The 56,312-nt window shown below is 70.6% G+C and carries 58 protein-coding genes (2 of these 58 running past the window's edge); 30 read left to right on the top strand and 28 right to left on the bottom strand.

What is annotated here, in order from left to right:
- On the bottom strand, positions 1-526 hold the 5' end (the start) of the coding sequence (gdhA, locus tag GH747_RS21190) for an NADP-specific glutamate dehydrogenase (RefSeq protein WP_149771620.1). It extends 824 nt beyond the left edge of the window; the window shows 526 of its 1,350 coding nt (coding positions 1-526); the start codon lies at positions 524-526; the stop codon falls past the left edge of the window.
- 50 nt (positions 527-576) lie between these two features.
- Positions 577-1,566, bottom strand: coding sequence for an endonuclease/exonuclease/phosphatase family protein (locus GH747_RS21185; RefSeq protein ID WP_149771619.1), 990 nt, complete (start codon positions 1,564-1,566; stop codon positions 577-579).
- Between the two features lie 62 nt (positions 1,567-1,628).
- On the opposite strand from GH747_RS21185, the gene GH747_RS21180 reads away from it, so the two are divergent.
- A complete protein-coding gene (locus GH747_RS21180; RefSeq protein ID WP_149771618.1) occupies positions 1,629-2,378 on the top strand; it encodes an N-acetyltransferase in 750 nt (249 codons plus the stop codon).
- 25 nt (positions 2,379-2,403) lie between these two features.
- Here GH747_RS21180 and GH747_RS21175 read toward each other — a convergent pair whose 3' ends face one another.
- Complete coding sequence (locus tag GH747_RS21175) at positions 2,404-3,147, bottom strand: maleate cis-trans isomerase family protein (RefSeq protein WP_149771617.1); 744 nt, start codon at positions 3,145-3,147, stop codon at positions 2,404-2,406.
- Positions 3,148-3,194: 47 nt separating this feature from the next.
- Between GH747_RS21175 and lhgO the strand changes: the two genes are divergently transcribed.
- Positions 3,195-4,415, top strand: a complete 1,221-nt coding sequence (lhgO, locus tag GH747_RS21170) for an L-2-hydroxyglutarate oxidase (RefSeq protein WP_149771616.1) — start codon at positions 3,195-3,197, stop codon at positions 4,413-4,415.
- Positions 4,416-4,418: 3 nt separating this feature from the next.
- On the opposite strand, the gene GH747_RS21165 is transcribed toward lhgO, so the two are convergent.
- A complete protein-coding gene (locus GH747_RS21165) occupies positions 4,419-5,063 on the bottom strand; it encodes a TetR/AcrR family transcriptional regulator (RefSeq protein ID WP_149771615.1) in 645 nt (214 codons plus the stop codon).
- 104 nt (positions 5,064-5,167) lie between these two features.
- Here GH747_RS21165 and GH747_RS21160 point away from each other — a divergent pair, with 104 nt between their 5' ends.
- Together GH747_RS21160 and GH747_RS21155 are read left to right on the top strand one after the other, a co-directional pair.
- Complete coding sequence (locus tag GH747_RS21160; RefSeq protein ID WP_149771614.1) at positions 5,168-6,610, top strand: MFS transporter; 1,443 nt, start codon at positions 5,168-5,170, stop codon at positions 6,608-6,610.
- Positions 6,611-6,618: 8 nt separating this feature from the next.
- Positions 6,619-7,404 (top strand): phosphatase PAP2 family protein, encoded by a 786-nt coding sequence (locus tag GH747_RS21155; protein WP_149771613.1) that lies wholly within the window; start codon positions 6,619-6,621, stop codon positions 7,402-7,404.
- Here GH747_RS21155 and GH747_RS21150 read toward each other — a convergent pair.
- Positions 7,362-8,576: an oxygenase MpaB family protein gene (locus GH747_RS21150; protein WP_149771612.1), complete on the bottom strand. Its 1,215-nt coding sequence runs from the start codon at positions 8,574-8,576 to the stop codon at positions 7,362-7,364. The two genes, GH747_RS21155 and GH747_RS21150, sit on opposite strands and share 43 nt — an antisense overlap.
- A gap of 53 nt (positions 8,577-8,629) precedes the next feature.
- On the opposite strand from GH747_RS21150, the gene GH747_RS21145 reads away from it, so the two are divergent.
- The 3 genes from GH747_RS21145 to GH747_RS21135 all read left to right on the top strand — a co-directional run bounded on the left by GH747_RS21145 (position 8,630) and on the right by GH747_RS21135 (position 10,551).
- On the top strand, positions 8,630-9,298 hold the full coding sequence (locus GH747_RS21145) for a TetR/AcrR family transcriptional regulator (RefSeq protein WP_149771611.1): 669 nt from the start codon (positions 8,630-8,632) through the stop codon (positions 9,296-9,298).
- A 40-nt stretch (positions 9,299-9,338) separates the two neighbouring features.
- Positions 9,339-9,812 (top strand): hypothetical protein, encoded by a 474-nt coding sequence (locus tag GH747_RS21140; RefSeq protein WP_149771610.1) that lies wholly within the window; start codon positions 9,339-9,341, stop codon positions 9,810-9,812.
- Between the two features lie 79 nt (positions 9,813-9,891).
- Positions 9,892-10,551: a nitroreductase gene (locus GH747_RS21135; protein ID WP_149771609.1), complete on the top strand. Its 660-nt coding sequence runs from the start codon at positions 9,892-9,894 to the stop codon at positions 10,549-10,551.
- A gap of 21 nt (positions 10,552-10,572) precedes the next feature.
- Here the strand turns inward: GH747_RS21135 and GH747_RS21130 are convergent, their stop codons facing one another.
- Entirely contained in the window at positions 10,573-12,402 is a 1,830-nt protein-coding gene (locus tag GH747_RS21130) for a glycoside hydrolase family 15 protein (RefSeq protein WP_149771608.1), read from the bottom strand.
- Between the two features lie 65 nt (positions 12,403-12,467).
- On the opposite strand from GH747_RS21130, the gene GH747_RS21125 reads away from it, so the two are divergent.
- On the top strand, positions 12,468-14,027 hold the full coding sequence (locus GH747_RS21125; RefSeq protein WP_149771607.1) for an FAD-dependent oxidoreductase: 1,560 nt from the start codon (positions 12,468-12,470) through the stop codon (positions 14,025-14,027).
- Between the two features lie 10 nt (positions 14,028-14,037).
- Here the strand turns inward: GH747_RS21125 and GH747_RS21120 are convergent, their stop codons facing one another.
- The gene (locus tag GH747_RS21120) at positions 14,038-14,340 is read right to left on the bottom strand and encodes a putative quinol monooxygenase (RefSeq protein ID WP_163695873.1); all 303 of its coding nucleotides are present in this window, start codon (positions 14,338-14,340) and stop codon (positions 14,038-14,040) included.
- 114 nt (positions 14,341-14,454) lie between these two features.
- On the opposite strand from GH747_RS21120, the gene GH747_RS21115 reads away from it, so the two are divergent.
- The 3 genes from GH747_RS21115 (at position 14,455) to npdG (ending at position 16,929) form a co-directional block, all read left to right on the top strand.
- The gene (locus GH747_RS21115) at positions 14,455-14,916 is read left to right on the top strand and encodes a GNAT family N-acetyltransferase (protein WP_149771605.1); all 462 of its coding nucleotides are present in this window, start codon (positions 14,455-14,457) and stop codon (positions 14,914-14,916) included.
- Between the two features lie 22 nt (positions 14,917-14,938).
- Positions 14,939-15,979, top strand: coding sequence for a hypothetical protein (locus GH747_RS21110; RefSeq protein ID WP_149771604.1), 1,041 nt, complete (start codon positions 14,939-14,941; stop codon positions 15,977-15,979).
- A 266-nt stretch (positions 15,980-16,245) separates the two neighbouring features.
- Positions 16,246-16,929 carry an NADPH-dependent F420 reductase gene (gene npdG, locus GH747_RS21105; RefSeq protein WP_228553034.1) on the top strand — a complete coding sequence of 228 codons (684 nt, stop codon included), beginning with the start codon at positions 16,246-16,248 and terminating at the stop codon, positions 16,927-16,929.
- A gap of 12 nt (positions 16,930-16,941) precedes the next feature.
- Here npdG and GH747_RS21100 read toward each other — a convergent pair whose 3' ends face one another.
- The 14 genes from GH747_RS21100 to GH747_RS21035 all read right to left on the bottom strand — a co-directional run bounded on the left by GH747_RS21100 (position 16,942) and on the right by GH747_RS21035 (position 29,525).
- Positions 16,942-17,748 (bottom strand): dihydrofolate reductase family protein, encoded by an 807-nt coding sequence (locus GH747_RS21100; RefSeq protein ID WP_149771603.1) that lies wholly within the window; start codon positions 17,746-17,748, stop codon positions 16,942-16,944.
- Positions 17,736-18,377 carry a class III extradiol ring-cleavage dioxygenase family protein gene (locus GH747_RS21095; protein ID WP_149771602.1) on the bottom strand — a complete coding sequence of 214 codons (642 nt, stop codon included), beginning with the start codon at positions 18,375-18,377 and terminating at the stop codon, positions 17,736-17,738. Before GH747_RS21095 ends, GH747_RS21100 begins: the two co-directional genes overlap by 13 nt.
- A gap of 10 nt (positions 18,378-18,387) precedes the next feature.
- Complete coding sequence (gene folP / locus GH747_RS21090) at positions 18,388-19,248, bottom strand: dihydropteroate synthase (RefSeq protein WP_149771601.1); 861 nt, start codon at positions 19,246-19,248, stop codon at positions 18,388-18,390.
- Positions 19,242-20,204: a glucosyl-3-phosphoglycerate synthase gene (locus GH747_RS21085; protein ID WP_149771600.1), complete on the bottom strand. Its 963-nt coding sequence runs from the start codon at positions 20,202-20,204 to the stop codon at positions 19,242-19,244. Before GH747_RS21085 ends, folP begins: the two co-directional genes overlap by 7 nt.
- 291 nt (positions 20,205-20,495) lie before the next feature.
- Entirely contained in the window at positions 20,496-21,110 is a 615-nt protein-coding gene (locus GH747_RS21080; protein WP_149771599.1) for a DivIVA domain-containing protein, read from the bottom strand.
- A 4-nt stretch (positions 21,111-21,114) separates the two neighbouring features.
- Positions 21,115-22,269, bottom strand: coding sequence for an FAD-binding oxidoreductase (locus GH747_RS21075; RefSeq protein ID WP_149771598.1), 1,155 nt, complete (start codon positions 22,267-22,269; stop codon positions 21,115-21,117).
- A 5-nt stretch (positions 22,270-22,274) separates the two neighbouring features.
- Positions 22,275-22,664: a group I truncated hemoglobin gene (locus GH747_RS21070; protein WP_149771597.1), complete on the bottom strand. Its 390-nt coding sequence runs from the start codon at positions 22,662-22,664 to the stop codon at positions 22,275-22,277.
- A 184-nt stretch (positions 22,665-22,848) separates the two neighbouring features.
- The gene (locus tag GH747_RS21065) at positions 22,849-23,919 is read right to left on the bottom strand and encodes an NAD-dependent epimerase/dehydratase family protein (RefSeq protein WP_149771596.1); all 1,071 of its coding nucleotides are present in this window, start codon (positions 23,917-23,919) and stop codon (positions 22,849-22,851) included.
- A 68-nt stretch (positions 23,920-23,987) separates the two neighbouring features.
- Complete coding sequence (locus GH747_RS21060; RefSeq protein ID WP_149771595.1) at positions 23,988-24,479, bottom strand: SHOCT domain-containing protein; 492 nt, start codon at positions 24,477-24,479, stop codon at positions 23,988-23,990.
- A gap of 242 nt (positions 24,480-24,721) precedes the next feature.
- Positions 24,722-25,702 (bottom strand): phosphotriesterase family protein, encoded by a 981-nt coding sequence (locus GH747_RS21055; protein ID WP_205603055.1) that lies wholly within the window; start codon positions 25,700-25,702, stop codon positions 24,722-24,724.
- The gene (locus tag GH747_RS21050) at positions 25,699-26,724 is read right to left on the bottom strand and encodes a DctP family TRAP transporter solute-binding subunit (protein WP_149771594.1); all 1,026 of its coding nucleotides are present in this window, start codon (positions 26,722-26,724) and stop codon (positions 25,699-25,701) included. Before GH747_RS21050 ends, GH747_RS21055 begins: the two co-directional genes overlap by 4 nt.
- Before the next feature lies 1 nt (position 26,725).
- Positions 26,726-27,679: a shikimate dehydrogenase gene (locus GH747_RS21045; protein ID WP_149771593.1), complete on the bottom strand. Its 954-nt coding sequence runs from the start codon at positions 27,677-27,679 to the stop codon at positions 26,726-26,728.
- Positions 27,676-28,950 (bottom strand): TRAP transporter large permease, encoded by a 1,275-nt coding sequence (locus GH747_RS21040; RefSeq protein ID WP_149771592.1) that lies wholly within the window; start codon positions 28,948-28,950, stop codon positions 27,676-27,678. The genes GH747_RS21045 and GH747_RS21040 overlap by 4 nt, the downstream gene beginning before the upstream one ends.
- Positions 28,947-29,525: a TRAP transporter small permease gene (locus tag GH747_RS21035; protein WP_163695870.1), complete on the bottom strand. Its 579-nt coding sequence runs from the start codon at positions 29,523-29,525 to the stop codon at positions 28,947-28,949. Before GH747_RS21035 ends, GH747_RS21040 begins: the two co-directional genes overlap by 4 nt.
- 79 nt (positions 29,526-29,604) lie before the next feature.
- Between GH747_RS21035 and GH747_RS21030 the strand changes: the two genes are divergently transcribed.
- Positions 29,605-30,600 (top strand): LacI family DNA-binding transcriptional regulator, encoded by a 996-nt coding sequence (locus GH747_RS21030; RefSeq protein WP_149771590.1) that lies wholly within the window; start codon positions 29,605-29,607, stop codon positions 30,598-30,600.
- Positions 30,601-30,626: 26 nt separating this feature from the next.
- Here the strand turns inward: GH747_RS21030 and GH747_RS21025 are convergent, their stop codons facing one another.
- Positions 30,627-32,405, bottom strand: a complete 1,779-nt coding sequence (locus GH747_RS21025) for a bifunctional sugar phosphate isomerase/epimerase/4-hydroxyphenylpyruvate dioxygenase family protein (protein WP_149771589.1) — start codon at positions 32,403-32,405, stop codon at positions 30,627-30,629.
- Positions 32,406-32,488: 83 nt separating this feature from the next.
- Between GH747_RS21025 and GH747_RS21020 the strand changes: the two genes are divergently transcribed.
- From GH747_RS21020 to GH747_RS21000, 5 genes are all read left to right on the top strand, one after another.
- Positions 32,489-33,130 (top strand): TetR/AcrR family transcriptional regulator, encoded by a 642-nt coding sequence (locus GH747_RS21020; protein ID WP_228553033.1) that lies wholly within the window; start codon positions 32,489-32,491, stop codon positions 33,128-33,130.
- 359 nt (positions 33,131-33,489) lie between these two features.
- Positions 33,490-35,226 carry a family 43 glycosylhydrolase gene (locus GH747_RS21015; protein ID WP_149771587.1) on the top strand — a complete coding sequence of 579 codons (1,737 nt, stop codon included), beginning with the start codon at positions 33,490-33,492 and terminating at the stop codon, positions 35,224-35,226.
- Between the two features lie 43 nt (positions 35,227-35,269).
- Positions 35,270-37,729: a hypothetical protein gene (locus tag GH747_RS21010; protein ID WP_149771586.1), complete on the top strand. Its 2,460-nt coding sequence runs from the start codon at positions 35,270-35,272 to the stop codon at positions 37,727-37,729.
- A complete protein-coding gene (locus tag GH747_RS21005; RefSeq protein ID WP_149771585.1) occupies positions 37,729-39,591 on the top strand; it encodes an FG-GAP repeat domain-containing protein in 1,863 nt (620 codons plus the stop codon). The genes GH747_RS21010 and GH747_RS21005 overlap by 1 nt, the downstream gene beginning before the upstream one ends.
- A gap of 5 nt (positions 39,592-39,596) precedes the next feature.
- Positions 39,597-40,004 carry a RidA family protein gene (locus tag GH747_RS21000; protein ID WP_149771584.1) on the top strand — a complete coding sequence of 136 codons (408 nt, stop codon included), beginning with the start codon at positions 39,597-39,599 and terminating at the stop codon, positions 40,002-40,004.
- 104 nt (positions 40,005-40,108) lie between these two features.
- Here GH747_RS21000 and GH747_RS20995 read toward each other — a convergent pair whose 3' ends face one another.
- Positions 40,109-41,050 carry a sugar kinase gene (locus tag GH747_RS20995; RefSeq protein WP_149771583.1) on the bottom strand — a complete coding sequence of 314 codons (942 nt, stop codon included), beginning with the start codon at positions 41,048-41,050 and terminating at the stop codon, positions 40,109-40,111.
- Complete coding sequence (locus GH747_RS20990) at positions 41,047-41,685, bottom strand: bifunctional 4-hydroxy-2-oxoglutarate aldolase/2-dehydro-3-deoxy-phosphogluconate aldolase (RefSeq protein ID WP_149771582.1); 639 nt, start codon at positions 41,683-41,685, stop codon at positions 41,047-41,049. The genes GH747_RS20995 and GH747_RS20990 overlap by 4 nt, the downstream gene beginning before the upstream one ends.
- A gap of 131 nt (positions 41,686-41,816) precedes the next feature.
- Here GH747_RS20990 and GH747_RS20985 point away from each other — a divergent pair, with 131 nt between their 5' ends.
- From GH747_RS20985 to GH747_RS20935, 11 genes are all read left to right on the top strand, one after another.
- A complete protein-coding gene (locus GH747_RS20985) occupies positions 41,817-42,638 on the top strand; it encodes an IclR family transcriptional regulator (protein ID WP_149771581.1) in 822 nt (273 codons plus the stop codon).
- Positions 42,639-42,688: 50 nt separating this feature from the next.
- The gene (locus GH747_RS20980; protein WP_228553032.1) at positions 42,689-43,426 is read left to right on the top strand and encodes a creatininase family protein; all 738 of its coding nucleotides are present in this window, start codon (positions 42,689-42,691) and stop codon (positions 43,424-43,426) included.
- Positions 43,423-44,184: an amidohydrolase family protein gene (locus GH747_RS20975; RefSeq protein WP_149771580.1), complete on the top strand. Its 762-nt coding sequence runs from the start codon at positions 43,423-43,425 to the stop codon at positions 44,182-44,184. Before GH747_RS20980 ends, GH747_RS20975 begins: the two co-directional genes overlap by 4 nt.
- On the top strand, positions 44,181-45,287 hold the full coding sequence (locus GH747_RS20970) for a mandelate racemase/muconate lactonizing enzyme family protein (protein WP_149771579.1): 1,107 nt from the start codon (positions 44,181-44,183) through the stop codon (positions 45,285-45,287). The genes GH747_RS20975 and GH747_RS20970 overlap by 4 nt, the downstream gene beginning before the upstream one ends.
- The gene (locus tag GH747_RS20965; RefSeq protein ID WP_149771578.1) at positions 45,284-46,165 is read left to right on the top strand and encodes an amidohydrolase family protein; all 882 of its coding nucleotides are present in this window, start codon (positions 45,284-45,286) and stop codon (positions 46,163-46,165) included. Before GH747_RS20970 ends, GH747_RS20965 begins: the two co-directional genes overlap by 4 nt.
- Positions 46,162-46,893, top strand: coding sequence for an amidohydrolase family protein (locus tag GH747_RS20960; RefSeq protein WP_149771577.1), 732 nt, complete (start codon positions 46,162-46,164; stop codon positions 46,891-46,893). Before GH747_RS20965 ends, GH747_RS20960 begins: the two co-directional genes overlap by 4 nt.
- Positions 46,894-47,025: 132 nt before the next feature.
- On the top strand, positions 47,026-48,012 hold the full coding sequence (locus tag GH747_RS20955) for a dihydrodipicolinate synthase family protein (protein WP_149771576.1): 987 nt from the start codon (positions 47,026-47,028) through the stop codon (positions 48,010-48,012).
- 47 nt (positions 48,013-48,059) lie between these two features.
- Positions 48,060-49,406 (top strand): ABC transporter substrate-binding protein, encoded by a 1,347-nt coding sequence (locus tag GH747_RS20950; RefSeq protein WP_149771575.1) that lies wholly within the window; start codon positions 48,060-48,062, stop codon positions 49,404-49,406.
- A 76-nt stretch (positions 49,407-49,482) separates the two neighbouring features.
- Complete coding sequence (locus GH747_RS20945; RefSeq protein WP_149771574.1) at positions 49,483-50,361, top strand: carbohydrate ABC transporter permease; 879 nt, start codon at positions 49,483-49,485, stop codon at positions 50,359-50,361.
- On the top strand, positions 50,342-51,286 hold the full coding sequence (locus GH747_RS20940; RefSeq protein WP_149771573.1) for a carbohydrate ABC transporter permease: 945 nt from the start codon (positions 50,342-50,344) through the stop codon (positions 51,284-51,286). Before GH747_RS20945 ends, GH747_RS20940 begins: the two co-directional genes overlap by 20 nt.
- Before the next feature lie 3 nt (positions 51,287-51,289).
- Positions 51,290-52,075 carry an SDR family NAD(P)-dependent oxidoreductase gene (locus tag GH747_RS20935; RefSeq protein ID WP_149771572.1) on the top strand — a complete coding sequence of 262 codons (786 nt, stop codon included), beginning with the start codon at positions 51,290-51,292 and terminating at the stop codon, positions 52,073-52,075.
- A gap of 59 nt (positions 52,076-52,134) precedes the next feature.
- Here GH747_RS20935 and GH747_RS20930 read toward each other — a convergent pair whose 3' ends face one another.
- Positions 52,135-52,551: a MerR family transcriptional regulator gene (locus GH747_RS20930; RefSeq protein WP_149771571.1), complete on the bottom strand. Its 417-nt coding sequence runs from the start codon at positions 52,549-52,551 to the stop codon at positions 52,135-52,137.
- Positions 52,552-52,708: 157 nt separating this feature from the next.
- Between GH747_RS20930 and GH747_RS20925 the strand changes: the two genes are divergently transcribed.
- Together GH747_RS20925 and GH747_RS20920 are read left to right on the top strand one after the other, a co-directional pair.
- A complete protein-coding gene (locus GH747_RS20925; RefSeq protein ID WP_149771570.1) occupies positions 52,709-53,632 on the top strand; it encodes an MBL fold metallo-hydrolase in 924 nt (307 codons plus the stop codon).
- Complete coding sequence (locus tag GH747_RS20920; RefSeq protein ID WP_228553031.1) at positions 53,613-54,257, top strand: RsmD family RNA methyltransferase; 645 nt, start codon at positions 53,613-53,615, stop codon at positions 54,255-54,257. The genes GH747_RS20925 and GH747_RS20920 overlap by 20 nt, the downstream gene beginning before the upstream one ends.
- Here GH747_RS20920 and GH747_RS20915 read toward each other — a convergent pair.
- From GH747_RS20915 to GH747_RS20905, 3 genes are all read right to left on the bottom strand, one after another.
- Positions 54,254-55,738, bottom strand: a complete 1,485-nt coding sequence (locus GH747_RS20915) for an MFS transporter (RefSeq protein ID WP_205603053.1) — start codon at positions 55,736-55,738, stop codon at positions 54,254-54,256. The genes GH747_RS20920 and GH747_RS20915 overlap by 4 nt on opposite strands.
- A gap of 104 nt (positions 55,739-55,842) precedes the next feature.
- Complete coding sequence (locus tag GH747_RS20910; protein ID WP_149771569.1) at positions 55,843-56,265, bottom strand: organic hydroperoxide resistance protein; 423 nt, start codon at positions 56,263-56,265, stop codon at positions 55,843-55,845.
- Positions 56,262-56,312 carry the end of a MarR family winged helix-turn-helix transcriptional regulator gene (locus GH747_RS20905; RefSeq protein ID WP_149771568.1) on the bottom strand. The gene runs 426 nt beyond the window's last position, so 51 of the gene's 477 nt are visible here — the last part of the coding sequence; its start codon lies beyond the right edge, outside the window; it ends in the stop codon at positions 56,262-56,264. The genes GH747_RS20910 and GH747_RS20905 overlap by 4 nt, the downstream gene beginning before the upstream one ends.

Raw genomic sequence — 56,312 nt, 5'->3', positions numbered from 1 at the left:
CGCGGCCTCCGACGCCGATGTCACCCGCGGGGACGTCGCGGTACTCGCCGATGTGCCGGTAGAGCTCGGTCATGAAGGACTGGCAGAAGCGCATCACCTCGGCGTCGCTGCGGCCCTTCGGGTCGAAGTCCGAGCCGCCCTTGCCGCCGCCGATCGGCATGCCGGTGAGGGCGTTCTTGAAGACCTGCTCGAAGCCGAGGAACTTCACGATGCCCAGGTAGACGCTGGGGTGGAAGCGCAGGCCGCCCTTGAACGGGCCGAGCGCGGAGTTGAACTCGACGCGGAAGCCCCGGTTGATCTGGACCCGTCCGGCGTCGTCGACCCACGGGACGCGGAAGATGATCTGGCGCTCCGGCTCGCAGATGCGTCGGATGACGGCTGCGTCGACGTACTCCGGTCGCTTGGAGACCACCGGCCCGAGGCTGACCAGCACCTCGCGGACCGCCTGGTGGAACTCAGCCTCACCCGGATTGCGACGCAGAACCTCGTCGTAGACGTCCTGCAGCTTTTCGTCGACGCTCGACACGTCGTGCACCTCCCTGTTGGCAAACCCCCAAAAGAGGCTAACCGGGCGTATCAGTACGGAATTCGCAGGGTGGCGCGGATCGGGTTGTGGTCGGAGGCGAAGGGTGTCTTGTAGAGCCTGCCCGACAACCGGACCACGACGCGGAAGGCGCTGACTCCGATCCCGGGTGACACGTAGACGTGGTCGACGTGGTGATGGGTGCGCCACGGCACGCGCCGGAGCTGGTTGGCGCTGTTGTAGCTGCCGTGCTTGCGGGTTCTTGCCACGGCGTACGCGTCCCGAGCGCCCACCAGCTGCCGCATGGCGCGCTTGGGGGCGTCGAAGGTGTACCGGCGCGACCCCGAGGAGTTGTAGTCACCGGCCCAGACGATCGGCCAGGTCGCGCCGTGGGCCCTGCGGACGGCGAGGGCGTCGTTGATGAGGTTGCGGGTCTCCTGGTAGCGCTTGAGGTCCTTCGCGCGTCCTGTGCCGGTGACCAGGTGCGCTGACACCACGAGGAACTTCGCACCGGTCGCCTTCTGCGTGATCAGCTGGTAGCACGCGTACTCGGAGGGAGGCGCGTGCGTGCGGTCGAGCAGGATCCGTCCGGAGATCGTGCGGGACCCGGAGTAGCGGCTGCGGTCGTACAGGATGCGCGTCCGGGTGTCACGGATCTCCGTCCCCTTGACCCGTCCGCAGCGGGCGGTGGCCGCGAAGCGGTGCGCGACCTTGCGGCGCAGCGAGGGGAAGTTGAACATCCCGTGGGTCTCCTGGAGCGCCACGACGTCGAAGCGGTTGCCGAGGATCTGCCGAGCGACCCGGTCACGACGCTTCGCCGTCCACGGCATCCTGCGGTCGTCCTTGTGCACGTTGTACGACCCCACGCGCACGGTCGTACGGGCGGTGGCGCGGGCGCTCAGCGCCGTGGGGGCCGCCACGGCCGCGGCGGCTGTCCCGGCGCTGTGTTCCGCGGGCGCCGCGAGGGTCGTCGCGGGAGCAAGGACGAGGGGAGCGGCCAGCAGGGTGGCGGCGACAACTCGAAAAGGGGATAAAGCGGTCATCACGGCCAGCGTGTACCCGACGGTGCCGAAGCGCAAACTCTCCAGCCGCGTAATCTGCGGCCATGACTCGGAATCTTGAGGTGGTGACCCTGGCGGCACGCCCCGACCTCGCGCCGCTGCTGGACGGGTTCGACGGGGCGTGGCCGGAGTTCATGCGGTGGGACCCGATGGGCGCGGTCTACTACGCGGTGGCCGAGGAGGCCTACCCGGAGTACGTGCTCGTCGCGCTCGACCCGGAGGTGCCCGACCGCGCCGTCGCCTGCGCCTTCAGCGTGCCGGTCGCGTGGGGCGACGACCCGCTGCCACCCGGCGGGTGGGACCGGATGATCCAGCGCTCCGCGATCAACCGGACCCTCGGCACGACGCCGACCATCGTGTCCGCGCTGGAGATCTGCGTCCAGCCCGACCAGCGCGGACAGGGCCTGTCAGGCCGGATGCTCGCGGAGATGCGCGCCAACACCGCCCGCCTCGGCTTCGACACGCTCGTCGCACCCGTGCGACCGAGCGACAAGCACGCGTTCCCGGACGTGCCGATGGAGGAGTACGCCGTACGCGTCCGTCCCGACGGGCTTCCCGAGGACTCGTGGCTCCGCACCCACGTGCGTGCCGGCGGCGTCATCGAGACCGTTGCGCCTCGATCGATGGTCGTGCCCGGCACCCTCGACGACTGGCGCCGGTGGACCGGGCTGCCGTTCGACACCACCGGCCCCGTCCACGTGCCCGGTGCCCTCGCGCCGGTGCACTGCGACGTCGAGCAGGGGCACGCGGTCTACGTCGAGGCGAACGTCTGGGTCCGGCACCGCGCAGGCTGACCAGGCGTCGAGCCGGCGGTAGGCGTCAGTGCTCGCGCAGGAGCGAGCCGGAGCCCTCGACCCGGTCGTCGATGCCGTGCTCGCGCAGCGCGTGCCACACGGTGGCGGCGTTGATCGCGACGACCGGCTTGCCGAGCTCGGCCTCCAGCGTCTCGGACAGCGCCACGAACGACAGGTTGGTGCCGACCTGGACGATCGCGTCCACGTCTGGGCCGTCCAGCTCGGCGACCACCGCACGGAGGCGCGGTTCGTCGACGCGCGCGATGTCGGTCGCTGTGGCGCAGCGGAGGCCGGTGATCGCCGCGACCTCGAAGCCCGCCTCGGTGAAGAAGCGGCCGACCTCGACGTCCGCGACGGGCTGGTACGGCGAGAAGACCGCGACACGACGCGCGCCCAGCGTCTCGAGCGCCGCGCGGCACGAGCTCGCACCCGTCGTCACCGGCAGGCCGGTCGCGTCACGCAGCCGTCGCTCGAACGCGGCGTTGCCCTCGACACCGCCCCAGAACGTCTCCGCCGACATGCCCATCACGAGGCGGTCGGGTTCGGCGGTCATCACGTCGCGGACCGCGGTGTCGATCGACGCGCGGATCTGGACGAGGAGCGCCTCGAAGCCGGCGTCGCCGTCCATCGACGGGTCGGCGATGTGCATCGACCCGGCGCGGAACGCCACGCCCTCGACGCCGGCGCGCCAGTAGTCGTGCTCGACGACGGTGTTGGTGGAGGGGACGACCACTCCGAAGACGGCCCGTGGCCCGACGACATTCGTCACGGCGACCGAGACTACAGCGGGTGGCGCGGTCCGCCTACATTCGTCCCATGACGAGCCCGAGCCCCGCCGCACGCACCCGGACCGTCGGCATCGTCGGTGGCGGCATCGTCGGACTGGCGATCGGCCGCGAGGTCGCCCGACGGCTCCCGGGGACGCGGGTCGTGGTGCTCGAGAGGGAGGAGAGGCTCGGCGCCCACCAGACCGGGCACAACTCGGGTGTCGTCCATGCGGGGATCTACTACCGACCCGGCAGTCTGAAGGCGCAGCTGTGCACGCGGGGGAGGGGCCTGCTCAAGGAGTTCTGCGCCGATCGCGGCATCCCGTACACCGAGTGCGGCAAGCTCGTGGTCGCGGTTGACGACGACGAGATGCAGCGGTTCGACGCGCTCGAGAGGACCGCTCGGGAGAACGGCGTGCCGGGTCTCGTGCGCGTGGATGGCACAGGCATCACCGACATCGAGCCGCACGCGGCCGGCATCGTGGCGCTGCACTCGCCCGCGACCGCGATCACCGACTTCGTCGCGGTCGCCCGCGCGATCGGGGAGGACATCGTCGCCTCCGGCGGAGAGATCCACCTCGGCTCGCCGGTGACCGCGATCGAACACCGCGCGGGCTCGGTCGTCGTGACGGCCGGACCACGAGCGTTGCGCGTCGACCGACTGGTCGTCTGCGCGGGGCTCGAGAGCGATCGCGTCGCCGCGCTCGCCGGCGGCGAACCGGAGCCACGCATCATCCCCTTCCGCGGCGAGTACATGACGGTCGCCGCGGAGAAGCAGGAGCTCGTCCGCGGCATGATCTATCCGGTGCCCGATCCGCGCTACCCGTTCCTCGGCGTGCACTTCACCCGCCGCGTCACGGGCGGGCTGGAGGTCGGACCCAACGCGTTCCTCGCGTTCAGCCGACAGCGGTACGGCCGAGCGTCCGTGTCGCCCCGCGATCTCGCGGCGACCCTGGGCGCACCGGGGTTCTGGCGGTTCGCCGGTCACCACTGGCGTACGGGGCTCTCGGAGCTGGGCGGAGTCCTCTCCAAGCGGGCGTACATGGCGGCGGCTCAGCGGTACGTCCCGGAGATCGGCGCCGCGGACGTCAGTCGACGGGGGCTCGGGCTCCGGGCTCAGGCGATCGCGCGCGACGGGTCTCTCATCGACGACTTCGTGCTCGAGCAGCGCGACGGGGTCACGGCGGTCCGCAACGCTCCCTCGCCGGCCGCCACGTCGAGCCTGGCGATCGCGGAGCACGTCGTCGACCGGATGCGGCTCGGGGCCTGAGGGTCAGACCGCGGTGACCGGGGCCTGGAGCATGCCGGTGATGGCGTCCACGAGCGCCACCGTCGTCGCCCGGCGCTCGCGGTCGATCGGGGCGCCGTCGGCGATCGCCCGCTCGCGTTCGGCGTTCATCTGCGTCAGCAGGTAGCGCATCATCGTGGCCCGCGCCCGCCAGACTTCCGGCGGCATCGCAGGGAGGTGGCGCTCGATGCCGGCGATGACGGCGCGGATGCTGTCGTCGTCGGCGGTCTGGCGGTCGACCAGCAACCGGAGCGCGGGATCGGTCGAGAGCTGTGCGGTGAACCGCGCGTACCAGGTCTGGTCGCCGAGGTCGTCGAGGTGCTCGGCGACAGGTTCGACGAGGCAGGCCACCCAGTCGCGCAGATCCGCCGACTCGTCCATCTCGGCGAGCATCCGCTCGCGGATGGCAGTGATCGCTTCGGCGTGCTTCTGGGCGATGGCGCGGACGAGATCGGTCTTCGTGCCGAAGTGGTAGCCGACCGCGGCGTTGTTGCCCTGCCCGGCCGCCTCGCTGATCTGGCGGTTGGAGACGTTCGCGATGCCGTGCTCGGCGAAGAGTTGCTCGGCCGTGGTGAGGATCGCCTCCTGGGTCGCCGCAGCGCGGGCGTCACGGCTCGTGGTTCTGGTCACATCCACCTCGTTCGTCGGGACATGGAGAATCCTACCTGTTTGAATAAGTCAAGCACTTGACTTAAAGTTGCTCCGTTCCAGCACGCCCCCCTCCGAGGAGTTCCATGACCGCCACACTCGCCCCTGACGGAACACGTCAGGACCTCCCCGCGCGGTCGCCGTCGGTCATCGTCGCGGTGCTCGCGTTCGCCGGCATCGTCGTCGCGCTCATGCAGAGCCTGGTGATCCCGATCGTCCCCGAGCTCCCGACCCTGCTCCACGCCGATGCTGCCGACACCGCGTGGGCGATCACTGCGACGCTCCTCGCGAGCGCCGTCGCCGTGCCGATCGTCGGGCGCCTGGGCGACATGTTCGGCAAGCGGAAGATGCTCATCCTCAGCCTGGTGGTCCTCGTCGCCGGATCGGTGCTCGGCGCACTCGCCGACACCCTGGCGGTGCTGATCGTGGCGCGTGCGCTGCAGGGGCTCGCCTCCGGCGTGATCCCGTTGGGCATCAGCATCATGCGCGACGAGCTCCCGCCCGAGAAGCTCGGCAGCGCAGTCGCGCTCATGAGTGCGTCGCTCGGCATCGGTGGCGCGCTCGGCCTGCCCGCCGCTGCCTTGATCGCCGACAACTTCTCGTGGCACGTCCTCTTCTGGACCTCGGCGGTCGCCGGCGTCGTCGCGCTCGTCGGCGTGCTGACGCTCGTCCCTGCGGCCGACCTGAAGAGCGGTGGACGATTCGACGCCGTCGGAGCCGTCGGGCTCTCGGTCGGGCTGTTCTCGATGCTGCTCGCGATCTCGAAGGGCGGGACCTGGGGCTGGGCCTCCGGGCGCACGCTCGGATTCGCCGCGCTCGCGCTCGTCGCGCTCGTCCTCTGGGCCGTCTGGGAGCTCCGGACGACCGACCCGCTGGTCGACCTCCGGACGACTGTCCGTCGCCAGGTCCTGCTGACGAACCTCGCGTCGATCATGCTCGGCTTCGCGATGTTCGGGCTGTCGCTCGTCGTGCCGCAGATCATCCAGGTCCCCGAGGCGACGGGCTACGGCTTCGGCGGCTCGATGCTCGAGGTCGGCCTCGTGATGGCACCCTCCGGGATCGTGATGATGCTGATCGCACCGGTCTCGGCGAAGGTCTCCCGCCTGTACGGGCCCAAGGTCTCCCTGATGGCCGGAGCTCTCGTGGTCGGTCTCGGCTACCTCTTCACGGTGTTCTTCATGTCCGAGGTGTGGCACTTCGTCGCCGCTGCCGTGATCACCGGCGTCGGGGTCGGGATGGCGTACGGGGCGATGCCCGCTCTGATCATGTCGGCGGTGCCCGTCACCGAGACGGCGGCGGCGAACGCACTCAACACGCTGATGCGCTCGATCGGCACCTCCGTCTCGAGTGCCGTGGCCGGTGTGGTCCTGGCGCAGATGACGCTCGACCTGGGCGGCCACGTGGTGCCGTCGGAGGACGGGCTGCGGCTCGTCCTCGCGCTCGGTGCGCTCGCTGCCTTCGTGGCCTTCGCGATCGCCGCCTTCCTTCCGCGGCGTCAGGCCGGCGAGATGCTTCCGGCCGTCCACTGATCGGCGCGATGGCGAAGGGCGTGCAGGGCGGGTCCGCACGGCGCCGCACGGCCGCACGGCCCCGCACGGTCGTGCGGCGGCGCGACGCGCGCGGGCCGCGCGAGCTGGTGCTCCTCGGCGCGCTGTTCGTCGCCTACTCGTTCACGCGCCTCGCCGCCGCGGACGACGTCGGCTCGGCCGTCCACGTCGCCTCCCGGGTCGTCGGCATCGAGGGCTTCTTCGGCCTCGACGTCGAGCGGGCGGTGGCGACGTGGACCAGCGCGCACCTGGCCGTCGCCGTCGTGTGCTCCGGGTTCTACGCGATCGCCCACTACGTGGTCACCGCGACGGTGCTCCTGCATGTCTGGGTGCGGCACCCCGAGCACTACCGGCACGTCCGCGACGTTCTGGTCGTGGCGACCCTGGCGGCGCTGGTGGTCTACCTGGTCCTGCCGACGGCGCCGCCGCGCCTCCTCCCCGGGTATCCCGACATCCTCGGCCAGACGGCTGGGTGGGGCTGGTGGGGCGACGCCGCACCGCCGGGCGGGGGAGGCATCACGAACCAGCTCGCCGCGATGCCGTCGATGCACGTCGGTTGGGCGATCTGGGTCGCGCTCGCACTGCGCACCTGCTGGCAGGGCGTCGCCGCCCGCCGACTCGTCTGGCTGTATCCGGTCGTGACCTCGCTGGTGGTCGTGGCGACGGCGAACCACTGGGTGCTCGACGCCGTCATGGGCGTGGTCTTCGTCGGGCTCGCGTCCGCCGTGGTGCGTCAGCGCAGCGCGCCGACGTCCTGGGCGGCGTCGTCCCCGTAGTAGTCGCGCAGGAGGTCGGCCGCGACCCTGTCGCCCCACGCCTCGAGCCTGCGGCGCCCCGCCTCGCCGCGGCCGAGCACCCGGTAGCGCACGGTGTTCTCGGCGATCGTGGCCAGCGTCGCCCACGGGAGCCGGACAGGAAGTCCCAGCTCGCGCATGCTGCGGGGACCGAGGAACGTCGTGAGCATCGACAGGGTGCGCTCCTGGCGTACGGCGCCGCGCGGGAGGTCGCGCAGCGTCTCGATGATCGACTGCGCGAGCTGCGGTCCCGCGTCGGAGATGTCGGCCTGTGCGAGCACGAGGTGGTAGTTCAGCCGGTGCCGCTCGCGTTCGGTGTCGACCAGCCAGAGGTCGTCGACGCCCATCAGCCATCCGACGTACTTCCAGAGGTGCATGACGGCGCGCGACTCGTGACGAGTCACCGGTACGCCGAGTGAGCGCGCACCGAGGAGGAGGACGCCGTCGAACAGGCCGAGGGTCGCGGCCTGGTCGGTCTGGTTGATCGGCAGTCCCCACCGCGCCACGTCCCACGTGGGCTCGAACGTGTGGTTCACGAGGGCGTGCATCGCGCGGACGTGGACGGTCAGGCGCCAGCCCTCGCCGTACGGGAGGAGGGCGTCGGGCTGTGCGAGGGCGACCGCCCACTTCTGCGTCTCGGCGAGGCGGCGTCGTGTCATGTCGCCGGTCAGGCCGCCGGTGGCGACGAGCAGGTCGGTCGGCCCGCCGAACCGGTAGCCGCCGATCAGCGACAGCTGGAGGAGGACGTCGGCGGCGTTGCGGCCGAACCGGCGCTGCACCCGGCCCGCCTCGGCGATCAGGTCGAGGTCGACCCAGTCCGGCGTGGCCTCGACCGCGGTGAAGAAGTCCGTGAGCGCTGCGGGCGCGTCGGGCACCGCGGCTGGGTCGGCGAGCCGGGCCGCGAAGTCGCGCATCGACACCCGTCCGGGGGCGTCGGCTCGCAAACGCATCGCCTCCGCGAGGCGGTGACCGACCTCGTCGCGCTCGAGGAAGCCGGCACCGATGCGGGCCATCAGCTCCTCGTCGACCGCGTGGACCCGGCCGACGAGGCGCAACGGCTTCGCGATGCGGGCGCTGCGCTCCTCGTACTCGCGGAAACGGGTCGGGAGGGTGGGGGAGCCGGGCGCGGCCGGGGCGCTCTCGAGCGTCGTCATGGCTCCATCCTGACGCGAGCCAGGACTCGCATACCAGTCGTATGCTGAGCGCCATGACCGCGCCCGGACCACCGCCGTACGGCAGCCCCGACGCCCTCCGCCCACGCAAGCAGCCACGTCAGGCCCGCTCGCGGGCCACCGTCGACCGCATCCTCGCCTCGGGCCGCGAGGTGCTGCTGAGCGATGGTTACGACGCCTTCTCGACGAACCGGGTCGCCGACGCGGCAGGGATCAGCCCGGGGTCGCTCTACCAGTACTTCCCGAACAAGCACGCGATCGTCGCCGCCATCGTCGACCGCTACTCCGACGACGTGTCGGACCAGGTCGCCGCGTCGCTCGTCGACCGGCTCGGCGAGGTCGGTCCCGCGATGGTCCGCGCGTGCGCGGATGCGCTGCTGACCGCGCTCGAGGAGAACGCCGACCTGCTCCGTGTCGTGTTCGAGGAGCTCCCGGCTCGGCAGAACGCCGCACGCCGCGCAGCGCTCGAGCGTCGCGTGCAGGACCTCGTCGCCGCGTACCTCGCCGCCAGCCGCGCCGGAGAGCCGTCGCCACGGCAGCCGACCGTCGTCGCGTGGGTGCTGGTGCTCGCGGTCGAGAACCTCGCCGTCCGCTGGGTCCTCGACGCGCCGCCGATCCCGCGCGACGTCGTCCTCGACGAGCTCGTCCGGCTCAGCCTCGGCTACCTGCAGGCCGACCGAGGTGCGGGGGGCGCGTCGGCCTGACACCGTGAGGAGCCAGGTGCACGCACACTCAGGGGGTTCCATGACCACGTCCCGCGCGCTGGCGTCCGCTGCCGCCGTCCTCGTCCTGCTCGCGACCGCGGCCTGCGGCGACGACGACCCGGACGACGACGACACACCGACGCCTGCCGCGACGACGGACGCGCCGTCCGAGGCGACGCCGACGACCGGTGCGACGAGCGGCTCCGACGACGACCGGATGGAGTTCGAGCTCGACACGGCCGACGACTCCGTCGACGTCGACGGGGCGGCCACGGCGTGCGACAACCCTGACGAGGGGACGCTGAACGTCACCTTCGCCGACGACGGCGCCACGGTCGTCGTCGCTGTCAGCGGCGGCACGGGCAGCGTCACGGTGTCCGGGTCGACGGAGTTCGAGGGCCGGATCACGTCGATGATCATCGGCGACGACGGCTCGGTGAACGCGTCGGGCGAGGGCACGCTCGCCGACGACACCGCGCAGCCGACGACCTTCACGCTCGAGGGCAGGTGCTGACGGCCGGGTGAGACCCGGTCGCCGCGAGCGGCACACCGCGTGGGAGGCTCCTTCGCACGACCTCGCGAAGGAGCCCCTCATGCAGCTGTCGGACGTGCTCGCCCAGCGGTGGAGCTGCCGCGCGTTCCGCAGCGAGCCGGTGCCCGCGGAGACGCTGCGCGACGTGCTGACGCTCGCCCAGCGGACCGCCTCGTGGTGCAACACCCAGCCGTGGCACGTCCACCTCCTGAGCGGTGACGCCACGCGCGAGCTGGCGGCGAGCCTGACCGCGCACGTCCAAGAGAACGCGCCGTCCTCCGACCTGCCCACCCCGCAGGAGTACTCCGGCGTCTACCGGCAGCGGCGCCGCGACTCCGGCTTCGCGCTGTACGAGAGCCTCGGCATCGAGCGCGACGACCTGGCTGCGCGTGGTGCGCAGATGCTCAGGAACTTCACCTTCTTCGGGGCGCCGCACGCGGCCATCATCACGACCGACAGGGCGCAGGGCGTCTACGGTGCCGTCGACTGCGGCGGTTACGTCGCGAACCTCCTCAACGCCGCGCACGCGTACGGCGTCGCGACGGTCGCGCAGGCCGCGATCGCGATGTACTCCGACCACGTGCGCGAGGTCCTCGGCATCGCCGACGACCGGCTCGTCGTCTGCGCGGTCGCGCTCGGCCACGCCGACGAGGAGCACCCGGTGAACGGCTTCCGTACGACACGCGCGCCGCTGGAGGAGAGCGTCACGTTCGTGACGTGACCGGCGCCGACGCGGCCGCCGTCACGGTTGCGGGACGTCTCCGAACGGGCCGGCCTCACCCATCGACAGGTTCGCGGCCGACACGATGAGTCCGAGGTGCGAGAACGCCTGAGGGAAGTTGCCCAGCATCCGGCCGGCGGCGGGGTCGTACTCCTCCGCGAGCAGGCCGACGTCGTTGCGCAGGGCCAGGAGGCGCTCGAACAGCGCCCGGGCGTCCGCCGTACGGCCGATGAGGGCCAGCGCGTCGACCAGCCAGAACGTCGTCATCACGAACGCCCCTTCGCCGGGCGGGAGACCGTCGACGGCGTGCTCGACCGTCATCGGATAGCGCATGAGCAGACCGTCGACGAGCAGGTCGGCCTCGACCGCCTCCACCGTGCCGACGATGCGTGGATCGTCGTGCGGGAGGAAGCCGACCCGCGCGAGCATGAGCAGTGAGGCGTCGACGACGTCCGCGCCGTAGAACTGGACGAAGCTGTTCTTCGCGTCGCTCCAGCCCTTCTCGCAGACCTCGGCGTGCACGGCGTCGCGCAGCTCGGCCCACCGCTGCACCGGCACGACGTCGGTGAGGGCGAGCCGCTCGGCGATCCGGACGGCTCGGTCGAACGCGACCCACGCCATCACCTTCGAGTGGACGAAGTGGCGGCGTGGTCCGCGGATCTCCCAGATGCCTTCGTCGGGGTCCTGCCAGACCTTCTCGAGGTGCTCCATGAGCGCGGGCAGCATCGCGTCCTGCTGGTGGCGGAGCGCTGGCAGGTCCTCGGGGTGGGTGACGAGATCGGCCTTGACCGCCGTCCACGAGGCATCCAGGACCTCGCCGAACACGTCGAGCTGGAACTGGTCGCTGGCGGCGTTGCCGATGCGGACCGGGCGCGAGTCCTCGTACCCGGGCAGCCAGTCGAGCTCGATCTCGGTCAGGCGCCGCTCGCCGCGCACGCCGTACATGATCTGGAACTCGCCGGGGCTGCCGGCGACAGCACGGCGCAGCCAGCGGTACCAGGCCTGCGCCTCCGAGTCGTACCCGCTGAGCACCAGCGCCTGCAGCGCGAACGACGCGTCGCGCAGCCACGAGTAGCGGTAGTCCCAGTTGCGGACTCCGCCGACGAGCTCGGGCAGCGACGTCGTGGCAGCTGCGGCGATCGCTCCGGACGGCGAGTACGACAGTGCCTTCAGGGTGATCAGCGAACGCAGCACCTCGTCGCTCCAGTCGCCCTCGTACGAGCACCGCCCCGCCCACTCGCGCCACCAGCTCTCGGCGCGGGAGCACGCCGCCAGCGCGTCGAGGGGGAGCGGCGGGTCGGTGAGGGAGTCGTACCAGACCAGCGAGAAGCCCAGGGTCTGGTCCTCGCTGCACGTGAAGTCGGCGACGGTCCGCATGTCCTTGCCCTCCACCGGCACGCCGGAGTGGAGGCGGAGCCCGTCCGCGCCGGCGACGAGCGTCTGACCGCCAGGGACGCTGTTGACCCACGGGGTGATCGAGCCGTAGTCGTAGCGCACCGCGAGGTCCATCGTCATCGGGACGGTGCCGGTGCGGCCCTCGACGACCCGGAAGATCCGCGGGTGCGCGTCCGGCGGCGCCATGAAGTCGACCACGGCGACGGTGCCGCTCGCCGTCTCGTACTCGGTCTCCAGGACGAGCGTGTCGTGGCGGTACCACCGGCGGACGGAGACGATCTCCTCCGCCGGTCGCAGCAGCCAGCGCCCGTGGCTCTCGTCGCCCAGGAGCGCGGCGAAGCACGCTCCGGAGTCGATCCGCGGCGTGCACCACCAGTCGATCGAGCCGGTGCGCCCGACCAGGGCGACCGTCTCGGTGTCGCCGATGATCGCGTAGTCCTCGATCCGATCCGCCACTGCCTGCACCTCGTTCCCCGTCGGCTTCGCCAGCCTAGCCACGCGACGCGCCCTAGGCTCGGCTCATGAATCCTCGGCCGAGGAGCGATGCGGGAGCGCCCGCCGACGTCCTGGTGGTCGGCGCGGGTCCGACCGGTCTCGCCCTCGCGCTGGAGCTCGCGGCACAGGGTGTCGACGTGAGGGTCGTCGACGCGGCGCCCGACGCGGTCCACGAGTCGCGCGCGATGGTCATCCAGGCACGGACGCTGGAGCTGCTCGACCGGCACGGCGTCGCCGACGATCTCGTCTCAGCGGGCGACCACGCCGGGAGCGTCACTGTGCACGGACGGGGGAGGGCGGCGACGATCCCGCTCTTCGACGCGGCGGTCGCGGAGACGGCGTACCCGTTCCTGCTCTTCCTCTCGCAGGCCGAGACCGAGCGGATCCTGCTCGGGCACCTCGCGCGGCGCGAGGTGTACGTCGAGCGCGCGAGCCCGGTCGTCGCCGTGGAGCAGGACGGCGACCTGGTCACGTGCACGGTCGGGCGTGGCGACGGAGACGCCGAACGCGTCACGGCGCGGTACGTCGTGGGCTGCGACGGTGCCCACAGTGCGGTGCGCGCGGGCGCAGGGATCGCGTTCCGCGGTCGGACGTACCCGCAGTCCTTCGTCCTCGCCGACGTGGAGGCGGACGGTCTGGGCGACGGCGTCCATGCGTACGTCGGTCCGACCGGGCTGGTCTTCTTCTTCCCGCTCGCCCACCCCGCGCCGTGGCGTGTCCTCACCGCGCGACCGGCGGAAGCCCGCGGGGCGACGACGCTGGGCGAGCTCCAGCGGGTGGTCGCGGCACAGACCGGCGGCGGCGTGACCGTCCGGGACCCGGCCTGGATGACGGACTTCTCGATCTCCGAACGGTGCGTCGACCGGCTGCGCGCCGGTCGGGTGCTGCTCGCGGGGGACGCGGCGCACATCCACAGCCCGGCCGGTGGGCAGGGCATGAACACCGGCATCCAGGACGCCGTGAACCTCGGTTGGAAGCTCGCCCTGGTCTGCCGCGGGATGGCCACGCCCGCGCTGCTGGACACCTACGAAGCCGAGCGCCTGCCGGTCGCGCGGCGCGTCGTGGCGACGACCGGTCGCGCGTTCCGTGTCGCGACGTCGTCGAACCCGCTGGTCCGCTTCCTCCGACCACGAGCGGCCCCGAGGGTGCTGCCGCTGCTTGCGCGGGTGCCGGCGCTGCGGCGAGCGGGGTTCCGGGCGGTGTCGGAGCTCGACGTCGGCTACCGCGGCGGGCCGCTCGCCGTCGACGCGAGCGGACGGCGTACGGACGGCGTGCGTGCGGGAGACCGGCTGCCGGACGGTCAGGTCGTCGTGGACGGCCTCGAGGGTCGGCTCCACCGCAACCTCTCCGCGACGTCGTTCACGCTCGTGCTGCGCGGCCCGGCCGACCGGTGGTCGGCCGCGGACGTCCGGGCGCTGGAGGCCCGCTGGGGAGCCGTCCTGCGGACGTGCAGGGTCGGCGCCGCAGGCCAGAGCACGCAGCTGCTGGTGCGCCCGGACGGCTACGTCGGCCATCGCGCCGACGGCGGGGACCTGAGCGGCGTCGACCGCTATCTGAGGTCGGTGCTCGGGTCCACCGCCGCCTGAGGCGCGAGGATCAACCCTGCTGGTCGCCGACCGGCCGCAGGAGCAGGACCTCCATCGGCTCCGCGAGGAGGTCGGTGACCGCCGCGACGAGCTCGGTGAACTCCGCGGACGAGCCGTGCTGGCGCAGCGCGTCGCCCGACGCGTACGCCTCGAGCAGGACGTACGCGGCGTCGTCGTCCACCCGGCGCTGCAGGTCGTAGCGCTCGCAGCCCTCCTGCGCGAGCATGGCGGGGCGCGCGGTGGCGATGGCGGACTCGAAGGCCGGGCCCTCGCCCTCCTTGACCGTGAACAGCGCGACGACGTTGATCGTCATGGGGGATCTCCTTGCTCGGGACCGCCGGGCGGCCCCGTTGTCGGGTAGGGGCACCCTAGCGACGCTCAAGGGCAGGGTCACCTGCGCGAAACATCGCCGTACGACCATGGTGTGGTGACGATCCTCATCGACCGTGCCGACTTCACCGACCGGCGGCTCGCCGCCTTCCTCCAGGCGCACCTCGACGACCTCGCCCCGACCGCGCCTGCCGAGAGCAGGCACGCGCTCGACCTGTCCTCGCTGGCGGTCCCTGAGGTACGGATGTGGGTCGCGGAGGGCGGCGGCGAGATCATCGGCACCGCCGCACTGGCCGCGCTGGAGCCGGACCACGAGGAGCTCAAGAGCATGCGGACCGATCCGCAGCACCGCGGACGGGGCGTCGCGAAGGGTCTGCTCGAGCACGTGCTCGCCGACGCGCGGAGCCGCGGTGTGGCTCGCGTGTCGCTCGAGACCGGCACCATGGACTTCTTCGCGGCGGCCCGGGCGCTCTACGCGCGGGCGGGGTTCGTGGCGTGCGACCCCTTCGGCTCGTACCAGCACGACCCGAACAGCACCTTCATGACGCGTACCCTCTGAGCAGACGGAGGGGGTGCCCGCGGTGGACATCGACGACGTGGCGCGAGACCTGTACGCCGTGCTGCCCGCGGACTTCGTCAGCACCCGCACCGCGAGCGCCAAGGACGCCCGCGCCGCAGGCGACGCCGCACTCGCCCGGCGCATCGCCGCCCTTCGCAAGCCGACGAAGGCCGCGTGGGCGACGAACCTCCTCGTACGCCGCGAGCGCGACCGGGTCGACACGCTGCTCGCCCTGGGGGTCGAGCTCCGCGACGCGCAGGACCGGCTCGACGCTGGTGAGCTGCGGGCGGCCGCGTCCCGTCGGCGTGCGCTCGTCGCCGACCTCGTGGGGGACGCCCGCAGGCTCGCCGAGCAGGCCGGCGAACCCCTCGGAGATCCCGGGGCGGACGCGGTCGCCAGGACGTTGAACGCCGCCCTCACCGACGCGCGCGCGGCGGCCGCGTTGGAGACCGGGCTGCTGGTGGACTCCCTGACGTCGACCGGGTTCGAGCCCATCGACCTCGACGGTCTCGTGGCGGTGCCGGAGGCGGTCGGCGACGTCGTCGGGCGACCTCGGCTGCGGCTGGTGAAGTCGCCGGAGCCGACGAGCCGGCAGAAGGCGAAGAAGGCCGAGAAGGCTGAGAAGGCCGAGCCGGAGAAGCCGACGAGCCGGCAGAAGGCGAAGAAGGCCGAGAAGGCGGAGAAGGCTGAGAAGGCTGAGCCCGAGAAGGCGGCAAAGCAGGGGAGGGCGAAGAAGGCGGAGAAGGCGAAGGCTGAGAAGGCGAAGGCTGAGAAGGCGAAGGCTGAGAAGGCGAAGAAGGAGGCGGGCGCTGCGCTCCGGGCGGCGCGGGAGCGGCTGAGCAGTGCACGCGACGCGGTCTCGGCGGCTCAGCAGCGTGCGGCAGCGGCGACGGACGCCGTCGACGACCTCGAGCGGCGCCGCGCCGCACTCCGTGACGAGCTCGAAGGCATCGACGCGGCACTGACGCGTGGCCAGCGCGAGGCGAAGGAGGCGCTGCGCGCCAACGCCGCCGCCGAGCGCGAGGAGGCACGGGCTCGACGCGCGCTCGACGACCTCAGCTGACCGCCGTACGGCGTCGGCATCGGTGCGCTGGTGGTCACCGCGCCGCGGCCAGTGACCACCAGCGCACCAACGGCGCTCGACGGGCAGCAGGGTCGGCGTGGTCGCGGCACACGATGCCCGATCACGGCTCACGAACCATCCGATCGGTGGACCGCGTGCGGAACGCCGTCACCCTCCTGGCAAGGTGAGCACGAGACGGGCTGGACCCTGGCCCGGACGACTGTTGTCCCCGGGAGGCCCCGGGCGGCGATGAGAGGAAAGCAGACATGACGATGTCCGAACAGTGGGCCGACCGGACCGTGGCAGTGCTCGGTGGCACCGGACCGCAGGGACGCGGGCTGGCCCGACGCTTTGCCGCCGCCGGCATCCGGGTCGTGCTCGGCTCGCGTGACGCAGGCCGCGCCTCCGACGTGGCCGCGACGCTGGCCGAGTCGATCGGCGGCGGATCGGCGGCGGTGACCGGTGCGACCAACGCCGACGCGGCCGCTGCGGGCGACATCGTGCTGGTGGCCGTGCCGTGGGACGGGCACCGAGAGCTCCTCGTCGAGCTCGCCCCGCAGCTGGCCGGCAAGATCGTCGTCGACTGCGTGAACCCGCTGGGCTTCGACAAGCAGGGTGCGTACGCGCTGCCGGTCGAGGAGGGGTCCGCGGCCCAGCAGGCGCGCGCCGTGCTCCCGGACTCCATCGTCACCGCGGCGTTCCACCACGTCTCGGCCGTGCTGCTCGAGGACCCCGAGGTCACGACCGTCGACACCGACGTCCTCGTCCTCGGCGACGACCGCGAGGCGACCGACCTCGTGCAGGAGCTCGCGTCGGCGATCCCCGGCGTCCGTGGCGTGTACGGCGGCCGCCTCCGCAACGCACACCAGGTCGAGGCGCTCACCGCGAACCTCATCAGTGTGAACCGTCGCTACAAGGTGCACGCGGGCCTTCGGGTCACCGACCTCTGAGCCTGGCGCCGGTCAGGCCGGTGGGTCCGTCGCCTCGATGGCCCACCGGCCGAGCAGCGCGCCGTCGTGCTCGACGAGGAGGCGAGGCACGGTCGTACGGTCGATGCCCAGGCCGTGGGCGATCCGCGGGTGGTCGCCTGCGACGAACTTCGGCGACACCGTCAGGCACAGCTCGTCGATCCGGCCGTCGGTCACCATCGTGGCCAGGAACGTCGGACCGCCTTCGCACAGGCCGCGGGTCCAGCCGCGTGCGGCGAACGCGTCGGTCATCGCGACGAGGTCGACCGAGCTGTCCCCGAGGACCAGCACGTTGTCGGGACCGAGCCGCTCCGCGGCGAGGTCCAGCGCCGTACGCCCTGCTGAGCCGCACGTCACGAGCAGGACGTCGCCGTCGCCGTCCCGTGGCTCGGCGAGGAGCGAGTCCGGCACCCGACCGCGGCGGCTCACGACCGCGAGAGCGGGAGCCTGCGGGCGACCGTCGCGGAGCGCGGACCACACCTGAGCCGGCGGGCGCGGAGCACGGTAGCCCTCGCGCTCGACCGTCCCTGCACCCACGACGACGACGTCGGCCAGTGCCCGGAGCAGACCGAACACCTCCTTGTCGAGCGCGTCGCTGATCGTGCCCGAGAGCCCGTCGCTGCCCGTCGCGGCGCCGTCGAGGGTCGACACCATGTTGGCGCGCGCCCACCAGCGCGTGTCAGCGGCCTCCGGGTAGGCATAGAGCGTCGGGAGGTCGGCGAGGTCGGGCTGCCGAGCTCCGGAACCCTGCGGAGGACCCACCTCGTCGACCCGGTGGAGCTCATCGATCAGGATGCGCACGACCACACCACCACGAAGTACATGACCCCGAAGGGGTCGTCGGCCCAACGGAGGTCTCCGACGGGTGACGGCGCAGCGGACTGGGTCGCCGCAGCGAGCAGGACGAGCGCTCGGTGGCCGGCAGCGAGCAGCGCGTCCGCGAGCTCGACGTCCTGGGCCAGCAGCGCCGCCGGATCGGGTGTCTCGAGGGCGGCACGGGTGACCTCGTCGTACGCGGAGGCACGCGGGTCGAGGTGGCCGGGCGCCTTCTCGGTACGGCGCGCGCTGCCCTCGGCGAGCACCAGGATCGCCACGTCGTCGGTGCGCTCGAGGAGCGGCCCGGCCAGCTTCTCGATGTCCGAGGTGTCGGCGTCGGCGGGGACCACGAGATGCTCGACGCGGGGGCGGTCTGCCGCCGCGACGGCGTCGAGAGCCCCGCTGAGGAGCATCTCCGCGACCCGCTGGGGGAGCGACGGCGAGCGCACCGGGTCCTCGACCGTCACGACGACCACGACGTCCGGCCGCTGCGCGAGGAGGTCGGTGACCGCGCGCACGCACACCTCGCGCAGCTCACGGCCGACGTCCTCCTGACCGGCGAGCTCGGGCAGCAGCAGCGGGGGAGCGGGGCAGACGGCTCCTGCGACGATCACCTGACGCTCCTCACGCGAGCCCTCGGACCGCGCGGCTCGGCCGGCGTACACCGCGGATCGTCGACACCATGTCGACGACCTGCCGCGTCTCGGTGACCTCGTGGACGCGGAACACCCGCGCGCCGTGCCACGTGCAGATCGCCGTCGCGCCGAGCGTGCCCATCAGGCGCTCGCCGACCGGCAGGTCGAGCGACTCACCGACGAAGTCCTTGTTGGAGAGCGACACGAGCACCGGCCAGCCCGTCGCCACCATCTCGTCGAGTCGACGCGTGACCTCCAGGGAGTGCCACGTGTTCTTGCCGAAGTCGTGGGCGGGATCGATGAGGATCCGGTCGCGGTCGACGCCCAGGCTCACCGCCCGTTCCGCCAGGCCGACCGTCGTCGCGATCGCGTCGGCGACCACGTCGGCGTACTCGACGCGGTGGGGCCGCGTCCGCGGTTGCTGCGGGCCGACGTGAGTGCAGACCAGTCCGACGTCGAACTCGGCTGCGACCTCGGCGAGGTCGGGGTCCGCGCCGCCCCACGCGTCGTTGAGGAGATCGGCACCCGCCGCGCACACGGCGCGTCCGACGCTCGCCCGCCAGGTGTCCACGCTGATGATCAGGTCAGGGTGCTCGGCACGCACCTTGGCGACGAAGTCGACGACGCGGCGCATCTCCTCGTCGGCACTGATCTCGACCCCCGGAGCGGCCTTGATGCCGCCGATGTCGACGATCTCGGCGCCCTGGTCGACGACGGCACGGACGCGTTCGAGCGCGGCGTCCTCCTGCCAGGTGGCGCCCTTGTCGTAGAACGAGTCGGTGGTCCGGTTGACGATGGCCATCATCAGCGTCTCGTCGTCGCCGAACGTGCGGCGCCCCAGTCTCAGCACGGGTGCTCCGCGGTTTCCCTGCTGCGGTACCCCGCGACGGACACCGCCGGCGGGCGTTCGTCGACCGGGACGAAGCGGTCGAGCGCGACCGGCTCCTCGTCGCGGATCGCGAACTGACGCAGGTGCACGGTCTCCGGCCGCTCGGTCGCACGGCCCGCTCGGTCCCGCGCCATCGCCAGGATCTGGGTAGCCATCACACCGAGATCGTGGAGGCCCTGGTGGCCGTGCTCGCGGCGTCCGAGATCGACCTGGGCGATCGCCGCGGCACCGTGCGCCGCAGCGGTGTCGACCAGTGCTGCCAGCTCGACTGCGTAGCCCGTCGGGACCGACAGCTCGGCGAACCACGATCTGCGGATGGCCCACTCGCCCGCGAGGGGCTGGACGAGCCCGCTCAGCTCCGGCCACTGCAGCGCGATGACGGGACGGGCGACCAGCTCGGTGACACGCCCTGCCGCCAGGGCCGAGCCGTCGCCGAGGATCAGCGGGCGCTCGTAGAAGCCCTTGACGAGGTCGATGCCCCGGTCTTCGAGGAACGGCCCGACGAGGTTGACGACGAAGTCGGTCTCCCACTCGACGAGGTCGGCGTCCATGAAGACGAGGATGTCGCCCTCGGTCACGAACAGCGACTTCCACATCGCCTCGCCCTTGCCCGGTCGGCTGCCGAGCTCGGGGGCGATCTCGGACGCGCGGTGCACCCGCGCGCCGGCCGCGGCCGCGACGGCGTACGTGGCGTCCGTCGAGTCGGAGTCGACGACGACGAGCTCGTCGATCAGCGGCACGGCGTCGACCAGATCGGAGACGAGGCGCTCGACGATGCTGCCGATCGTCTTCTCCTCGTCGCGCGCGGGGAGGACGACGCTGACCCGCAGACCCTGCCGACGCTTGCGCTCGGCGAGCTCGGCCGCGCTCCATCGACCTCGCCCGAACGTGCGGCGGTTCGCGACTGGGTGGCTCACCTTCGAAATGGTAGTTCACCTCTCCTGACCGGCCCGGGCGCCGACTCCTGCGTCAGAGGCGGGCGTCGACCTGCCAGTCCGCGGCAGCGGTGATCTCCGCGCGGCGTGCCTCGAGTCGTCGTCGGCCAGGCACGGGAGCACCACGAGAGGCTCGTCCGACCACCGGCTCTCGGCGGACATCCCGGCCTCTCGAACCCGTGCTCGATCGCCGCACGACCGCGTCCGACGCCTGGACGCTCACCCGACCGCCCCGGGGCGGCCATGCGCACTCCGGGGCGGCCGGACGGGAGCCTAGCGATCGCGCCGCGGCCGCTGGCGTGACTCGTCGACCTGGTCGAGCCGCGGCATCTCGCCGAGCGCGTCGACCTGCTCGGTGAGCGCGTCGAGCACCGAGCGCAGCTGGATCTGGGCGACCTTCGCGAACGTACGGACGTACTCGATCTCCGCGATCGGGTGGTCGTACCGGGTGCCGCCGGAGCCGTCGCCGTTGTCCGGTGCCGACCTGGACTGCTCGGCCCTGACCTGCTCGGCGGTCTCGGCCGCCTTCTCTGCGGCCGCCGCCGCTGCCGCGTGCGCGTCGCGGACGATGTCGCGCTGCTGCGAGCGGGCCGACACCATGAGCTCGCGAGCGTGCGACACCGCCTCGTCGATCAGGCTGTCGGCGATCTTCTGCGCCTCGGCGAACATGATCACCGCTTGAGCGCTGATCGGCTCGGTGCTCTTGACGTCACGCGCCTTCAGCTCGGTGCGAAGGGAGTCGTTCTCGTCCTCGAGGCGCTGCACCGCGGTCGCCAGCTCACGCAGGAAGATGCCGACCTCGTCCTCGTCGAACCCGCGTCGGCGCACCGTGAAGCTCGCGCGGCGGATCTCGGACGCGATCTTGTTGACGTCGATGGGGGTGGTCATGGCGTCACTCCGTCCTTCCCGTGTCGGCGGACGGCGGTGAGCCGCTCGTCCCGAAGTCCTCGTAGCGGATGTCGTCGGGGGAGAATCCGGCTGCGACGAGGTCGGTCAACGAGCCCTCGACCATCGCTCCCGAACCACACACCATGACGCGGTAGCCTGCCCAACCCCCCTGGGCGGCCGCAACCTCGGCCACGTTGCCGCGGAGCCCGCGGTAGCTCGCGTCGTCGGAGACGACGGTGTCGTACGAGAACCACGGAAGCTCGGCGTACGCCCTCATGGCCTCGTCGTCGTACAGGTTCCACGGCATCCGGGCGCCGTGGAAGAGGTGCACCTTCGGGCCCTTGCCGGTCGCACGCCACAGGCGGTCGACCTGCTCGACCACGGCCTTGAAGGGCGCGAGCCCGGTCCCTCCGGCGATGAGCAGGAGGTCGCGGGACGGGTCGTCCATCGTGAGGGCCGTGCCGATCGGTGCGCTCATGCGCACGGTGTCTCCGACCGTGAGCTCCTTGACCATCGCGCTGCTGACCTGCCCGCCGTCGACGATCTGCACGTGCAGGTCGAGCGTGCCGTCCTCGCGGGGAGCGTTGGCGGGGCTGTAGTAGCGCCACAGGCGCTCGCGCTGGGGGGCCTCGACCGCCACGGACTGACCCGGCTCGTACGGGAGTGGTTGCTGCGGGCGGATCTGGATCACCGCGACGTCGAGCGTGCGGCGCTCGACGGAGACGACGTCGGCGTCCCACCACGACGGGGCGGTCTTGGCGGCCTCCTCGGCGCCCTGGACCATCGTCTTGGCGATCACGCCGTACGCCGCTGCCCAGTCGGCGGCGAGCTCGTCGGTCCACTGCTCGCCGAGGAAGTGCTGGAGCGTCGCGAGCAGCGATGCGCCGACCGCGTTGTACTGGTCGGGCGTGGCGCGGAAGCGCCGGTGGTCGTTGCCGAGCTGGCCGAGGAGAGGCGCGACGGTGTCGAACCGGTCGACGTTGCTCACGACCGCGCCGAGCGCGGCCACCAGCTTGTCGCGCTGACCCGACATCGAGATCGGGAACATGCTCCGGACGTCGGGATGGGACAGGAACAGGTGCGAGTAGAAGAACAGGGGTACGTCGTCACCGTTCTTCGCGACGTACGCCCAGCTCTCCTTCAGTGCTGCTGCATCCACGCCGGTCAGTTCTGCGGGGCGACGATCTCGGGCTCGACGGCCCCGAGCGTCCCACCGAGTGAGGCGATGATGTCGTCCGGCACGCCGGCGTCCACGAGAACGCCGACCAGGTGCTCGGTCACGCGCGCGTACGCCTCGGGGGTGATCGCGAGGCCGGCGTGGGCGTCGCGGAGCTCGCGGCCCTCGTACGAGACCGGGCCGTCGAGCAGGTGCGAGATGAGCTGCACCTGGTGACGCTTGAGGTTCGTTAGGTCGCTGTCGGTGAAGTACGGGGCGAGAGTCTCGTCAGCGAGCACGAGCTCGTAGAACCGGTCGACGACGACCTTGACGGCGGCTCCACCACCCACGCGCTCGTAGGGGGTCTGCTCGTCCTGAGCTGCGACGGCCTCGGTCATGGGGGCGCTCCCTTCTGCGTGGTCGACTCCGGATTTGCGACCCACGCGTCGGCCGCCTGTATAGCAGTGATTTCATCAGGCAGCCAAGGGCGAATCGCGGGGCGCTAGCGCACCCTGTGTCGCTATGTGTGGTTTTGTCGGAAATGACGTGGCGCCGTCCTGGCGGGCAGAAATGTGACCTACGTCACGCCCGCGCGGAAGCGCGCTCGCGCCTTCGAGACCGGCCCGCCAGCCAGCCGTCGAAGTGGTCGAGGATCGTCTCCTCGGCCGGCCGGTACGCGATCCCCAGCTCCGCGACGCTGCGGCTGTTGTCCACCGCGAACCGGATGCCGAGGTGCTTGGCGATGTAGTCCGGGGTGAGGCCGAAGCGGGGCCCCAGCACCCGCACCGCAGCATCGGGCACCGGGTGCCGTGGGATGAGGACCCGGCGGCGGTGACGGCTCCGGATGATGCGCGCCATCTCGAGGAACGACAGCATCTCCGGGCGCGCCACGATGTAGCGGCCGTGCGCGTCGTCGGTCTCTGCTGCACGGACGTGCGCGGCGGCGACGTCCCGCACGTCGGCGACGGTGAAGCTGAAGTCGGGTGCCCCGTAGAAGAAGTAGCCGCTCATCAGCTCGTTCATCAGGAAGAGGCTGCCGGAGTCGGACGGGCCGCTGATCGAGGGGCCGAGGACGAGACCGGGGTTGATGCAGACGAGGGACCACCGGTCCTGCGCACGGGCCGCCTCCCACGCGAGGAGCTCCGCCTGCGTCTTCGCGTAGTGGTACGGGTTGTTCTCGAGCGTGCTGGTCTCGTTGACGTACTCCTCGCGCAGCGTCTTGTCCTTCATCGCGAGCACGTCGACGTAGTCGCCGAAGATCGCCCCGACCGTGGAGGTGAGCACCAGGCGCTCGACGCTCGGCGTGGCGTTGACGGCGTCGAGCACGTTGCGGGTGCCGATGGTCGCCGGGTCGAGCACGTCGCGACGGCCGTCCTTGATCTGCTCGGGCATCAGGAACGGGCTCGCGACGTGGAACACGCGGGTGCAGCCGGCCATCGCTGCCGTGAAGGCGCCGTCGTCGAGGAGGTCCGCCTCGAACACCTCGAGCGTGCCGCGACGGCCCGCGGCGAGCGTACGGAGGGGGTCGACCTTGTCGGTGCGGCTCAGGTCTCTCACGCTCGCGCGGACGGCGTACCCGGCGTCGAGCAGCTGCGCGACGAGGTGGCTCGCGATGAAGCCGCTGCCGCCGGTCACGAGCACCGTGTCAGTCATGGGCGCACGATAGCGGCCGGACCACCTCCGCCGGTCGGGGCCGGAGTGCTGGCCCGGATCGAGACCCGTCAGATCGAGTCGAGGATCGCGGCGCGGCGCTGGGCGTACTCGTCCTCGCTCACCAGTCCCTGCGCCTTCAGCTCCGTGAGGTCTCGCAGACGCTCCCGCGGGGTCCGCGCGGGCGCAGCCTGCTGAACGTCGCTCGGGTCCCGATCGCGCAGGTTGGCCGCGAGGTACGTGGCGTCGAGGCCGTCGTCGCTCAGCAGTGTCATCGCCGCCGCCTTGTCCGGGTCCATGCCGGACCTGCGGGCGATGTCGCGGGCCATGCTCACCTTGTAGGCGGTGATGCCCAGGACGACGACACCCGCGATGAGGGCGAGCGCCAGGACCACCCCGACCCCGCCGTCGGAGCTCGCGTCGAACGGGTCGCCGTCCTGCACGTAGCACTGCGGCGGGTGGCAGTCCAGCTGGTCCTCGATGGTCTCTGCCGACGCGGGCCCGACGAGGCCGAGGACGAGGAACGAGACGGCGAGCACCAGGGCGCCGACGATGCGCTTCATGGCCGAACAGTACTGATGCGGCGGTCCACGGATCGTCGCACCGCGTGACCGTCTCGCCCGGCGCCGATTCCGACCACCGAGCGACGGATGCAGGCGTCGCTCGGTGGTCGTAACCAGCGCTGGGTGACTCGCGGTGCGGGCTGGTGACTCGCGTTGCGGGAAGGGTGACTCGCGGTGCGGAGAGCGTGACTCGCGGTGCGGAGAGCGTGACTCGCGGGGCGGGAAGGGTGACTCGCGGGCGGTCAGTGCGGGGCCAGCAGCCGTGCCGGGTTCACGACAAGCATCTGGTGCAGGTCGTCCTCGGCGGCACCCCCTTCGCGCAGCATCGGCACGATCCGGCGATGCAGGTTCTCCATGTGCCAGTTCGGGACGTGCACGGCACGCCAGCTCGGCGGCGTGACACGGCTGAAGAACGCGGCGTCGTGCGACAGCACCATCCGGTCGGCGTACCCGAGGTCCAGCAGCGCCAGCACCGTGCGTACGCGGCTCTCGTCGTCGAGCACGTGCTCCATCCCGAAGCGGTCCATGCCCAGCGTCGCGCCGGCGTCGGCGAGCTCGCGGAGGTACGACAGGTCCTCCGAGTCGCCGCAGTGCCCGACGATGATGCGATCGGGCTCGACCCCGTGACGACCGAGGAACGCGAGCTGGTCGCGCCCGCTCTGCGACGGCGCGTGCGTGTGGGTCGTGATCGGGACGCCGGTCTGCTGGTGCGCGACCGCAGCCGCCGTCATCACCCGTGTCACGTCAGGTGTGAACCCTGCGCGGTCGGTCACGACCTTGAGCATCCCCGCGCGCACGCCGGTGCCCGCGATGCCGTCCTCGATGTCGGCGACGAATATCTCCACCAGCGGGTCGGGCCGGTCGATCAGGAGGCCGGGGCCGTGGGTGTGGAAGTACGGCGGCAGCACGTCCGCCGTGTAGTAGCCGGTCGACGCGACCAGCTGGACCCGTGACCGAGCCGCGACCTGCGACACCCGCGCCACGTCGCGACCGAGGCCGAGCACGGTGAGGTCCACCACTGTGCGTACGCCGAGGTCGAACAGGCGGTCGAGGCCGGCAACGGCCGACTCGACCGCTGCGGCCTCGTCCCACTCGGGGTGGGGGAAGTTCAGGTCGAGCTCCGGGTGCCCCACGAACACGTGCTCGTGGATGAGCGTGACGCCGAGGTCGGACGCCTCGACGGGGCCCCTGAACGTCTGGACCTCCCCCACCACCGCCGTCATCCAGCCGTGCCTCGGATCGCCTCGTACACGGCCAGCTGCTCGTCGTTGAAGTTCTCCCGCAGGTACGTGTCGGCCTGCGTCCGGAACGCGTCGACGTCCACGTCGTCGACGACCTCCAGCGATCCGCTCTCGGCCCAGGCGTCGAGCGTCTTCTGCTCGTCCTCCTCGACACAGCCCGGCACCTGCTCGACGGCCTTGTCGACGGCCGCCTGGAGTGCGTCCTGCTGCTCGTCGGACAGCTCGTCCCAGACCTTTCCGATGATGACGAGGTTGGAGTTGGCCTGGTGCGACGACATGCTGATGTAGTCCTGGACCTCGTCGAGGCTGATCGCCTCGATGTTGACGATCGGGTTCTCCTGTCCGTCGACCGTGCCCTGCTGCAGCGCGAGGAACAGCTCCTCGTACGCGACCTCGGTGGCGTTGGCGCCGAGCGCCTTGGCGTTCATCAGGAACTGCGGCGACGCGGGGAAGCGCATGCGCAGCCCGTCGAGGTCGTCCGGGTTGCGGATCGGCTCGTTGGCGGTGAACTGCCGCATGCCGGCGGACCACGCGCCGAGCGTCCCGACGCCGGTCGCCTCCTTGAAGCCGTCGAGGACCTCGTCAGACGCGTCGTCGTCGAAGAAGCGGGCCAGGTGGTCGGCGTCGTCGAACGCGTACGCCGCGTCGAGCACGGCCACCGGCTCGTACACGGCACCGAGGGCGGAGGCGCCCTGGATGTCCATGTCGATGTCGCCGGAGACGACCGAGCTGATGCGGTCGGCATCGCCTCCGAGCGTGCTGTTGGCATGGACCGTGACCGTGAGGCCGACGTCGGCGTTCGCGACCTCGTCGGCGATCACCTGGGCGCCGCACCGGTGCTGCGGCTGGTTCTCGGTGTAGCTGTGCGCGAGCGTCAGCTCACGCTCGGTGGAGTCGCCACCGCCTCCTCCTTCGTCGTCGCCGCCGCACGCCGTGAGGGCGAGCATCGGGACGACTGCGCAGGCGGCGATCGACACGGTGCGTAGGAGCTTTCGAGCAGACATTTCAGTGGTTCCTTTCTCCGGAGGACTCCCGAGACCGATGGGTGGTGGAAGCGACGTCCGCGTCGGTGGACGAGTCGGTCTCGGCCGAGACCAGCTCGTCGAAGTCGCGGAACATCTCCTCGCGGTGAGCAGTCCTCCCTGTGAGGAGCTCGAAGGTGTCGGCGGCCTGGTGGACCGCCATCCCGGCACCGCTGAGGGTCGGGCAACCGTGTGCTCGCGCGGTACGGAGCAGCTCGGTGACCAGGGGTCGGTAGACGATGTCGGCTACCCAGCGCTGAGGTGTCAGCAGGTCGTCGGGCACGGGCGTCCCGGGGTGGTGCGCCATCCCGACCGGGGTGGCGTTGACGAGGCCGCTCGCGTCGGTGAGGGCGTCGGCGAGCGCCTCGGGGCCGTCGACGGCGACCTCGACCTCGGGAGCCGTACGCGCGAGGGTGTCGCGGAGTGCTTCGGCGCGGGCCCGGTCGGGGTCGACGAGGTGCAGGCGACCGGCGCCGAGGTCCACGAGGGCGTCGGCCACCGCGGTGCCGGCGCCGCCCGCGCCGAGGAGGACGACGGCACCGAGGTCCGCGCCGGGAAGACCCTCGCGGAAGGCGCGCGCGAACCCGGTCACGTCGGTGTTGTAGGCCCGTGTCACGCCGTCGCGGACGAGGACGGTGTTGAGCGCCCCGATGCGCTCGACCTCGGCGGACCGCTCGTCGACGAGCGGCAGCATCGTCCGCTTGATCGGATGGGTGATGTTGAGGCCGTCGAACCCGAGCTCGACCGCGGCGGCGAGCAGGCCGCGGAGGTGGTCGACGCTGAGCCTGTCGCCCTCGAGGTCGACCGTCTTGTAGACGTAGCGCAGCCCGTGGCGCTGAGCCTCGCGCTCGTGCATCTCGGGGGTGAGCGACGGCTTGACCCCGTGCCCGAGCAGCCCGACCAGGACCGAGCGGTCGGTGCCGCGTGGCGCGCTCACAGCCCGAGCTCCTTCGGGAGGTACAGGATCGCGTCGGGCCAGAAGATGATCGCGAAGCACAGTGCGAGCAGCGGGATCATGAACGGCAGCGACCCCCAGAACACCTCGGCCATCCGTGCCTTCGCGATCGCCTGCAGGACGAAGGTCACGGTGCCGACGGGCGGGGTGAGCAGGCCGATCATCTGCGACAGGATCATGAGGACGCCGAGCGCGATCGGGTCGACGCCGTACGCCGCGCTGATCGGCAGCAGGATCGGGACGGTCAGCGTCAGCACCGCGATCGCGTCGAGCGCGGTCCCCAGAACGAGCGACAGCAGCAGCACCAGCAGCAGGAACACGGTCGCGTCGTCGGTGAAGTCGAGCACCCACGTCGAGATGTGCTGGGGCACCTGCTCGCGGGCGAAGATGTAGCCGAGGAGGTTGGCCGAGGCGACGATGAGCATGATCGCACCGGTCGTGAGGACGGCCTCGGTGAGAACCTTCGGCATGTCGCGCAGCCGGAGCGTGCGGTACACGAAGCCGAGGATCAGCATGTACGCCGCGCCGACCGCGGCAGCCTCCGTCGGGGTGAAGAAGCCGCCGAGGATGCCGCCCAGGATCACGACGGGAGCGCCGAGCGGGGCGATCACGCGCTTGCCGGTCTCCCAGACGCGCGGCCAGCTGAACTCCGTGCGCTGGATGTTCGGGTCACGCCGTACCCAGAAGAACACGACGATGCAGAGCCCGAGTGCCATCAGCAGCGCGGGAACGACCGACGCCGCGAACAGCGCGCCCGTCGAGACGGCGGCAAGGCCCGCGTAGATCACCGCGGGGATGCTCGGCGGCATCACCGGCGCGATGAGCGAGGCGGCGCCGGTGACGCCGAGTGCGAACTTCTTCGAGTAGCCGCTGCGCAGCATCGCGGGGATCTGGAGCTTGCCGAGCGCGGCGGCGTCGGCGACCGCGGAGCCGCTCATCCAGGAGAAGCCGACGCTGACGCCGACGCTGACGTAGCCGAGGCTGCCGCGGACGCGGCCGAGGAGGGCGAGCGCGAAGTCGAAGAGGCGGTCGGCGATGCCTGCGTGGTTCGCGAGGCACCCGAGCAGGATGAACAGTGGGACCGCGAGCAGCGGGAAGCTCGCCGTCGACTGCGCCACGAGGCGCAGCGCGAGTCCGAGCGACTGGTCGTTGGTGAGGAGATAGAGGAGCGACGGCCCGATGAACGCGAACGCGATCGGGACGCGGATCACCAGCAGGAGCGTGATCAGGAGGCAGAGGACGAGGAGGCTCATGCGACCGGAGCCTCCGCATCGGCGTAGTCGTCGCGCGGGACGCCGAGGACGGCGTACTGCACGGCGGCGATCGTGGCGCGCAGCGCGGTGCTCACGAAGCCGATCATCGAGATCGCGTAGAACCACGACATCGGCATCTGCATCGCCGGTGACTTGACGATCCCCTGCTCCTGCACGAGGGACCACGACGCGAGAGTGAGCACGACGCCGATCGCGGCGACGATCACGCAGGACAGCACGCGCACGAACCTGCGTACGAGGTCGTTGTCGACCGTGTCGATCATCTCGATCGCGATGTGCGAGTCGGTGGTCACCAGCACGCCCGCGACGACGAAGGTCAGCCACACCAGGCAGAAGCGGGCGAGCTCGCCGGTCCACGGCCAGCCCTCGAACGGCAGGTAGCGCTGGAGCGCCTGCGCGAGCACCAGGAAGAAGATCAGGAGGAGCGCGGCGATGCCGATCGCGAGCTCGATCGCGGTGAGCGTGCGGGTCGTCCGCGAGAGCCACCGCGGGGGCTGCGTGAACAGCTCCTGGAGTCGCGCGGGGCCACGCGGCGTGGGTGTGGCGTGGGTCATAGCAGGCGAACCTAGAGAGGGTGGCAACCTGACGGCAAGCGGTTGCCATCTGGTTGCCAGATCGTGTTCCCTATGTGACATGGCCCACCCGACGATCTACGACGTCGCCGCTGCCGCCGGTGTCGCGACGTCGACGGTCTCACGTGCGTTCTCGACGCCGACGCGTGTCAGCGCCCATACGCGAGAGCGCGTCCTGGCCGCCGCGGCCGAACTCGGCTACCGCCCGAACCCGCACGCGCGAGCCCTGTTCTCGGGGCGTCACCACACGGTCGCCATGGTGGTCTCCGACATCACCAACCCGCACTACTTCGAGCTCATCCGCGGAGCGGAGCTGCGGGCGAAGGCGTCCGAGTACACGCTCGTGCTGGTCAACGCGGAGGAGTCGCCGCGGATCGAGTACGACCAGATCCAGCGCCTGGTCAGCTCGGTCGACGGCTTCGTCCTTGCCGCGAGCCGTCTCCCCGACGAGAACCTCGAGCAGATCGCGTCCCAGCGGCCCGTCGTGCTGATGAACCGGGAGCTCCCTGGGATCCCGAGCGTCGTGCTGGACCACGTCCAGGGCTGCCGCCAGATCGTCGAGCACCTGGTGTCGCTCGGGCACCGGCACCTCGTCTACCTCGCGGGACCGCGCAACTCGTGGATGGCGGCGACGCGGTGGTCGGCGCTGCGGACGGCGGCCGAGGGCCACGGGATCCGGATGGAGCGTGTCGGCCCGTTCACCCCGAAGGTGTCGCAGGGCGGCGCGGCAGCCGACGGTGCTCTCACCACGAACGCGACCGCGATCGTCGCGCACAACGACCTGCTGGCCATCGGCGTGGTGCAACGCCTCGCGCAGCGCGGTGTGCGGGTCCCGGAGGACGTGAGCGTGCTCGGCTTCGACAACATCTTCGCCTCGGACCTGTGCACGCCGAGCCTGACGACCCTCGGAGGGGCGCACGTCGAGGTCGGCCGTGCCGCGGTGGAGATACTGCTCGACATGGCGACGCCGAACGGCAAGACCCGTACGCCGCCGCGCGTCCTGCTGCCCACCGAGCTGGTGCTGCGGGGATCGACCGGAGCGGCACCGAGCGCCTGACCGGTTGACGCTGCTCGCGGGACGGCTCAGCGTTGTGCCGCGAGGCGCACGGGAGCGTCGGCGGCGGCGCCGTACCCGTCGTACGCCTCGCGTCGCTCGACGAACTCGAAGAAGACGTCGCCCAGAGTGCGTGTGTAGAAGTGCACGAACCCGCCGTCGGCGTCCTGGTCGTACAGCAGGTCGAGCGAGCGCAGCTCCGCGACGAACGCCTCGTCGAGCGCGAAGCGAGCGCGCAGGTCGTCGTAGTAGTTGTCCGGCACCGGGAGGAAGGACAGCCCGCGCTCCCGTGCCGTGCGCGCGAGTCCGACGACGTCGTCCGACGTGAACGCGACGTGCTGCGTGCGCCCTTCCTCGGCCTGCGGCTCGACGTTGAGCGGGAGGCGCACGCACCCGTCCGGGGTGCGCATCACCTGGCTGCGGACCAGGCCGCGCGGGCTCGCCACCTCGCGCGGCGGCTCGGACTCCAGGCCGAGGACGCTCTGGTAGAACAGCACCGCCTCGTCGAAGTCCTGCCATCGCTGAGTGATGTTCACGTGGTCGATCGATCGGGCGACGTCGGCCCGTCCGGGGTCGCCGTAGGTGAACTCGTCGAGCCACCGCGGATCCGGTCCGTTGTCGTTGAAGAGGATCTGCATGCCGTCGGGCGCGGCGGTCGCCGGCAGGTCCTGCTCGCCGGCGTGCGTCTGCCGGAACACCGGGGGAGCGGCGAGCTCGCGGGCGCGGGCGAGCGCGGCGTCGGCGTCGGCGACCTCGAGCCCGAACGCAGCCAGGTGGGTCGGCCGGTCGTTGCCGCGCTGCTCGTTGAGGATCACCCGCGCACGCCCGGAGGACCAGAGTCGCACCGGCTTCGTCCGGTGCCGCCCGCGGAACGTGAACCCGAGCTGCTCCAGCACGAGGTCGATCTCGTCGAGGGCTGATCCGCGCAGCTCGACGAAGTCGAACGCCTGCGGGGGAGTGATCTCGGTCAGGTGGTGCGTCGCGTCGGAGACGCCGGGCCGGCGGACCTGGTCGGCGAGCCACACCAGCGAGCGGTGGGCGTGCGCGGCCGTACGGCGTACGTCGGTCTGGCGGAAGACGTCGTTGAACACCTCGAGCGACAGCGGGCCCGTGTATCCGGCAGCGAGCACGTGACCGAGGAACGCCGTCAGGTCGAAGCTGCCCTCCCCGGGGAACAGCCGGTGGTGACGGCTCCACGAGAGGACGTCCATGGTGAGGGCGGGCGCGTCGGCGAGCTGGAGGAAGAAGATCTTGTCGCCCGGGATCTTCTCGATGTCGCTGGGGTCGTGGCCGCGCGACAGGATGTGGAACGAGTCGAGGCAGACGCCGACGTTCGGGTGGTCGGCTCGCTCGACGATCCGCCACGCCCGCCGGTAGTCGTCGACGTACTTCCCCCAGGCGAGCGCCTCGAACGCGATGCGCACCCCGTACGACGAGGCGAGCTCGCCGAGCGCGCGGAGCTGGCGTGCGGACACGTCGTCGGAGTCGATCGTGGCGGTCGCGACGTTGCTGCACACGAGCACCAGGTCCATGCCGAGGCGTTGCATCAGCTGGAACTTGGTCTCTGCGCGGCGCATGTTGTCGGCGAAGAGGTCGTCGTCCACGCCCTCGAAGTCGCGGAACGGCTGGTAGAGGTCGAGCGTGAGCCCGAGGCGTGCCGCGAGCGTGCGGATCTCCTCAGGCGACTCGTACGCGGTCACGAGGTCGGGCTCGAAGATCTCGACGCCGTCGAAGCCGGCTTCGGCGCAGGCGTGGAGCTTGGGGACGAGGCTTCCGCTGATGCAGACGGTGGCGATCGACGTACGCACGCCGTGAACGTACCATTTAGTACATTGACTCGCCAGGGGTCGAACGCCCGAGAGAACGGCCTCTGCTCGATAGGGTGGTGCCCGTGGCTGACCAGGTCCTCAAACGGCGCGACGCCGAGCGCACGAAGGCCGAGATCCTCGAGGTGGCCACGCAGGCGTTCGCCGAGGACGGCTACTCCGGTGCCCGCGTCGACGAGATCGCGGAGCGCACCCGGACGACGAAGCGGATGATCTACTACTACTTCGGCGGCAAGGAGCAGCTCTACCTCGCGGTCCTCGAGCACGCGTACCGAGGGATCCGCGAGGCCGAGGAGCGGCTCGAGGTCGGCGACCTCGGTCCCGTGGACGCCGTCCGGCGGTTGGCCGAGCTGACCTACGACCATCACGTCGAGCACCAGGCCTTCATGCGTCTGGTCGCCATCGAGAACATCCACCGTGGCGAGGGCGTACGCAAGCTGGAGGTGCTCCGCGACCTCGGCAAGCCGGCGATGGAGGTCCTCGAGTCGATCCTCGACCGGGGGATCGCCGACGGGGTGTTCCGCGCGGACGTCGACGCCCTCGACGTGCACCTGCTGATCAGCTCGTACTGCGTGTTCCAGGTCGCCAACCAGTACACGTTCGGCTACCTGTTCGACGTCGACCTGCTCGCCGACGGCACGCGGCCGAGGCTGCGCGCGATGATCGGCGACGTCGTCGTCGCGTGGTTGGCGGCGCCCGGGCGCTGAGCCCCGCCCGCCTCGCGTCCTTCCCGCTGGTCGACGCTTCCCTCCCGCTGGTCGGCGCTCCCTTCCCGCTGGTCGGCGCTCCCTTCCCGCTGGTCGGCGCTCCCTTCCCGCTGGTCGAGGCGCGAAGCGATCGAGACCCCGCTGGTCGACGCTTCCTTCCCGCTGGTCGAGGCGCGAAGCGATCGAGACCCCTCCCCGCGCTTCGGCGCTGATCCGGCGACCCCAGACCCTTGCCAGGGTGCAACGCGGGGTGCCATTGTTATCGCACGGTAAGTGGAAGATATTTCCAGAATACCGAAAGATATCCTGTCGAACCCCGCTCCGCGACACCGTCGCGTCGGCTGATCGAAGGAGTTGCCATGGCGAAGAGGACGCTCGTACGAAGGGTGGTCACCGTGCTCGCAGGGATGGCCGCCGTCATCCTGGCGATCGCGCCGGCGCACGCGCTGGAGGTGCCCAAGTCGCTCATCGCCGAGGACTTCCCCGATCCCGACATCGTGAAGGTCGGCAACACCTGGTACGCCTACGCGACCAACAACTACCGGCACGTGCCCGTCGCGAGCGCGCCCACCATCGACGGACCCTGGACGGTCCGGGGCGACGCGATGCCTGGCGGTCCGTCCCCCAGCTGGGCGCAGGCAGGGGCGACCTGGGCGCCAGACGTCCACGCCAACCCCGACGGGTCCCTCACGATGACCTACACGGCGCGCCACGCCGCGTCGGGCAGACAGTGCATCGGAGTCGCGACCGCGTCGTCGGCCCTCGGTCCGTTCACGCCCGTCGGGGGAGGGCCGTTGATCTGCCCGCTCTCCCAGGGCGGTGCGATCGACGCCAACACCTTCGTCGCAGCCAACGGCACGCGCTACCTGCTCTGGAAGAACGATGGCAACGCGGTCGGGCAGACGTCGACGCTGTGGCTGAGCCAGACGACGAGCAACGGTACGGCGCTGGTCGGCGGTGCGACCGCCCTGATCACCACGCCTGCCGGCACCGTCATCGAGGCGCCGGACCTCGTGCAACGTGGCAGCTCGTTCGCGTTGGTCTACTCGGCCGGCGGCTACGGCGGTTGCGGCTACTCCACGTACTACTCCTCGGCACCCAGCCTCAACGGACCGTGGGCGACCGGCCAGGTGCTGATGACGCAGGGGAACTCCGGGATCTGCGGGCCGGGCGGTGGCGACGTCGTCACCGCCGCCGACGGCCTCACCGGCGGCGACAAGTTCGTCTTCCACGGATGGGTGAACGGCGCGCGCCACATGTACTCGATCGACCTGTCGTGGTCCGGGACGACACCCGTGCAGGGTGGGAAGCGCGCGTCGTCGCTCGACGGCGACATGCGCTCCGAGATCGCCTACGTCGAGGCGTCGGGCGACGTGCGGGCGTGGCACAACGACGGTGGGTTCCTCGCGGGTCCGTACGGCGACTCGAGGGTCATCGCCAGCGGGTACGACCCTGCGAGGCTGCGGTTCGCCGATCTCGACGACGACGGCAAGGCGGAGATGATCCACATCCAGGTGGACGGTCAGATCCGCGCCTTCCACAACGACGGCGGGTTCGCGGCGTCCCCGTTCGGACAGTCGCACGTCATCGCGGCCGGATTCGCCGACCCCTCGCGCGTCCGCTTCGCCGACCTGGACGACGACGGCCGGGCCGAGCTGATCCAGTTCCAGAGCAACGGTGACGTCTGGGCGTGGCACAACGACGGCGCGTTCTCCGCGTCGCCGTACGGCAACTCGGTCGTCATCGCGACGGGGTTCACGCCCGAGCGTACGAACTTCGCCGACCTGGACGCCGACGGCCGCGCGGAGATCACTCTCGTCCAGCCGAACGGTGACGTCTGGGCCTGGCACAACGACGGTGGATTCTCGTCCTCCCCGTACGGGATGTCGGTCGTCGTCGCAGACGGCTTCACCGACCCGTCCCGTCTGCGCTTCGCCGATCTCGACGACGACGGACGCGCCGAGGTGGCGATCATCCTCGCAGGCGGCGACGTCCGCGCCTGGCACAACGACGGCGGGTTCGCGGTACGGCCGTACGGCAGCTCCGTCGTGATCGCGGGCGGGTTCACGGACCCTTCGCGCACCTTCTTCATCTGAGCGAGCGACAACCCAACCAGAAGTTCGACGCAGGGAGGCTGGCATGACCGACGTATCCAGACGACGCATTCTCCAACTCACCGGTGGTGTGGCGGCGGGGGGTGCTCTCGTCGTGGCCGCACCACGGGCGCTCGTCCCCGAAGCCGAGGCCGACACGTTCGTGTCGACCGCGCTGGGTCCGGGCAGCCCGGAGCCCAACGTCGACCGCGCCAAGCACTGGTGGCTGCCGCAACGCAACGTGTGGACGCCGATCGGCTGGAAGGGGCATCTCTTCCGCTTCAACTCGATCTACAACGGTGCGCTCATCTGCGACCCGAGCTGGGTGATCGCCGCGAAGCCGAACACGCAGCCGTACTTCGGCAAGAACTTCCAGCTCACGGTCGTCATGCCCAAGCGTGAGGGCGGGTTCCCGGCGTTCCCGACGTCCGTGCACGAGGTGTGGGACGACGATCTCGGGTTCCGGAAGCAGGGCTGGGACGAGGACCGCGACGCGCCTCTTCTCTGGACCGAGTACCGCCGGCAGGAGGGGCTGATCATCCGGCAGAGCGTCTTCGGGCACATCCCCGGTGGCGGCGACGTCGAGACCGCGGTCGAGCCCATCTACGCGTGGGTCCGTTTCGAGGTCGTGTACGTCGATCCCGTGAAGGCGCCGAAGGACTTCACGTTCCAGCTGTGGCTGAGCAAGGCCTACATGAAGCCACGCGGACCGTACGAGCAGGAGAACGGCGTACCCCTGACCGTCGTCCCCGACGAGGCCCCGATCGAGGGCGGGTTGACGATGCAGCGCGTCTGGAACCCGTCCGGCAAGGCGATCACGGTGCCGATCACCGACAAGGACGGCAAAGTCCGGCTCATGGTGACGACCGCCGAGAAGGGCACCATCGCCATGGAGAAGAACTCCGGCCGGGACGGCGTGTACGACCTGCGCCTCGGCCTGCCCGTCGAGGTCGGTGCGCACGTCGACCTGCAGATCCCGATGCTCCCGCAGCCGCTCGCCGACGTGAAGGCCGAGATCGCTCCCGGGCGCGAGGCGGTGCTCGCCGAGTGCGAGGCCTACTGGCGGCAGCGGGAGAGCACCGTCGCGACGGTCAAGACCCCAGAGAACTACGTCAACCAGGTCATCAGGCGAGGGCCGCAGCTGGCCGAGGTCGTCGCGGAGAAGAGCCCCGACACCGGGCTGTTCTCGTTCCTCTCCGGCTCCTACGCGTACGACGTCCTCTGGAGCACGCCGACGTCGATGGTCAGCCACATGTTCCTCGACCGGCTCGGCTACCACGACGTCGTCGAGAAGCACGCCGAGATCTACATGGTGACGCAGGGCACCCGCAAGCCGCCGAGCTCGGTGTTCCCTGAGGGGTCGTACCCCGGCTACCTCTCGACTCCCAAGACGCTCCAGTCCATCGACTGGATGAGCGACCACGGCGCGATCCTCGAGATCCTCAGCACGCACGCGATCGTCACAGACCGCCGGGACTTCATCGACCGGTGGATCGAACCGATCGTGAAGGCGTGCGACTACATCGTCGACGCGTGCGGTCGGACCAACCACGACGGCGTGAAGGGGATCATGCCGCCCGGCCACTCGACCGACGAGGGCGTCGAGACGCAGGGCTTCATCGCGCAGTGCTTCACCTACAAGGGCCTGCGTACGGCCATCGACCTGCTGACCCGCGAGAACCACCCGAGGGCGGCGGAGTTCGCCGCGTTCGCCGACGGCTTCAAGCGCACGTTCGTCGACGCCGTCCACGCTCTCGCGGACCGCTCGAAGAAGTGGACCGACGAGGACGGCAAGGAGTGGCCGGTCTTCCCGCCGCAGTTCTCCGGCACGGGTGTGTGGGACGACTTCACAATGCTCGACACCGGCGCGCTGATGTCGGTCTGGGCTGGCCTGATGCCGGCTTCGGACCCGCTGATGAGGTCGTTCGTCGAGTTCTTCCGGGTCGGACCCAACACGAAGCTGTTCGATCCGGTGCACCACTCCGCTCTCTACCGAGCGGTCCTCGACCACGAGCAGTCGTCGAGCGAGCCCTGCTACAGCTGGAACATGTTCCACAACTGGGAGCTCGGTGACCGTGACCGCTACCTGGAGGGGATGTACGGCCTGCTCGTCGGCGGCCTGTCTCAGGACACCTACATCTCGAGCGAGCACCGCCACGCCATCTACGGCAACCTGTTCAGCCACCCGATCGTGGTGTGGTCGGTCCTGCACGCGGTGATCGACGACTCGCTCTCGCCACAGGACCTCCACCTGATGCGGATGTGCCCCAACGAGTGGCTCTCGTCCGAGGAGAAGACCGAGTTCCTGAAGGTGCCGACCAAGTTCGGGCAGGTCGATCTCTCGTTCAAGCTGTCCGGCGACGGACGCACGCTCGACGTCAGCTGGAAGGGCCGCTGGCACCACCAGCCCCGCAAGGTCATCCTTCACGGCGTCCCGGGTTCGGGCGTCAAGTGGGTCAAGGTCAACGGTCGCAAGTACCGCGCGCAGGAGAGGATCGTCCTCTGATGTCCAGGAAGTCAATCACCCGTCTGGGGGCGCTGACCACGGCGCTGCTCATCGGACTCACCGGCACGCAGGCGGTCGAGGCGTCGGCCGCGCCGCGCGACGGACGCGACTCTCGGGCGAAGGTCCGTCCGCACCCGAAGGCGAAGCCGACCTGGAACGCCGCGAAGCTGCGGTCGCCCGCCGACCGCAAGAAGGCGAAGGGCAAGTCCGCGCAGGACGCTGCTCCCCAGCAGGACCTGGCGAAGGCGCTCGCCGCGGCTTCCCTGCCACCCGACGTCACCGGCGACGGCCGAGCCGACCTCGTGGCACAGATGTCCGCGCCGGACGCGGGTGCTCTCCGCATCTACGACCACAACGGCTCGACCACCTCCAACCCGTGGACGGGGGCGTTCCGGACGACCACCACGCGATGGGACTTCGCCGACCTGGCCGTTCTCGCCGACCTCACCGGCGACGCCCTGGACGACCTCATCGTGCGAGACCCGGGGGCGGACGGTGGAACGCTCTGGGTCTACCCGAACAACGGGGACCCGGCCGACCCGTGGACGACGCGGGTGCACGCGGGCACGGGCTGGAACCTCGCTGACACCATCCGGGTCGGAGACGTCACGCGGGACGGCAACGCCGACCTGCTCGTCCGCGACCCGTCCAACTCCGGTGGCACGCTCTGGGTCTACCGCGGCAACGGGTCGACCACCTCCAACCCGTGGACGACCTCACCGATCTGGTCGGGCACCGGCTGGAACCTCGCGAACGCGTTGATGCTCGGAGACGCGACCGGCGACGGCAATCCCGACATCGTCGCGCGCGACGGCAGCGGGAACATCCTCGTGTACCCCCACAACGGCGCGACCACCTCGAACTTCTGGACCTCGATCATCACCGGGGTCAGCGGGTTCGGGCTCGGTGATCGGCTCGAGCTGGGCGACGTGACCGGCGACGACAGGCCCGACATCCTCGCGCGGTCGGAGACGGGGTCGCTGAAGGTGCACCCAGGCCTGGGGACCACGCCCGGGAGCATGTGGTCGGCCTCGACGAGCTTCCCGGCGGGCACGGGCTTCACCTACGCGACCGGCCTGCTGCTCGGCGACGTCGACGGCGACGGCTCGCCGGAGCTCGCGGGGCGGCTCGGCAAGGGACAGAGCCTGTTCGTGCTGCCGAACAACGGTTCCACCACCGGCAACCCGTGGACGTCGCTGCGCGCCGCGGGCGAGGAGTGGGGGTTCGCCTCGCGCATCCTGGTCGACGACGTGAACGGAGACTCCCGGCAGGATCTTCTGGTTCTCGACCGGGCAGCGGCCAACGGCACGCTGTGGATCTACCTCAACAACGGTGCGACGACCGGGAACCCCTGGCCGACCCGGTACTTCGCCGGCACGGGCTGGAACATCTTCAACATGCTCGTGGCAGGTGACGTCACCGGCGACGGGAAGACCGACATCGTCGGACGGCAGCCGGGTGGCGACCTGTATGCCTACCCGGGCAACGGAGTGACCACCGGGTTCCCGTGGGACTCGCGGGTGTGGGTCGGGAGCAACTGGCAGTACGCGTCGCACCTCGCCCTGCACGACATCGACACCGACGGCTACGCCGATCTCGTCGACCTCGAGAACGACGGTTCGCTGTGGGTCTTCCCGACCGCGACCGGGGATCCGATCGCCGTCGACGGGGACTGGTCGGGCGTCACCTCGCTCGACGTCGCCTTCGTCGACGGGACGCCGAACCCCGACCTCGTCGTCCGTGACTCGTCGGGCTCCGTGTGGATCCATCCGGGGAACGGCGCGACCGCGGCCAACCCGTGGACGACTGCACGCCGCTTCGGTGGCAACGGGTTCGAGTCGGCCGTCTCGTTCGGGATGTGAGGGGCGTGAGCCAGCGCAAGGAGAGCGTCGCCACGCCGCAGGCACCTGCACCGCGCGGGTGGTACTCCCAGGCCGTCGTCGTCGGCGACCTCGTCGTCACGGCCGGTTTCGGTCCGGTCGACCCGGAGACCCGTGAGCTGGTCGGCGGCGACGACGTCGCGGAGCAGACCCGGCAGACGCTGCGCAACGTCGCGGCGGCGCTCGCTGCTGCGGGGGCGGATCTGCAGGACACGGTGAAGGTCACTGCCCACCTCGCGGACATCGAGCGGGACTGGGACGGGTTCGACGCCGCGTACCGGGAGTTCTTCACCGAGCCCTTGCCCGTACGGACGACCGCGGGGTCGGAGCTGGGCGGGATCCTGGTCGAGATCGATGTGATGGCCGTGAAGGGCAGCGGCGCAGCCGCTGTCTGACCTCTGACCCAGGTGGCGCCGCCCCACGCGGGATGCGCCACCTGGGTCGACCCGCGTCTAGACCCCTGCGACTCGCAGCCCTGCGCCGTACGCGGCGGTGCTGCTCACCGCACGACCTCACCTGGCGTCACGTCGAGAAGCGCGAGCTCCTCCCGTGTCGGAAGTCCCTCCCAGTCGCCTCGGGAGGCGACGGCGAACGCACCGACGGTGTTCGCGCGCTGGAGCCGGTCGGGTTCGGGCAGGCCGTCGAGCAGGCCCGACAGGTAGCCGGCCACGAACGCGTCGCCGGCCCCGATGACGTCGACAGCACGCACCCGGCGCGCGGGGGAGCGGACGACGCCGTCGGCCGTGTAGGACGTCGCGCCGTCCGATCCCTGCTTCACGACGACCGCTCGTGCTCCGGCGGCGAGGAGCTGTCCTGCCTGCTCGGCGATCGTCCCGCTCGGGGCGACGAGGCCGAGCTCGTCCTCCGACGCGATGACGACGTCGACCAGGTCGATCACGCTCGACAGGGCGGTGCGAGCCGTGTCGGCGGACCACAGCCGGCTCCGGTGGTTGACGTCGAGCGACACCACTGCTCCGCACTCGCGTGCGAGTCGCGCTGCTGTGCGTACCGCGTCGGCTGCTGTCTCGCTGAGCGCCAGCGTCACGCCTGTGAGGTGGACGATGCGTGGCGAGCCTTGAGCGAACGCGACGGCGACATCGTCTCCCGACACCGTGCTGCCAGCGGAGCCGCGCCGGTGGTAGTCCACGCGCGCGACTCCTGCGACGCGGTTCTCGAAGACGACGATCCCCGTCGGCTCGTCACCCCGACGGATGCTCGAGACGTCGACGCCCTCGGCCCTGAGCGTCCGGACGACCAGCTCGCCGATCTGATCAGGCCCGACGACACCGACCCAGCTGGAGGAGTGGCCGAGTCGGGAGAGGCCGATCGCGACATTGCTCTCGGCGCCGGCGACTCCGAGCGCCATCGTGCCGCCGAGCTGCACCCGGCCCTCGCCCCGCAGGCATCCCATGGCTTCGCCGAGGGTGAGCACGTCAGTCATGCGTGGCCCTTCCAGGCGTCGGTGAGGGACCGCGCGTGGTCGCGTACGACGTCCCACTGCTCCGCGGCGACGCGTGCCTCGGAGACGAGCGCGCTGCCGATGCCGACACCGGCCGCCCCGGCTCCCGCGTACGCGCGAAGGTTTCCGGCGTCCACCCCTCCGGTGGGCAGGAGTGGGACGTCCGGCAGGGGGTCGCGGAGGGCGCGGAGATAGTCAGGGCCGCCGACCGCGGTGATCGGGAACACCTTCACCGTGTCTGCGCCGAGGAGCCAGGCGTTGTCGATCTCGGTCGGGGTGAGGGCGCCGCACGCGACCGGGATGTCGTGCGTGCGCGCGACCTCGAGCACGCCGGGAACAGTCGTGGGTGTCACGAGGAACGTCGCTCCGGCGGAGATCGCGGCTTCGGCCTGTGCAGGGGTGCGGACCGTCCCGACTCCCACGAGCGCCTCCGGGTGGCGCCGCCTCCAGCGCTCGACCGTCGCGTGCGCGTCCGGCGTCGTTGCCGTCACCTCGAGGTGCTCGACGCCGCCGGCGATGAGCGCGTCGACGAGCCTGTCGGGGGCCGGTCTGTCGCGGAGCCGGATGATGGCCACGACGCCGGTGATTCGTGAAGTCGCTGCCGGGGGAGTCGCCACGGCACACCTTCCTTCGATATTGCGAAAAAGCAATCGAGATATAGAATAATCTACCGGCGGGCCGTGGTGTCGACCAGTCTGCCCGCTGCAACGATGCACAGGCAATGGCGACGAGAGGCGAAGGTTGGTCCATGGATGATCGCAGCAAGTCAGCGGAGCGGCCCGCGTCGCCGGGTGTCGACCGGGCGCTCACGGTTCTCGAGTGCCTCGTCGAGGCCGACGAGGAGCTCACGCTGACGGCACTCGCCAAGGTCACGAACATTCCGCTCGCCACCTGCGCGAGCATCGTCTACACGCTCGAACAGCGCGGGTACGCCTCGCGACGTGTGGTGGGACGCAGCCACTTCTGGCGCCCGACGTTGCGCCTGTACGGACTCGCGAGCCAGCTCGTGCGCGACACCGACCTCTCGCGTGTCGCGACGGGTGAGATGCGAGCACTCGCCGACAGGCTCGGGATGCCTGTCCACATGGGCGTGCTCGACGGCCACTCGGTCGTGTACGTCGCCAAGGCAGCGACGCCGGGCTTCGTCCAGTTCGACACCTACTCCGGCAAGATCGCTCCCTTCAACCTCACGGCCCTCGGGCGCGCCATCGCGGCGTACCTCGACCCCGACGAGCTCGACCCGCTCCTCTCGAAGCTGACACCGGGCCGAGGCCCCAACGCGCCGAAGGGGGGCAAGAAGGCGTTCCGGGCCCTGTTGGAGACGGTGCGCGAGCAGGGGTACGCCGTTGAGCAGGAGGAGGAGCAGGCCGAGATCTCGTGCGTCGCTGCCCCGTTCTTCGGCATCGACGGGAGCGTGGCGGGTGCGCTCGGTGTGACGGGATTCGCCCGTGACCTCACACCGGATCAGATGCGTGTCGCCGCCGCCGGCCTGGTGGACCTGACCACGGAGGTCTCGCGTCGTCTCGGATGTCCGCCCGAGTCGTTGCCAAGCGTGGTCCCTGTCTCGTAATGTTCGTGTATCGAGAAACATTTCCGATATTTCGAGCATAGGAGCATGGTGTGGCCTCGATTGCCGCGCTCTGGGCGCACTCCGACCGCGAGAGACTCGCGCGCTGGTTGCCAGATGCGCTCGTCCTCGTGCCGATCGGCGCGACCGAGCAGCACGGGCCGCACCTTCCGACCGGCACCGACGCCCTCATCGCCGGCGAGGTCACGTGGCGTGCCGCCCAGCAGGCGGCCGGCCGCTCGACCCGCCCGTTGCTCGTCACTCCCACGCTGGAGCTGGGTGCGTCGGACCACCACCTCGCGTTCGGGGGCACCCTCTCCCTGAAGCCGGCCACCCTCCTCGCGGTCCTCGCGGACGTGCTCGGTTCGATCGCCACCCAGGGAGGGCGACGTGCTGTCCTCGTCAACGGTCACGGCGGCAACGTCGGCGTCTGCCATGCCGCGGCGGCCGACGCCGCGGTCTCGCTCGGGATCGCGGTCGGTCACCTGGACTACTGGCGTCTCGCCGGTCGTGAGGACGGGGTGTTCGTCCCCGGGCACGCCGGCGAGTTCGAGACCTCGCTGATGCAGGTGCTCCTCCCCGCCGGGGTCGGTACGCCACCGCCGCGGTCTGCAGCGCCGGCGCTCGTCGCGGTCGACGACGTCGACGTGCACACGACCGCGCTGTGGGCGTCGATCGACGGCTACACCGACCTTCCCGAGAAGGCGGACGAGGCGGCAGGGCAGCGCCGCCTCGACCACGTCGTCGAGCAGATGGCGAAGCGATTCCTCGACCTGGCGGAGGCACTGTGATCGACTTCCACACCCACACCCCCTCGTGGCGCACGAGCAGCTGGTTGGGGGGAGTGAGCTTCGGTGCTGACGAGTTCGTCGGGTTCATGGACGTCGCAGGGATCGAGCGGGCCGTGGTCCTCAGCCACGACGGACTGTTCGACCCGTCGCCCTCGACGAACGACGACCTCGCCGCCTTCGTCGCGGAGTTCCCGGACCGACTGCTCGGGTTCGGCACCGTCCACCCTCGACTCGAGGGCGCTCCGGAGGAGGTCGCACGCATGATGGGCCCGCTCGGGCTGCGCGGGCTCAAGCTCCACCCGTGGCTGCAGGGGTTCAGCATGCACGAGGCCAGCCTCGACCCGATCTGCGAGGTGCTCGCGGCGGAGGGAGGGATGCTCCTCAGCCACGACGGCACGCCTCCGTACTCGACGGCCGGCCAGATCGCGGCGCTCGCGCGACGGCACCCGACCCTCCCCGTCGTGCTCGGCCACGGCGGCCTGCACGACACGTGGCGCGAGGCGCTCACTCTGGTCAGCGAGACGGAGAACCTCTACCTCTGCATCTGCGGCACCCCGCCGTACGCCGCGCGCGAGATCCTGGCGAAGGCCCCACCGCACAAGGTCCTCTTCGGGACGGATGCCGGACTCTCCGACCGCGTCAGCCAGGACTACGCGGTGGCTCGGGTCCGGGAGATCGAAGGGTGGGGCATCACGCCCGAGCAGAAGCAGGCGATGCTCGTCGACAACCCGCGGGCGCTCCTCGACGGTGCCCGATGAGAGCGACCGTGGCCGCGGTGCACACCGCGCCGATGACGCTCGACGTGAATCCCGACCTGGTCGTACGGGGAGCCCGCGGAGTGCACGACCGCTCCGAGTTCCTGCTGGTGCGCGTCGTCACCAGCGACGGCGTCGAAGGATTCGGGGAAGTGAGTGCCACGCCGCTGTGGAGCGGCGAGGACGGGACGAGCGCCGACCACTTCGTCCGTACGAGGCTCGCGCCGGCGATCATCGGGCGCCCGCTCGCGTCCGTCGCCGACCTGGAAGACCGGATGGACCGTGTGCTCGCGGGCAACCCCTTCACCAAGGCCGGTGTGGCCACCGCGCTCTGGGACGCGTACGCCCGCACGCTCGACGTGCCGCTCGCGGTGGCGCTCGGCGGTCCCCGGCGCGAGACGGTCGATATCAAGCTCTCGTTGTCCGGAGACGGCGACGCCCTCGAGCCGATGGTCGCGGCCGCGAGGAAGCTGGGTTTCGACGCCTTCAAGGTGAAGGTCGGGCTCGAGGTCGCTGCTGACGTCGCGCGCGTCCGCACGGTGCGTGAGCTCGTCGGTCCCGACGTGTTCGTAGGAGCCGACGCGAACGGCGGGTGGAGCCGGTCCGATGCCTTCCGAGCGATCCCGCAGATCGCGGCCGCCGGAGCCGCGTTCATCGAGCAGCCCGTCGCACCCGGCGACCTCGACGGTCTTGCGGCCACGCGCCGACACGGTCTGCCCGTCGTCGCGGACGAGTCGGTGTTCGGGATGTCGGACCTCACTCGTCTCGTCCGTTCGGAGGCGGCGGACTGCGTGAGCCTGTACATCGGGAAGAGCGGCGGCCCGGGACGCGCTCTGGCCATGGGCAGCGTCGCCGCGGCGTTCGGGCTGGACGTGGTCATCGGTTCCAACGGCGAGTTCGGGCTGGGTGCTGCCGCCCAGCTGCACGTCGCGTGCGCGCTGCCTCGTCTGTCCGCCGACATCCCCTCGGACATCATCGGCGCCTTCTACTACCGCGAGGACGTGCTCGCGGACCCTCTCGACAGCGACGGCCGTACCGTCCGGCTGGGTGCCGGCGCAGGCCTCGGTGTCCGCCCCCGACCCGACCTGATCGAGGAGCTTCGATGATCGTCGACGTCCATGCCCACACCCCGACGCACCGCGAGTCGGTGCCCGAGTCGGAACGCAAGGTGTTCACGACCTGGCGCACCGACCGTCCCGTGGTGACCACCAACTCGTGGGCGGAGTTCGACACGGCGATGGAGGCGGCCGACGTCACGATCGTCTTCAACATCGCGGTCCCCGACCCGGAGGCCGCGACGGGGATACCTCATCCACCGGAGCGGACGAACGACGCGACCGCGGAGTTCGTCGCGCACGACCCGGCGCGGCGCATCGGCTTCATGTCCGTCGACCCCACCGAACCGGATGCGTTCGACGAGGCCGAGCGGTGTCGTGAGCTCGGGCTGGTCGGCGTGAAGCTCGGGCCGAACTACCAGAACTTCGACCCGCTCGGGGACGAGGCGCTCGCCTTCTACGCCTACTGCGAGAAGAACGCGCTCCCGATCGTCTTCCACCAGGGAGCGTCGCCGATCCGCGCCGCCCCGCTGCGCTACACGTACCCGCTCGTGACCGACGAGGTCGCCCTCCGGTTTCCCGAGCTGCGCATCGTGATGGCGCACATGGGCCATCCCTGGGGCAAGGAGACGGTCGTCACGATCCGCAAGCATCCGCACGTGTACGCCGACGTGTCGTCGATCTACCTGCGGCCATGGGTCTGCTACGAGTCGCTGCTGGCGGCCGTCGAGTGGGGCTGCACGCACAAGCTCCTGCTGGGCTCCGACTTCCCGATCGCCAACACGGGAGAGGCGATCGCCGGCCTTCGCGCGGTGAACACGATCCTGGAGGGGACGAGACTCCCGCGGGTCCCGAGCGAGCTCGTCGAGGGCATCATCCACGCCGACGCGCTCTCGGCGCTCGGCCTCTCGGTCGGAGCGCCAGCATGATCATCGATGCACACGTCCGCCTCGGGCGCGGACGCGAGGTCGTCCTCGAGCCCGAGGCGCTGATCACGTCGATGGACCGGCTCGGGATCGACAAGGCGCTCGTCGCACCGGACGAGCGGTGCATCGCCGTGGACGACCGTGAGGGCAACGACCGGGTTGCGGCTGCTGCCGCGGCGTCCGGCGGCCGGCTGATCCCCTACGCCGTCGCCAACCCGTGGCGTGGCGCCCGGGCGGTCGACGAGCTGCGGCGCGCCCGGGATGCAGGAGCGCGAGCGTTGTGCGTCGACAGTGTCCTCCAGGGCTTCGACCTGCTGGACGGCCTGCTCGATCCGTTGCTGGAGTTCGCCCGGGACGCAGGGTGGTTCGTCTACGTTCGGACCGGTACGCCGCCGAGCGCGCTCCCTCTCCCGCTGGCCAGTCTCGCCCGCCGCTTCCCTGACGTGGCCTTCGTGATGGGGCGGAGCGGCGCGACGGACTTCTGGATCGATGCCGCGCCTGCGTTGCGCTACGCCGGGAACCTCTTCGGAGACACGTGCTACGCCCCGTGGGACACGGTGCTTGCCGCGCTCGCCGCTGATCCAGAGATCGGGGCGTCGCGTCTGGTCTTCTCGACCGACTCGCCCTACACGGTGCCGGAGGCAGAGCTCAGCCGTGTGACGGACTGGCCTATTACCGACACCGAGCGCGCCGAGGTCCTCGGCGGGGTGGTCGGGCGCCTGCTCGGCTGACTCCGCACGGGACCGTTCCGGGGAATCCTTTCCACCCTCTTGTGGACCACGACCCGGGAGTCTTAGTATCTCATTACGCGAAAACATTTTCGAAATAACGAAACTTCAACGCAGATTGGGCACCGAGAGCAGATGACGATCGACGCAGGTCCGCAGACATCGACCGCAGAGCAGGAGAGCGTCACCGCCGACGCGGCTGCCCTCGTCAAGGGCGTCTCGCCGGTGTTGGAGGTCCCGTTCACGGATCGGGGCGAGATCGACGAGGAGGGTTTCGCCCGCGTCGTCGACTACGTGGTCGGCACCGGGGTGAGCAGCATGATGTTCCCCGGGTTCGCCTCGGAGTTCTACAAGCTGACCGAGGGGGAGCGCGCGAGGCTCCTGGCGATCCTGCTCGGCATCACCGGTCCGAGGCACGACGTCGCCGCGATCGTCGCGGTCCAGGACCACGCGACCGTCCTCGCTGCGACGCGTGCCCGTGAGGCGGTCGACGCGGGGGCCGACCTCATCAACCTGCTTCCCCCGTACCTCCTCTCGCCGTCACGTGCCGCGATCGTCGAGCACGTCGTCGCGGTCCTGGAGGCGGTCGCGCCGACCCCGGTCGTCCTGCAGTACGCGCCGTCGGAGACGGGGACGAGTCTCGACGCCGGGATCCTCGCTGGCCTCGCCGCGAAGCACGCCAACCTTCGGCTCGTGAAGGTCGAGTCGAGCCCGCCCGGTCGCCTGATCGGCGAGCTCGCCGAGCTGCAGCCGCCGCTGGCCGCGATCGAGGGGTACGCCGGCGTGCAGCTGCCGGACGCGTGGCGTCGCGGAGCGGTCGGGACACAGCCCGGCTGTTCCTTCACCGAGATCTACGTCCAGATCTGGAGCCTGCTCAGCTCGGGCGAGATCGCCGCCGGGGAGGACCTTCACCGACGGCTCCTGCCGTTCATCTCGTACTGGATGCTCGACACCGAGCTCATCATCGCCGCCGAGAAGCGCATCTCATTCCGTCGCGGGCTCTTCGCCAGCGACTTCTGTCGCGGACCGGCACACAAGCTCGACGCAGAAGAGCTGCGTCGGATCGAGGTCTTCCTCGAGGAGTTCTCGGACCTGCTGCCAGATCTGTCCCCGCGGCATTGACGACAGCCCAACTACTGGCACACCAACGAAGAAGGGGAGGACCTGCAGTGTTTGCACTACGAAAGCTGTTGGTCGTCGGGGCGGTCGTCGTTCCGATGATGACGCTGGCGGCATGTGGTTCCGGGGGCGACGACCAGCCCGACGCTCCCGCAGCGTCGAGCTGGCAGAGCGAGATCGAGGGCGGGCCGATCGAGGTCGGCGTCCTGCCGGCGACGGGCACTCCGTCCTTGGCGTTCCTGGAGAAGATCGCCGACTCCATGGCGACCGACATCTCCGGCACCGACGTCAAGCTCACGTTCGCCAACACCGAGGCGCGTCCGGCGCTCGAGCAGCGGTGGCGGTCCGGTGACGGCCTCGACGTCGACTACACGATGTTCGACGGCACGAACGACGCCCTGCTCGCATGGGCGGACGACGGCAAGCTCCTCGACCTCCTGCCGTACCTCGAGCAGGAGGACGAGACGACCGGCGCGCCGTGGATCGACTCGTTCTCGCCGGCCGTGCGGCAGTTCATGGAGCACCCGGAGAGCAAGGGGATCTACGGCGTGCCCTCGGAGCTCTCGCTCCAGGTGCTCTTCTACAACGCCAAGATCTTCAAGGACAACGGCATCACCCCGCCGGCGACCTGGGACGACCTGACGGCCGCGGCGACGAAGCTGAAGTCCGCGGGCGTCGACCCGATCGCCGTGACCGGGCTGTTCGAGCCGTACATGGGGATGTGGACCGACAACCTGTGGATGCGCACCGTCGGCTACGACAAGGTGCACGAGGTGCTCATCGAGGGCAAGGGCAGCATCACCGACGATCCTGGCTTCCTCGACGGCCTGACCAAGATGCAGGAGCTCCGTGACCAAGGAGCGTTCCTCGAGGGCTTCGAGGGCACCGACTTCACCGCCGCGCAGGCCCAGTTCTTCCAGGGCAAGGCGGGGATGATCCTGATGGGCAGCTGGCTCGTCAGCGAGATGAAGGACGTCATCCCGGCCGACTTCGACCTCGGTGTCATCGCGTTCCCGACCGTCGACGGCGGCGCCGGCGACCAGGCCGGGATGATGGCGGCCGCCCAGCTGATGTCGGTGAACGCCGAGAGCGAGAACATCCCGCTCGCGCTCGAGTGGGTGCGACGCGTCACGAGCGTCGAGACGCAGACCGCTCGCGCCGAGGAGATCGGCGAGGTGTCGGCCGTCAAGGACGTCCCCAGCCCTCCGGGACTCCCCGGGATCGCCGAGGTCGTCGGCAGCGCAGACCAGCTCTATCCCGCCTACTACGGGATCCTGCAGTCCAAGGCGAGCGAGGTCGTCTACCCCGAGATCGCCAAGCTCGTCTTCGGCAAGCAGGACGCCGAGGAGACCCTGGCCGCACTGGACGAGGGTCTGAAACGGGTCTACGGGAACTGACCCCTGCGTTTCCGTCCGCTGTCGCGGGTCCCCGGGATCGAGGACCCGCGACAGCACCCCACTCAACGGAGGCTCCATGCTCAGGAAAGCCCAGCGACGGATCATCGTCCCGTTCCTGCTCCCGGCGTTCGTGCTGTTGGCGCTCTTCTTCCTCTACCCGCTCGCCCGGACCGTCGACCTCTCGCTCAACGAGTTCAGTCGTACGGGGTCCATGACGTTCGTGGGGACCGATCAGTACGAGCGACTCGTCGGCGACCCGGATTTCATGAACGCGTTGAAGAACACGTTCCTCCTGACGATCATCGGCGCGCTGATGCTCTTCCCGCCGGCCGTGACGATCGCGTGGGCGCTGTCCCACCGTCTGCGCGGCGAGCGGTTCTTCAGGTTCTTCGTCTTCGCGCCCGTCGTGCTGTCCGTCGCCGTCGTGTCGATCATGTGGAAGTTCCTCTACCACCCGACGCTCGGGCTCATCAACCCGGCGTTGAAGGAGGTGGGGCTCGGTGCGTTGGCGAAGACCTGGCTCGGTGACCCGGCGACGGCACTTGCCGCAGTCACGTTCGTGTCGGTGTGGCACGGGATCGGGATCTGGGTCGTCCTCCTGTGCGCGGGCTTCGAGCGGCTTCCGAGCGACGTCCTCGAGGCCGCGCGGATCGACGGTGCAGGCGAGGTCCGCATCCTGTTCAGCATCATGCTGCCGATGCTGGCCGACCTGCTGCGCATGCTGCTCGTGCTCTGGGTGGTCCAGAGCTTCCAGGCCTTCGCCTTCATCTACATCATGACCGGGGGCGGTCCGTTCGGATCCACGGACACCGTCGGGACCCTCATGTACAGAGTCGCGTTCGACCAGGCCGACTTCGGGTACGCGGCCGCGATGGGTGCGGTGCTCGTCGTGCTCATGCTGGTCATCGCGAAGATCCTCAACAAGGTGATGAAGCGTGACGAACTCCAGTACTGACGTCCTCCAGCCCGCAGCGGATCCGCGTCCGCTCGCCGCCGAGCCGCCGCCCATCCGACGTCCCCGGCGGAGGCGGACGAAGGAGCGTCCAGCGCCGTTCCGGACGTACCACCTGTTCTTCTACCTCCTGCTCGGCAGCATCGTCGTCTCGACGGCGAGCGCCTTCGCGTGGGTCTTCAACGTCTCGATGAAGACGAACCGCGAGTTCCTCGGCACCTCGCCGTGGGAGCTCGCCGAGGGGTGGCGCTGGGAGAACTACGCCAACGCCTGGAACGGCGCGAACATCGGCGCGTACTTCGGCAACAGCCTGTTCGTCAGCATCACGGCGACGGTGCTCGGGGTGGTGGTCTCGGTCGTCGCCGCCTACCCGCTCGCCCGGGTCCAGTTCCGGTTCAACGGCGTGGTGCTCGCGGTGTTCCTGATGGGTCTGATGATCCCGTGGATGGTGACGTTCGCGCCGCTCTACAACTTGATGCAGGGCTTCGGGCTGCTCGACAGCCGGATCGGGCTGATCCTCGTCTACGCCACGTACAACCTGCCGTTCAACGTCTTCGTCCTGACCGGGTTCATGCGGACGTTGCCGTACGAGCTGGAGGAGGCCGCCGCGATCGACGGCGCGTCGCCGACCCGGACCTTCGTGTCCGTGATCTTGCCGCTGATGGGACCGGGGGTGGCGTCGGTGGCGATCATCAGCTTCCTCCAGAACTGGAACGAGTTCTTCTACGCGTTGCTCCTGATCCACACCCCCGAGAAGATGACGCTCCCGCTGGGTCTGTTCCAGCTGGGCCAGGCAGCGAACTACGGGACCAACTGGGTCACGCTGTTCGCCGGGATGATGATGACGGTCGCGCCGGTCCTCATCGCGTTCGCGCTCCTCCAGAAGCAGATCACCAAGGGCCTCACTGTGGGCGCCCTGAAGGGATGACTCATGGGACACGCCATCGTGACCGGTGCGGCCGGTGACATCGGAGCCGAGATCGCCCGTGCGATCGTCGCCGACGGCCACCGGGTCGTGCTCGCCGACCGGGACCTGGACGCCGCGCGCGCGGTCGCGCGAGACGTGCCGGGCACCGAGGCGGTTGCTCTCGACCTGAGGTCGGCCGACTCCGTCCGCACGGTTGCCGACGACTTCCTGACGCGCTTCGGCGCGCCGGACTTCCTCGTCAACAACGCAGCGGTCTGCACCAACGTCGGCTTCGAGTCGATCGACGAGGCGTCGTGGTCGGAGGACCTCGACGTCGTCCTGGGAGGCGCCTTCCGCATGTCGCAGGCGTTGCTCCCCGCGATGCGGTCCGCAGGTCGCGGTGCCGTGGTCAACGTCGCCTCCGTCAACGGCCACGCGTACTTCGGGAACGACATGTACAGCGCGGCCAAGGCTGCCCTGCTGAACCTGACCCGGTCGCTCGCGGTCCAGTACGCACCGCACGGTGTCCGGGTGAACTCCGTGTCCCCGGGAACGATCGCGAACGCCGCCTGGCAGCGTCGCCTCGCCGAGAGTCCCGACGCGCTCGACCGGGCGACGCGCTGGTACCCGAGCGGCAGGGTCGGCACGCCGAGAGACGTCGCCGACGCCGTCCACTTCCTGCTGTCGGAACGCGCGGGCTGGATCACCGGCGCCGACCTCCCGGTCGACGGTGGGCTACTCGCCGGCACGCGCGGGCTCGCCGACGACATCGGCGCCGCGTCGGTCGTCCCGCCGGGCCAGGCAGGCTGAGCGCACTTCTGGCTCACCGCGCGCCGCCCGCCGGTCACAGGCGCCGTCGGCTCCGCCCGTCAACCCGATCGCGGTGCGCTGAGGCTGCTCGGACGCGCTCGTGCCAGCAGGCCGGAGCACTCGTCGCACTCGGACACGACCGGGTGGGTGCAGGTGACGACGTGGGAGAGGAACAGGTCAGCCAGCTCGAGATCGGCGACCTGGGCGGCGATGCTGGCGCGTTTGGCGGCGATCATGCCGAGGCGTTCGGTGCGGTCCGCGGCGGCGAGGTCGCGGATCTCGGCGAGCGACAGCCCGGCGCGCTGGCAGATCTGGATCATCCTCGCCTCGGCGATCGTCTGATCGTCGTAGACGCGATGACCCGACGGGAGGCGCGGCGGTCGCAGCAGGCCGACGTCCTCCCAGTGGCGCAGGACGTGCGCTGCGATGCCGAGCACGTCGGCCGCGTCGCCGACCCGCATCTCCGTGTCGGACATCGAGATCGCCCCTTTACTTCAGGTCGACCTGAAGTTATAGCGTCACGTCATCGATGGTCAACCCCGACGACGGAAGGCGGTCACTCCGGTGCCCGATGACGTTCGAACACCCAGTCTCGCCGCATGCTGTGCAGCCGGTGCAGGTCTCGTGAAGGGCATGGTGCGTCCGCGCCGGCGTGACGAGAGGTTCCTCCGCAGCCTGACCGACGCGGGCCTCCCGCGTGCGACCCGCACCGTCGCCATCACGCCGTTGCGCCAGATCGCTCGTCCGGTCCCGACGCGGATGATCGTGGAGGGGCGTCGGAGTCCCCGCCGGATCCCGAACGCCCTGCAGTCGTTCGTGGTGACCCACCCCGAGGCCACGTTCCTCGTCGACCCGAGCCTGTGCCTCGACGCCGACCGGCGTGCCGTCGCGCAGCTGCCCGCGGTCCTGCGAGCCGTGATGAGCCCGCCTGGACGCACCGTCGCAACGATCACTGCGCTCCGTGAGCTCGAGCCCGCGCCCGCGCTCGACTTCGCCCTGCCCACCCATGCGCACTGGGACCACGTGTGCGGCCTGCTCGACCTCCCCGACCTGCCGGTGCACCTCCACACGCGCGAGCGCGACTGGGTCATGGGCGGACGGATCGCACCGGTCGGAGGCGTTCGCGACGCGCTGCGCGGTCGTACGACCGTCTCGTACGACCTCGACGGGCCGCCCGTGCTCACGTTCGGCGCGAGCCACGACCTCTTCGGCGACGGGTCGGTCGTGCTCGTCGACCTCGCCGGTCACACGCCCGGAAGCGTCGGCGTCCTGCTGCACACCGAGGCCGGACCGGTGCTGCTCGCCGGTGACGCGGCATGGCACGGCTACCAGGTCGAGGATCTCCGCCAGAAGTCCGCGTTTCCCGGCGGGCTCGCTGACGAGGACCGCGACGAGACCTTCCGTACGCTGCACCGCCTCCACGCCGTCCGGGAGCGCCTGGCGATCGTCCCGACGCACGACCCGGACGCGGCCCGGCGGCTGACGACGTCGGAACCGGCGATCGGTGGCGCGCCAGTCGTCCCTGCAGAATCGAGGCGTGAGCACCCGACTCGTTGAGACGATGCCCTTCGGCCATCTGACGATCGCCTACGACGGCTCCGTGCTGAGTCCGCGTCCATGGACCGTGCGCCAGTCCGAGCTCGCGGTCGAGGTCGGTGCGCGGTCACCGGTCGGACCCGTGCTGGAGCTGTTCGCCGGCGCCGGACAGATCGGACTGCTCGCCGCGTCGCAGATGCAGCGCGACCTGGTCCAGGTCGACGTGAACCCGGACGCCTGCGCGTTTGCGAGCGCGAACGCGCAGGCCGCTCGACTCGACGTGGCCGTGGACGTCCGCTGCGGCGCTCCGGAGAGTGTTCTCGACGAGACGGAGCGGTTCCCGCTGATCATCGCCGACCCGCCGTGGGTCCCGAGCGCCGAGATCGCCCGCTTCCCGAAGGATCCGGCGCTCGCCATCGACGGCGGGGCCGACGGGCTCGACCTCGTCCGGCACGGCCTCGACGTCATCCGTCGCCACCTTGCCGCCGGAGGGCACGCGGTCGTGCAGGTCGGCCCGGATGAGCAGGCCGACACGCTGGTCGACGAGGTGGTCGCCGGCGGGGGACTCGACGCGGTGGCGACCGAGCGGTACGAGCGCGGCTCCCTGGTCGTGATCCGGCGGAGTCCGTCGGTCGAGCGGGGCTAGTGCGAGGCCGTCGCCGAGGTCGGCAGGGTGTGCACCGGGGAGGCCGCGGCAGACGCGGCGTCGTTGAGCGTGCCGCGTGCCTCGCGGTGCCGCTTCATGAGGACGCCGAGCAGAACGCCGGCGAAGCTGAGCCCGGCCATGACCCAGGAAGCGGCGGCGAGTCCGCCGGCAAGCGCCTCGCCGTTCGTGTGACCGGCGTCGGTGCGGTTGGTGATCACGGCGGCGTTCACCGTCGCGGCGACCGCGGTGAAGACGGCGGCTCCGACGTAGCGGGCCATGTTGGAGACACCGGACGCCGCGCCGACGTCCTCGGGCTCGACCGCCGCCGTCGCTGCCGACGAGGCGGGTCCGTTCGACATGCCCATGCCGACGGCGATCGCGATGAGCGGGAGCAGGAACGCCATGTAGCGCCAGTCCGCCTGGGTCAACCCGACCACGGCGAAGCCCACGCCGGTGATGAGGAAGCCGAGCGAGACGACCTGACGACCGCCGATCTTGCTCGCCATCTTCGGGACGAGTGGCGCGACGACGACGAGTCCGACCGTCGCGGGGAGCGTCGCGAGCCCGGCCTGCAACGGCGTGAAGCCGAGAGCGGCGGGGTTCTGGAAGTAGAGGCTGAGCAGGTACATCAGCGCGTTGATCGTCCCGGCGCCGATGAGGATCGCGATGGTGGCGCCGACCAGCGTCCGGTTGCGCAGCAGTGCGAGGTCGAGCAGTGGCACGCGGACGCGCTTCTCGACGGCGACGAAGGCGAAGCCGGCGGCAACCGCGACGACGACGCACCCGATGGTCGCCGCGCTGAACCATCCCCAGTCGCTGCCCTTGCTCGTCGCGAGCAGGATCGGGCTGAGCGTGAGCGCGACGAGCACGGCGCCGCCGTAGTCGATCGACTTGGACCGGGTCTCGTCGCGCGACTCCGTGACCGTCGCGTAGGTGAGCACCATGCACGCGATCGCGACCCCGGCGTCGATCCAGAACAGGCCCTGCCAGCCGGTCAGGTCGACGAGGACGCCACCGAGCAGCGGCCCGGCAGCGGCTCCCACGGCAGCTGCTGCGCCCCACAGGGACACGGCGCGGAGCTGCGCCTCGCCCGAGTTGGCGACCGACAGGAGGCTGAGCCCGCACGCGAGGATGGTGGCGCCGGCAGCACCTTGGATCAGGCGGCCGATGATGACCATCTCGCCGGTGTTGGCCAGCGCGATCAGGATGCACGAGACCACGAAGAGCGCGAGGCCGAGCTGGAAGATCCGCTTGCGCCCGAAGACGTCGCCGAGGGCGCCTGACGTCACGATCACCGCGGCGCCGACCAGCGAGTAGCCGGTCACCGCCCACTGCAGGGTGTCAACCGACGTCCCGGTGTCCTCGCTGATGGCGGGGAGCAGGATGCTCACGGCCGAGGTGTTGGCGTTCACGACGAGGGTCGACAGGCAGGTCGCCGCGAGCACCCCTCCGGCCTTGGTGGTCGCTGCGTCAGTCGTCACGGGCACACGCTAGCGGCGTGCGGAGACGGCCGCATCACGATGCGAGCGCCGATGGGTGTACGGGGTCGGGGCGACGCCCACGCGTCGCCCCGACCCCGGGGTGCTCAGTCGTCGGTGACGACGAGCGTCACGTCGATGTTGCCGCGGGTGGCGTTGGAGTACGGGCAGACCGCGTGCGCCTTCTCGGCGAGCGCCTCGGCGGTCGCGTGGTCGACGTGGGGGAGCGTGATCTCGAGCTCGACCGCGAGGCCGTACCCGCCGTCGTCGTTCGCGCCGAGGGACACGCGGGCGCCCACCGTCGAGTCGGAGACGTCGGCCTTCGCCTGGCCGGCGACCAGACGCAGCGCCGAGTGGAAGCACGCCGCGTAGCCGATGGCGAACAGCTGCTCGGGGTTCGTGCCGTCGCCGCTGCCGCCCATCTCCTTGGGGATCGCGAGATCCACCTCGACGCGTCCGTCAGAGGAGCGGCCGAAGCCGTTCCGTCCGTCTCCGGTCGCGAGGGCTTCGGCGGTGTAGAGGGGATTCATGCAGGGTCCTTTTGGGGGGACGGGTCGTGCGGGGTCGGATCGTGTCG

The organism is Mumia xiangluensis (assembly GCF_010994095.1).
Classification (GTDB): Bacteria; Actinomycetota; Actinomycetes; order Propionibacteriales; family Nocardioidaceae; genus Mumia; species Mumia xiangluensis.
Note: the sequence above shows the minus strand (reverse complement) of the source record. Positions and strands in the feature narration are given on the sequence as shown.

Bases quoted from the DNA above. Each gene is read 5' to 3' on its own strand.
- GH747_RS21185 (WP_149771619.1), bottom strand. From the start codon at position 1,566: ATGACCGCTTTATCCCCTTTTCGAGTTGTCGCCGCCACCCTGCTGGCC.
- GH747_RS21180 (WP_149771618.1), top strand. From the start codon at position 1,629: ATGACTCGGAATCTTGAGGTGGTGACCCTGGCGGCACGCCCCGACCTC.
- lhgO (WP_149771616.1), top strand. From the start codon at position 3,195: ATGACGAGCCCGAGCCCCGCCGCACGCACCCGGACCGTCGGCATCGTC.
- GH747_RS21160 (WP_149771614.1), top strand. From the start codon at position 5,168: ATGACCGCCACACTCGCCCCTGACGGAACACGTCAGGACCTCCCCGCG.
- GH747_RS21155 (WP_149771613.1), top strand. From the start codon at position 6,619: ATGGCGAAGGGCGTGCAGGGCGGGTCCGCACGGCGCCGCACGGCCGCA.
- GH747_RS21150 (WP_149771612.1), bottom strand. From the start codon at position 8,576: ATGACGACGCTCGAGAGCGCCCCGGCCGCGCCCGGCTCCCCCACCCTC.
- GH747_RS21145 (WP_149771611.1), top strand. From the start codon at position 8,630: ATGACCGCGCCCGGACCACCGCCGTACGGCAGCCCCGACGCCCTCCGC.
- GH747_RS21140 (WP_149771610.1), top strand. From the start codon at position 9,339: ATGACCACGTCCCGCGCGCTGGCGTCCGCTGCCGCCGTCCTCGTCCTG.
- GH747_RS21135 (WP_149771609.1), top strand. From the start codon at position 9,892: ATGCAGCTGTCGGACGTGCTCGCCCAGCGGTGGAGCTGCCGCGCGTTC.
- GH747_RS21125 (WP_149771607.1), top strand. From the start codon at position 12,468: ATGAATCCTCGGCCGAGGAGCGATGCGGGAGCGCCCGCCGACGTCCTG.
- GH747_RS21120 (WP_163695873.1), bottom strand. From the start codon at position 14,340: ATGACGATCAACGTCGTCGCGCTGTTCACGGTCAAGGAGGGCGAGGGC.
- npdG (WP_228553034.1), top strand. From the start codon at position 16,246: ATGACGATGTCCGAACAGTGGGCCGACCGGACCGTGGCAGTGCTCGGT.
- GH747_RS21080 (WP_149771599.1), bottom strand. From the start codon at position 21,110: ATGACCACCCCCATCGACGTCAACAAGATCGCGTCCGAGATCCGCCGC.
- GH747_RS21070 (WP_149771597.1), bottom strand. From the start codon at position 22,664: ATGACCGAGGCCGTCGCAGCTCAGGACGAGCAGACCCCCTACGAGCGC.
- GH747_RS21065 (WP_149771596.1), bottom strand. From the start codon at position 23,919: ATGACTGACACGGTGCTCGTGACCGGCGGCAGCGGCTTCATCGCGAGC.
- GH747_RS21060 (WP_149771595.1), bottom strand. From the start codon at position 24,479: ATGAAGCGCATCGTCGGCGCCCTGGTGCTCGCCGTCTCGTTCCTCGTC.
- GH747_RS21055 (WP_205603055.1), bottom strand. From the start codon at position 25,702: ATGACGGCGGTGGTGGGGGAGGTCCAGACGTTCAGGGGCCCCGTCGAG.
- GH747_RS21050 (WP_149771594.1), bottom strand. From the start codon at position 26,724: ATGTCTGCTCGAAAGCTCCTACGCACCGTGTCGATCGCCGCCTGCGCA.
- GH747_RS21040 (WP_149771592.1), bottom strand. From the start codon at position 28,950: ATGAGCCTCCTCGTCCTCTGCCTCCTGATCACGCTCCTGCTGGTGATC.
- GH747_RS21035 (WP_163695870.1), bottom strand. From the start codon at position 29,525: ATGACCCACGCCACACCCACGCCGCGTGGCCCCGCGCGACTCCAGGAG.
- GH747_RS21030 (WP_149771590.1), top strand. From the start codon at position 29,605: ATGGCCCACCCGACGATCTACGACGTCGCCGCTGCCGCCGGTGTCGCG.
- GH747_RS21015 (WP_149771587.1), top strand. From the start codon at position 33,490: ATGGCGAAGAGGACGCTCGTACGAAGGGTGGTCACCGTGCTCGCAGGG.
- GH747_RS21010 (WP_149771586.1), top strand. From the start codon at position 35,270: ATGACCGACGTATCCAGACGACGCATTCTCCAACTCACCGGTGGTGTG.
- GH747_RS21005 (WP_149771585.1), top strand. From the start codon at position 37,729: ATGTCCAGGAAGTCAATCACCCGTCTGGGGGCGCTGACCACGGCGCTG.
- GH747_RS20995 (WP_149771583.1), bottom strand. From the start codon at position 41,050: ATGACTGACGTGCTCACCCTCGGCGAAGCCATGGGATGCCTGCGGGGC.
- GH747_RS20985 (WP_149771581.1), top strand. From the start codon at position 41,817: ATGGATGATCGCAGCAAGTCAGCGGAGCGGCCCGCGTCGCCGGGTGTC.
- GH747_RS20970 (WP_149771579.1), top strand. From the start codon at position 44,181: ATGAGAGCGACCGTGGCCGCGGTGCACACCGCGCCGATGACGCTCGAC.
- GH747_RS20965 (WP_149771578.1), top strand. From the start codon at position 45,284: ATGATCGTCGACGTCCATGCCCACACCCCGACGCACCGCGAGTCGGTG.
- GH747_RS20960 (WP_149771577.1), top strand. From the start codon at position 46,162: ATGATCATCGATGCACACGTCCGCCTCGGGCGCGGACGCGAGGTCGTC.
- GH747_RS20955 (WP_149771576.1), top strand. From the start codon at position 47,026: ATGACGATCGACGCAGGTCCGCAGACATCGACCGCAGAGCAGGAGAGC.
- GH747_RS20945 (WP_149771574.1), top strand. From the start codon at position 49,483: ATGCTCAGGAAAGCCCAGCGACGGATCATCGTCCCGTTCCTGCTCCCG.
- GH747_RS20935 (WP_149771572.1), top strand. From the start codon at position 51,290: ATGGGACACGCCATCGTGACCGGTGCGGCCGGTGACATCGGAGCCGAG.
- GH747_RS20930 (WP_149771571.1), bottom strand. From the start codon at position 52,551: ATGTCCGACACGGAGATGCGGGTCGGCGACGCGGCCGACGTGCTCGGC.
- GH747_RS20925 (WP_149771570.1), top strand. From the start codon at position 52,709: ATGGTGCGTCCGCGCCGGCGTGACGAGAGGTTCCTCCGCAGCCTGACC.
- GH747_RS20910 (WP_149771569.1), bottom strand. From the start codon at position 56,265: ATGAATCCCCTCTACACCGCCGAAGCCCTCGCGACCGGAGACGGACGG.